Annotated in this window: 45 protein-coding genes and 1 pseudogene (1 of these 46 running past the window's edge); 37 read left to right on the top strand and 9 right to left on the bottom strand. The window is 55.7% G+C overall.

Going from position 1 to position 57671, the window contains the following annotated elements; all coding sequences use genetic code 11:
* Positions 1-827, top strand: the final stretch of a protein-coding gene (locus MWC30_RS09660; protein ID WP_244083964.1) for a diphosphate--fructose-6-phosphate 1-phosphotransferase. It extends 997 nt beyond the left edge of the window; the window shows 827 of its 1824 coding nt (coding positions 998-1824); the start codon falls outside the window, past its left edge; it ends in the stop codon at positions 825-827.
* 149 nt (positions 828-976) lie between these two features.
* Positions 977-2545, top strand: coding sequence for a radical SAM protein (locus tag MWC30_RS09655; RefSeq protein WP_244083963.1), 1569 nt, complete (start codon positions 977-979; stop codon positions 2543-2545).
* Here the strand turns inward: MWC30_RS09655 and MWC30_RS09650 are convergent.
* The 6 genes from MWC30_RS09650 to MWC30_RS09625 all read right to left on the bottom strand — a co-directional run bounded on the left by MWC30_RS09650 (position 2467) and on the right by MWC30_RS09625 (position 12205).
* On the bottom strand, positions 2467-3360 hold the full coding sequence (locus tag MWC30_RS09650) for an HDOD domain-containing protein (protein WP_244083962.1): 894 nt from the start codon (positions 3358-3360) through the stop codon (positions 2467-2469). The genes MWC30_RS09655 and MWC30_RS09650 overlap by 79 nt on opposite strands.
* Positions 3361-3634: 274 nt before the next feature.
* On the bottom strand, positions 3635-4297 hold the full coding sequence (locus MWC30_RS09645) for a 2Fe-2S iron-sulfur cluster-binding protein (RefSeq protein WP_244083961.1): 663 nt from the start codon (positions 4295-4297) through the stop codon (positions 3635-3637).
* Positions 4298-4571: 274 nt separating this feature from the next.
* Positions 4572-7070: a response regulator gene (locus MWC30_RS09640; protein WP_244083960.1), complete on the bottom strand. Its 2499-nt coding sequence runs from the start codon at positions 7068-7070 to the stop codon at positions 4572-4574.
* Complete coding sequence (locus MWC30_RS09635; protein WP_244083959.1) at positions 7067-9781, bottom strand: MASE3 domain-containing protein; 2715 nt, start codon at positions 9779-9781, stop codon at positions 7067-7069. Before MWC30_RS09635 ends, MWC30_RS09640 begins: the two co-directional genes overlap by 4 nt.
* Before the next feature lie 247 nt (positions 9782-10028).
* Positions 10029-10841 carry a glutaminyl-peptide cyclotransferase gene (locus MWC30_RS09630; RefSeq protein ID WP_244083958.1) on the bottom strand — a complete coding sequence of 271 codons (813 nt, stop codon included), beginning with the start codon at positions 10839-10841 and terminating at the stop codon, positions 10029-10031.
* 14 nt (positions 10842-10855) lie between these two features.
* Positions 10856-12205 carry a UDP-glucose/GDP-mannose dehydrogenase family protein gene (locus MWC30_RS09625; protein ID WP_244083957.1) on the bottom strand — a complete coding sequence of 450 codons (1350 nt, stop codon included), beginning with the start codon at positions 12203-12205 and terminating at the stop codon, positions 10856-10858.
* A 197-nt stretch (positions 12206-12402) separates the two neighbouring features.
* Between MWC30_RS09625 and acnA the strand changes: the two genes are divergently transcribed.
* The 7 genes from acnA (at position 12403) to MWC30_RS09590 (ending at position 23743) form a co-directional block, all read left to right on the top strand.
* Entirely contained in the window at positions 12403-15150 is a 2748-nt protein-coding gene (gene acnA / locus MWC30_RS09620; protein ID WP_244083956.1) for an aconitate hydratase AcnA, read from the top strand.
* A gap of 27 nt (positions 15151-15177) precedes the next feature.
* Positions 15178-16572 (top strand): ABC transporter substrate-binding protein, encoded by a 1395-nt coding sequence (locus MWC30_RS09615; RefSeq protein WP_244083955.1) that lies wholly within the window; start codon positions 15178-15180, stop codon positions 16570-16572.
* A gap of 49 nt (positions 16573-16621) precedes the next feature.
* On the top strand, positions 16622-18658 hold the full coding sequence (locus MWC30_RS09610; RefSeq protein ID WP_244083954.1) for a HAMP domain-containing protein: 2037 nt from the start codon (positions 16622-16624) through the stop codon (positions 18656-18658).
* A gap of 51 nt (positions 18659-18709) precedes the next feature.
* The gene (locus MWC30_RS09605) at positions 18710-19372 is read left to right on the top strand and encodes a response regulator transcription factor (RefSeq protein ID WP_244083953.1); all 663 of its coding nucleotides are present in this window, start codon (positions 18710-18712) and stop codon (positions 19370-19372) included.
* Between the two features lie 189 nt (positions 19373-19561).
* Positions 19562-22288, top strand: coding sequence for a DEAD/DEAH box helicase (locus MWC30_RS09600; RefSeq protein ID WP_244083952.1), 2727 nt, complete (start codon positions 19562-19564; stop codon positions 22286-22288).
* Positions 22289-22361: 73 nt separating this feature from the next.
* The gene (locus MWC30_RS09595; protein ID WP_244083951.1) at positions 22362-23123 is read left to right on the top strand and encodes a metallophosphoesterase; all 762 of its coding nucleotides are present in this window, start codon (positions 22362-22364) and stop codon (positions 23121-23123) included.
* A 41-nt stretch (positions 23124-23164) separates the two neighbouring features.
* Positions 23165-23743 carry a GNAT family N-acetyltransferase gene (locus MWC30_RS09590; RefSeq protein WP_244083950.1) on the top strand — a complete coding sequence of 193 codons (579 nt, stop codon included), beginning with the start codon at positions 23165-23167 and terminating at the stop codon, positions 23741-23743.
* Positions 23744-23941: 198 nt separating this feature from the next.
* On the opposite strand, the gene MWC30_RS09585 is transcribed toward MWC30_RS09590, so the two are convergent.
* The 3 genes from MWC30_RS09585 to MWC30_RS09575 form a co-directional block, all read right to left on the bottom strand.
* Positions 23942-25321: a serine/threonine-protein kinase gene (locus MWC30_RS09585; RefSeq protein WP_244083949.1), complete on the bottom strand. Its 1380-nt coding sequence runs from the start codon at positions 25319-25321 to the stop codon at positions 23942-23944.
* Between the two features lie 205 nt (positions 25322-25526).
* Complete coding sequence (locus MWC30_RS09580) at positions 25527-26858, bottom strand: MFS transporter (RefSeq protein WP_244083948.1); 1332 nt, start codon at positions 26856-26858, stop codon at positions 25527-25529.
* 704 nt (positions 26859-27562) lie between these two features.
* Complete coding sequence (locus MWC30_RS09575) at positions 27563-27979, bottom strand: hypothetical protein (protein WP_244083947.1); 417 nt, start codon at positions 27977-27979, stop codon at positions 27563-27565.
* A gap of 375 nt (positions 27980-28354) precedes the next feature.
* Between MWC30_RS09575 and MWC30_RS09570 the strand changes: the two genes are divergently transcribed.
* The 28 genes and pseudogenes from MWC30_RS09570 to MWC30_RS09440 all read left to right on the top strand — a co-directional run bounded on the left by MWC30_RS09570 (position 28355) and on the right by MWC30_RS09440 (position 57513).
* A complete protein-coding gene (locus tag MWC30_RS09570) occupies positions 28355-29794 on the top strand; it encodes a mannose-1-phosphate guanylyltransferase/mannose-6-phosphate isomerase (RefSeq protein WP_244083946.1) in 1440 nt (479 codons plus the stop codon).
* Between the two features lie 135 nt (positions 29795-29929).
* A complete protein-coding gene (locus tag MWC30_RS09565) occupies positions 29930-31618 on the top strand; it encodes a nucleotide sugar dehydrogenase (RefSeq protein WP_244083945.1) in 1689 nt (562 codons plus the stop codon).
* A 568-nt stretch (positions 31619-32186) separates the two neighbouring features.
* Positions 32187-33194 (top strand): hypothetical protein, encoded by a 1008-nt coding sequence (locus tag MWC30_RS09560; protein WP_244083944.1) that lies wholly within the window; start codon positions 32187-32189, stop codon positions 33192-33194.
* A gap of 73 nt (positions 33195-33267) precedes the next feature.
* Positions 33268-34356, top strand: a complete 1089-nt coding sequence (gene gmd, locus MWC30_RS09555; protein WP_244083943.1) for a GDP-mannose 4,6-dehydratase — start codon at positions 33268-33270, stop codon at positions 34354-34356.
* A gap of 33 nt (positions 34357-34389) precedes the next feature.
* The gene (locus MWC30_RS09550; protein ID WP_244083942.1) at positions 34390-35415 is read left to right on the top strand and encodes a GDP-L-fucose synthase; all 1026 of its coding nucleotides are present in this window, start codon (positions 34390-34392) and stop codon (positions 35413-35415) included.
* 402 nt (positions 35416-35817) lie between these two features.
* Positions 35818-36018 (top strand): DUF2281 domain-containing protein, encoded by a 201-nt coding sequence (locus tag MWC30_RS09545; protein ID WP_244083941.1) that lies wholly within the window; start codon positions 35818-35820, stop codon positions 36016-36018.
* Positions 36008-36340 (top strand): type II toxin-antitoxin system PemK/MazF family toxin, encoded by a 333-nt coding sequence (locus MWC30_RS22925; RefSeq protein WP_368860827.1) that lies wholly within the window; start codon positions 36008-36010, stop codon positions 36338-36340. The genes MWC30_RS09545 and MWC30_RS22925 overlap by 11 nt, the downstream gene beginning before the upstream one ends.
* Before the next feature lie 153 nt (positions 36341-36493).
* Positions 36494-37503: pseudogene (locus tag MWC30_RS22920) on the top strand (NAD-dependent epimerase/dehydratase family protein).
* A 2-nt stretch (positions 37504-37505) separates the two neighbouring features.
* The gene (locus MWC30_RS09535; protein ID WP_244083940.1) at positions 37506-39719 is read left to right on the top strand and encodes a right-handed parallel beta-helix repeat-containing protein; all 2214 of its coding nucleotides are present in this window, start codon (positions 37506-37508) and stop codon (positions 39717-39719) included.
* A gap of 49 nt (positions 39720-39768) precedes the next feature.
* Entirely contained in the window at positions 39769-41322 is a 1554-nt protein-coding gene (locus MWC30_RS09530) for a lipopolysaccharide biosynthesis protein (RefSeq protein WP_244083939.1), read from the top strand.
* Between the two features lie 351 nt (positions 41323-41673).
* On the top strand, positions 41674-42858 hold the full coding sequence (locus MWC30_RS09525) for a glycosyltransferase family 4 protein (RefSeq protein WP_244083938.1): 1185 nt from the start codon (positions 41674-41676) through the stop codon (positions 42856-42858).
* 250 nt (positions 42859-43108) lie between these two features.
* Positions 43109-44245: a Coenzyme F420 hydrogenase/dehydrogenase, beta subunit C-terminal domain gene (locus MWC30_RS09520; RefSeq protein WP_244083937.1), complete on the top strand. Its 1137-nt coding sequence runs from the start codon at positions 43109-43111 to the stop codon at positions 44243-44245.
* Between the two features lie 4 nt (positions 44246-44249).
* Positions 44250-45362 (top strand): polysaccharide pyruvyl transferase family protein, encoded by a 1113-nt coding sequence (locus MWC30_RS09515; RefSeq protein WP_244083936.1) that lies wholly within the window; start codon positions 44250-44252, stop codon positions 45360-45362.
* Between the two features lie 43 nt (positions 45363-45405).
* Entirely contained in the window at positions 45406-46725 is a 1320-nt protein-coding gene (locus tag MWC30_RS09510; RefSeq protein WP_244083935.1) for a glycosyltransferase family 4 protein, read from the top strand.
* A complete protein-coding gene (locus MWC30_RS09505) occupies positions 46706-48046 on the top strand; it encodes an O-antigen ligase (RefSeq protein ID WP_244083934.1) in 1341 nt (446 codons plus the stop codon). Before MWC30_RS09510 ends, MWC30_RS09505 begins: the two co-directional genes overlap by 20 nt.
* Positions 48047-48050: 4 nt before the next feature.
* Complete coding sequence (locus MWC30_RS09500; RefSeq protein ID WP_244083933.1) at positions 48051-48929, top strand: glycosyltransferase family 2 protein; 879 nt, start codon at positions 48051-48053, stop codon at positions 48927-48929.
* A gap of 47 nt (positions 48930-48976) precedes the next feature.
* Positions 48977-50083, top strand: coding sequence for a glycosyltransferase (locus MWC30_RS09495; protein WP_244083932.1), 1107 nt, complete (start codon positions 48977-48979; stop codon positions 50081-50083).
* A 372-nt stretch (positions 50084-50455) separates the two neighbouring features.
* Positions 50456-50920, top strand: coding sequence for a DapH/DapD/GlmU-related protein (locus tag MWC30_RS09490; RefSeq protein ID WP_244083931.1), 465 nt, complete (start codon positions 50456-50458; stop codon positions 50918-50920).
* 439 nt (positions 50921-51359) lie between these two features.
* Positions 51360-52952 (top strand): alginate lyase family protein, encoded by a 1593-nt coding sequence (locus MWC30_RS09485; RefSeq protein WP_244083930.1) that lies wholly within the window; start codon positions 51360-51362, stop codon positions 52950-52952.
* A 2-nt stretch (positions 52953-52954) separates the two neighbouring features.
* Positions 52955-53725, top strand: a complete 771-nt coding sequence (locus MWC30_RS09480; RefSeq protein ID WP_244083929.1) for a WecB/TagA/CpsF family glycosyltransferase — start codon at positions 52955-52957, stop codon at positions 53723-53725.
* Between the two features lie 367 nt (positions 53726-54092).
* Entirely contained in the window at positions 54093-54230 is a 138-nt protein-coding gene (locus tag MWC30_RS09475) for a hypothetical protein (protein ID WP_244083928.1), read from the top strand.
* 478 nt (positions 54231-54708) lie between these two features.
* On the top strand, positions 54709-54939 hold the full coding sequence (locus MWC30_RS09470; RefSeq protein WP_244083927.1) for a hypothetical protein: 231 nt from the start codon (positions 54709-54711) through the stop codon (positions 54937-54939).
* 244 nt (positions 54940-55183) lie between these two features.
* Positions 55184-55441, top strand: a complete 258-nt coding sequence (locus MWC30_RS09465; protein ID WP_244083926.1) for a UPF0175 family protein — start codon at positions 55184-55186, stop codon at positions 55439-55441.
* On the top strand, positions 55438-55644 hold the full coding sequence (locus MWC30_RS09460) for a hypothetical protein (RefSeq protein ID WP_244083925.1): 207 nt from the start codon (positions 55438-55440) through the stop codon (positions 55642-55644). Before MWC30_RS09465 ends, MWC30_RS09460 begins: the two co-directional genes overlap by 4 nt.
* Entirely contained in the window at positions 55619-55936 is a 318-nt protein-coding gene (locus MWC30_RS09455; protein ID WP_244083924.1) for a DUF4351 domain-containing protein, read from the top strand. Before MWC30_RS09460 ends, MWC30_RS09455 begins: the two co-directional genes overlap by 26 nt.
* Positions 55937-56311: 375 nt before the next feature.
* Positions 56312-56740 carry a nucleotidyltransferase domain-containing protein gene (locus tag MWC30_RS09450; protein WP_244083923.1) on the top strand — a complete coding sequence of 143 codons (429 nt, stop codon included), beginning with the start codon at positions 56312-56314 and terminating at the stop codon, positions 56738-56740.
* Positions 56730-57152, top strand: a complete 423-nt coding sequence (locus tag MWC30_RS09445) for a DUF86 domain-containing protein (protein ID WP_244083922.1) — start codon at positions 56730-56732, stop codon at positions 57150-57152. The genes MWC30_RS09450 and MWC30_RS09445 overlap by 11 nt, the downstream gene beginning before the upstream one ends.
* A gap of 19 nt (positions 57153-57171) precedes the next feature.
* A complete protein-coding gene (locus MWC30_RS09440; protein WP_244083921.1) occupies positions 57172-57513 on the top strand; it encodes a DUF4351 domain-containing protein in 342 nt (113 codons plus the stop codon).
* Positions 57514-57671: the final 158 nt, after the last annotated feature.

Raw genomic sequence — 57671 nt, 5'->3', positions numbered from 1 at the left:
CCGAAGGGTTGATCGAATTCGTCCCGGAGATGCGCACCCTCATCCTGGAGCTCAACCGGGCCCTGGCCGACTATGAACGGGACATCAAGGACCTGCCCACCCTCCGGAACAAGCTGGAATTCCTTTATCCTCACCTGTCTCCCCAGTCGGCGCAGCTCATGGCGTCCCTTCCCGATGAGATCGAAGAAATGCTGATTCTCGACCGGGACGATCACGGCAATGTGAAGGTGTCCCAGATCGAGACGGAAAAGCTCCTCATCGACAAGATCCGCTACAAAATGTCGGAGATCAAACGCCACACCGAAAAATACTTCGGTGACGGCGAAGGCCTGGTGCCGGCGAGTCCCCAGCAGATCGATAAATTCAAGGTGGCGACCTTCTCCAGCCAGTCCCACTTCCTGGGCTACGAGGGACGCAGCGGCAAACCGACCTCCTTCGATGCGGCCTTCACCTTTGCCCTGGGACTGACGGCGGGATCTCTCGTCCTGGCGGGCAAAACGGGCTACATGGCGGCGGTCACCGATTTCGACAAGGGCGGCACCGTTCTGGCTCTGCCCATTACGGGGCTCATTACCTGCGAGATGAGAAAAGGCAAAGAAGAGATGGTCATAGAGAAGTCTCTGGTAGAGCTGGATTCTCCCGCTTTCAAGCTCTTTGCCGCCCACCGGGAAAAATGGGCCCAGGAGGATCTTTTCAGCAGTCCCGGTCCCATCCAGCATTGGGGGCCGGCCAGCAGGCAAATCCCCATTTCCGTGGCCCTCAACCAGGGATACGCCGATTACAGGACCTTCAACCTGGGGGAAGAGCGCAAGATTCGCCTGGAATGATGGAATCTTTCAGTAGCGGGAGCTCGGCTGAAGCCTCACCACATTGAAACCTCCGGCAGTTGCCTCTTCCATGGCGGTGCTGCCGGAGATTTCGACCCCACACGAAAGACAGCGTCGCACAGGGCAAGCAAGAGGAAAACACGAACAAAATGCTGTTGATCCACCCCCCTGTTGTGAAACCCTGCGAACCCCCACCGGGAATTGCCAAACTGGCAGGCGCTCTGCGCGCACAGGGCGTCCCATGCTCCGTCCTCGATGCCAATCTCGAGGGATTGCTCCATCTCATGCAAGGCCCCCGGGCGCCGAGGGACCCGTGGACCCGGCGTGCCGCCCGCGGCTACCCCGAAAACCTCCATTCCATGCGCGTTCCTGCGCTTTATGAAAATTTCGACCGTTACAAACGGGCGGTTCTGGACCTGAACCGGCTCCTGGAGACTTCTCCCTCGGTCCCGGAGGGCGCACGGCTGGGCCTTGGAAATTATCAGCAGAGGGAGCTTTCCCCCGTTCGAAGCGCCGACTTGATCCGGGCGGCCGAGCACCCGGAGGAAAACCCCTTCTACCCTTATTTCAGCCGGCGCCTGCGCGGGCTCGTGGAGGCCGGGACTTTCAGGGTCGCAGGATTCTCGTTGAACTTTCTCAGCCAGGCCCTCTGCACCTTTGCCATGCTGGGTTTTTTGAGGAAGGAATATCCCGGGCTTGCCATCGTCCTGGGTGGCGGGCTGGTGACTTCGTGGATGAGCAGTCCCCAGTGGAAGGACCCCTTCAGCGGACTCGTGAACCAGATGGTCGCCGGTCCCGGCGAGGAGGCCATGCTCTCTCTGGCCGGAATCCAGACTCCACGCCCGGGGCCGTCAACGCCCGCCTACGATGTGCTTCCCCTGCAACAATACCTGGCCCCGGGCGTCATCCTTCCCTACAGCGCTTCCAGTGGATGCTACTGGAACCGGTGCTCCTTCTGCCCCGAAAAGGCCGAAGGCAATCCATACCGCCCACTGGGCACAGACCGCGTCCTGGAGGACCTGTCCCTACTGAAGGCCCGGACCCGTCCCGTGCTCCTCCATCTCCTGGACAATGCCGTCAGCCCCAGGCTGATGCGAGCCCTCATGGGGCATCCACCGGGCATTCCCTGGTACGGCTTTGTGCGCATCACGCCGCAGCTGGCGGACGAGGATTTTTGCCGGGATCTGAAGCGATCGGGTTGTGTCATGCTGAAGCTGGGGCTGGAATCGGGGGACCAGGAGGTCATCGACCGTGAGCACAAGGGAATGCGCCTGGAAACGGCATCCCGGGCTCTGATAAATCTCAAGAAGGCAGGCATTGCGACCTACGTGTACCTGCTTTTCGGTACACCGTCGGAAACGCCTGCAGCGGCACGCAAGACCCTGGAATTCACCGCGAAGCACGCTGACTGCATCGGATTCCTGAACCTGGCCATTTTCAACCTGCCCGTCCATGGACCCGAATCACAGGGGCTGGAAACGCAAACACTTTACGAAGGCGATCTTTCCCTCTACACGGGGTTCAAGCATCCCCTGGGGTGGGACAGGGGCCTCGTGCGGCAATTCCTGGACAAGGAATTCAAGAGGCATGAGGCGGTGGCGCAGATCCTGAGACGAGACCCCCCCATTTTCACTTCCAATCACGCATCGTTTTTCAGGAATGTGACGATGCCCTCCAACGCTTCGGCAAGCTCGGCCTGGAACCGTTCCACCTTCTGAGCATCTATCCCCATGGCTTTGAAGACGGGATCGGATGCCGGATCGAGGACATCCCGGGCTCCCTCCTCTCCTTCCATGGCGTTCACCATCCGGTCGGCCGCATGGACAATGGCCGCCATGTCCTGGTCTGTCTTGGCCTTCTGGGGAAAATGATGGTTGCCGATGGCCACCGTCACTTCCAGCGGGAATTGCCAGCGACGGGCAATGATCTGTCCCAGCTCCTGGTGGTCGATGCCCAATGCCCTGCGCTCCGCCTCGATGAATTGAACACCGCCTTTGCGGATCTGGCTCAGGTCGACATGCAGATAGATTTTGGCGTACAAATCCAGGACCGTTTTGCCGATGTCATGGAGCAGCCCGGCGGTGTAGGCGGTGAGGACCTTTTTCTTTCTGAACTCCTGGGCGAGCTTTTCAGCCATGATGGCGACGGCGACGGAATGGCGCCACAGGGCCTGCTCGTTGAGGCGGTAGCCCGAAATCTGCCCACGAAAATAATGTGCGGCGCAGGCCGCCAGGACGACCTCGACGAGCTTCTGGTTTCCCAGGACCATGATGGCTTCCTGGAGTGAGGTCACCTTCCGGAGGCGCTGGTAGTAGGCCGACTGGCTCAAGGAGAGCACACGGGCCGCGATGGTGGGATCAAACTTGATGACAGCTTCAATTTCTCTCACCGAAGCCATCTTCCGGATGAGCCCCAGGACCTTCCACGCCACATCGGGAAAAGGAGGGAGCTTTTCGGCAGCAGTGAGAATGTCCTTCAGCAGGAGCTCGTAATTCAGCGCTTTCAATTCATAGGCGTTCAGTTCCTGGACCATTTCTCACTCCTGTCTTGTCATATGCTCCTGAAAAATCAAAACGGGTGGTACCGATACTTAATCGGATACCACCCGTTTTGATTTAAAAAAAAATTTCGCAGAACTTTATACTCGCTGAGGCATAAGACCTTCTCTTTGACGGTTCCCTGTTTTTTGTAGGAGCGGCATCCTGCCGCGACAGTAAGCCAGTCGCGGCAGGATGCCGCTCCTACAAAAGAGAACCGTTCAATCCTCCATGCGTCTACGACAGGATCCCTGCAGGCCCGTCTCCGGATCAGGCGCCCGCAGCGGCGGCGACAGGCTCTTCCTTCCTGGGGACAATGGCGCTCACCGGGCAAATTTCCACGCACGCACCACAGGTGGGACAGGGAATCCTGGCAGGATCTTCGTCGCCGCAATAAGCGATGACGGTATTGATCCCGCTCTTTTCGACCTTCAGGATGGAATATCCCTTTTCGTCACAGACATACAGGCATTTATGGCAGAGGATGCATCGCGTCGGCAAAAGGTCGAAACAGGGGTGAGTCGGCTTCACCGTCAGGTCCCGCCCCAGCTCCTCCGGCTTCCTGGCCTTGAGCTTGATGCCCAGGAACTTGGCGATCTTCTGGAGCTGGCACCCTTTTCTGGACAGGCAGTTCTTGCAGTCCATATGGTGTGCGGAAAAAAGAAGCTGGAAGACGTTCTGCTGCAGCTGCCTCACCTGCTCCGTATCCGTCCGCACCGCCATCCCCTCCTCCACCTTGCGATTGCAGGAGGTGACGGGCTTGCTTTGCCCCTCGATCTGCACAAAGCACATCCTGCAGGATGTGGGGGGATGCTCCATTTCTTTCAGGTAGCACAGATTGGGGATAAAAATGTCGTTGTCCAGACATGCCTGAAGAAGGCTGGTTCCCTCCTGTGCTTCGATCTGTTTGCCATCGACAGTCAATTTAATCATGAGCCCTCTCTCACTCCTTGAGTCATGAGTTGGCAGATTTGGACCGGCTGTTCGCCCTGCCCGACACACCACCCCTCAGCACCGCGGTTGTTCTTCCCACCGTTGAAGCCGTCTGCAAAGGTTTTTAGCACCCTGACATTTACCACACGATTTCCTGCCGGTAAAGTTTAAAAGACGCCGGCACTTCCCGGGGCATCGGAAGCCTCCACCGCCTCCACGGGGAACGAGGAGGCGATATCCGCTTCTCCTTTGGGGCACAGCATCCCCGCGCGACTCATGGGGAGGAGCGCAGCAAATCACGTGAGGCCTCCTGCGGTTCGAGGACCCGCCGGATCAACTCAGCCAGGTGCTTCTGATCAAACGGCTTGATGACAAGCTCCGTAATGCCGGCCTCGTGCACCATTTCGGCACTCATCCTCTCGTTGAATCCCGTGCACAGAATGATGGGCATCCCCGGTTTGACCTTCAGAATCCCCTGCGCCAGTTCCACCCCGGTCATATACGGCATGGTGTAGTCCGTGATCACCAGGTGGAATGCATCGGGATTGGCAAGCAGCAGGCCAAGCGCTTCCCGGGGGTCCGTCTTCGCCGTCACACTGTATCCCAACTGTCCCAGCAGCCTGCCGCCCATTTCCGTGATCATCGGTTCATCATCCACCACGAGGATGCTCTCCGTTCCCCGGGGCACACCCTGGGAGGGGCCAACCTCCTGGGAGGCCTCGCCGGCAGCCAGAGGCAGGTAGACCTCGAAGACGCTTCCCACACCCGGCGTGCTCTGAACCCGAATCTCGCCGCCATGTTTCTTTGCGATTCCATGAACGACGGCCAGCCCCAGCCCGGTACCGTCGCCCACCTGCTTCGTCGTGAAGTAAGGCTCGAAGATATGCTCCATGATATCCCCGGTCATACCATGCCCGGTATCCCTGACACTCAGCCTGAGGTAGGACCCGGCTGTGAGGTCCGAAAGAGCCAGCGAAGCCAGGTCCTGGTCGCTGAGGACGACCTGCGTGAGGGATACTTCCAGGATCCCCCTCTCTTCCATGGCATGGGCTGCATTGGTGCACAGGTTGACAATCACCTGGTGGATTTGTGTGGCGTCGGCCACGACCATGCCTTTCTGAATGTTCTGCCGGATTTCGATGCTGGTCGGCAGGGAGGCCCTCAGGAGCTTCAAAGCTTCCTTCACCACCAGGCTGATGTCTACCGGGCGCATGAGCTGATCCTGGTTGAATCGGCTGAAGGTCAGGATCTGCTTCACCAGGTCCTTGGCCCGACAGGCTGCGGCAAGCACCTGGTTGAGATCGTACCTCATGGGGCTCGATTCGGACAGCTCATCCAGGGCCATTTCAGTGTAGCCCATGATGGGAGTCAGGATATTGTTGAAATCGTGGGCTATTCCTCCAGCGAGTGTGCCGATGGCCTCGAGCTTTTGAGCCTGGCGAAGCCGCGCTTCCAGTTTTGCCATCTCTTTCTCCGCCCGCTTGCGCTCGGTGATGTCCCGCGACGTCCCCCTGTACCCGATCAGCTCACCCGTCGCGTCAAGAACCGGCACCCTGTTGACGCTGAGCCAGACAGCACCACCAGACCTGGTAAGGATTCGGTGCTCCAGGTCTCGAAACCCGGCCTTCGCCTGAGTGCTCTCCAGAAAGGATGCCTCCAGTTTTGCCGCCTCCGTTTCTGCCATGAAATCAAAAAGAGAACGCCCAACAAGCTCCTCCGGGCTATAACCCAAAATAGACACGACGCGTTCGCTGACGTAGGACAGGCGCCCTTTGGGATCCGACTCCCAGATGAACTCTCCGGATGCTTCGAGGACGTCGCGGTACTGCTGCTCGCTGACGCGGAGGGCTCTCTCCGTGCGCGTGCGCTGGCTGTCGCCCTCCATCTTGTCCAGTGCAAAGGAGATGTCGAGAGCGACCTCTTCCAGCAGGGTGATCTCCCGGTCACGGAAGAAGTTTTTTTCCGCGGCGCAGAGCGTCAAAGCGCCGCAGACCTTCCCCTGGAGCCTCAGGGGGAAGGACCCACAGGATTGAAATCCCAGGACTGCAGGCGACTTGTCCGACGGGTGGAGGCAGGAGCCGCTTCCGCATTCGTTGCAGACGGAAGGCTTACCCGCGCGCATGGCACGCATGGGGTTGCTTTCATGCGACGCGAGCTTGCCTGCAGCGCTCTGCATGGCAATGAGGCTCTCCACATGATTTCCAAAATGGGCCTCGGGAGTCAGACGGAACGTCTCGGATTCCAGCCACCCGATCCAGGCCAGATCCAACGCTCCGTGCTCCACCACCAGTCGGCAAATGGTCGGCAGCAGCTCCTCCCGGGTCTGAATCCGCACGATGGACTGATTCACCTGGCTGAGAACATCATAGAGGCGGTTCAGCCGCCGGATTTCCTCCTCGGCTTCATGTTTATAGAGTGCGATTTCGATAGACGACCGCAGCTCCCGATCATCAAAGGGTTTGAGGATGTAGGCATAAGGCTCCGCAAGTTTGGCCCGCTCCAGCGTCGAGTCTTCGGAGTAGGCCGTGACGAAAATGACGGGAGTTCGAAATCGGGACAGGATCTCCCGGGCAGCCTCGATTCCATCCATCGCACCCTGGAGCCGGATGTCCATCAGGACGAGGTCTGGCCGCAGCTCGCCTGTGAGCTTCAAAGCCTCCTCACCCCTGGATGCGGAACCCACCGGACGATAGCCCATGGCCGCCAGCCGCTCCTCGAGCTCCATGGATACGATGGCTTCGTCTTCAACAATGAGAATGCGGACGCCGTTCACGATTTACCCTCCATGGAAGTTCCACTGGGTACTGGAAAAACCACCCCGATGGCCGTACCGCCTGCGTCGGGGCGGTCCACTTTCAACCGGCCCCCCAATTGAGCTGCCAGCCTGGAAACCAGCTGCAGCCCGAGGGTGGCGTTATTGGATGGATCCAGGTCGACGGGCAGACCCACCCCATCGTCACGGACGCTCAAGACCAGAGCGCCTTCGTCAGTCTGAAACAGCTCAACGGTGACCCTCCCGGAACGTCCATCGGGAAAGCCGTGCTTGAGAGCATTGGAGACGAGCTCGTTCACGATCAAGCCGCATGGCACGGACTGCTCCAACGGAAGTCCGATGGGTGACACACGGTTTTCCACCCGGACCATCGAAGCCGCGGATCCGTAGGAAAGCAGGAGCTGCCCACACAGGTCTCTGATATAGGGCTTAAAATCGATGCGCGCCAGGTTGGTCGACTTGTAAAGCATCTCGTGCAACAGGGACATGGATCGGACCCGGTTGCGGGTATCCCGCAGAACTTCAACGATCTCGGGGTTGCCGACACGGCTGCTCTGGAGCCCGAGAAGGCTGGCCACAATCTGCAGGTTGTTTTTCACCCGGTGGTGAAGCTCCCGGAGCAGGACGATTTTTTCCTCGAGGGATCCACGGAGGGCATCCATGGCCTGACGGTACCGGGTGATATCCTCACGCAGGAGGATCCCGCCCACCATTTCACCGTTCTCCGGGATGGGAACCGCCTTGACACGCTGGTACCCCGTGAAGCCGGGATGAGCTTCGGGAAAATAGACATCATCCAGGAATACCGGCTGCCCCTTCAGAACGGGCTCCAGCTCTCCCGCGCAGCCGGCCCTTATGAGGCCCGGCAGTTCGGTGATTTTGCGGGCCAGGAAGAAATCCTTTTCAAAATGATTCCGGGCGAAAAGCTTGAGATGATATTGGTTGACAAAATCCACCGTGCCGTCTGCATCGAAGGTCATGATGGAAATGGGCGCTTCCTCGATAAGGGTTCGAAGACGACGCTCCGAGTCCGCGAGCCGAGCTTCCATCCGCCTCCTGGCGGTGACATCCCGAAAGCTCCACACCACGCCGCTCCGGTCTTCGACAGGGTAAAGGGGGTGCGCATACCACTCGACGGTGCGGCCGTCCTCGAGCCGCAGGGTGGTGCAGTCCCCTTCCACTGAGCTTTGGGCGGCGCAAAGGACAGGCATGAATCCCGGGGGGCCTTCGATGGCTCCATCAGGACTTTGGGCCACCGGCATATTCTCATCGGAAGAGAGGGCATCGAGGGTCAGCCCCCACATTTGGAGGAACCTCCTGTTGGCCTGCAGGACTTTTCCTCGCCCATCGAGCGCCAGGATTCCGTCTTCGGTGGACTCCATGATCGTATCGAGCTCTCTCACCCTGAGCTCGAGCGCTCTCCTGGTGCCGACGAGCTCGGTGATGTCGCGCCCCGCGGCGATCAACTGGAAGACACTGCCGTTTTCATCCCGCAGGGGAGAAAAGAGGATATCCTCGTGGAGTGACACCCCGTCCGCCCCCAATGCTGTTGACTTAACGTCACCCCGGTGAAAACCGGGGTCCAGAAAGTCTTTAGTTCCTGGATTCCGGCTTTCGCCGGAATCACGAACGTTGGTTAAGTCATCAGCATTGCCGTCCGGCCCGCCATGTCCGTAAATCTCACTCCTGGGTTTGCCGTCGGCAAACACGGACTCGAGAGCGGCCTGAAACACATCGCCGGAGGTCTTGCTTTTTTCGGCATAAGGCAGGCCAACGACCTCCTCTCTCTTGAGCCCCCTCGATTCGAGAAAGGCCCGGTTGGCTTCCACGACGATACCGGCGGGGTCGATGATGCGGATGTTTTCATGGAGCTGGTCCAGGATGGCACGATGATAACGCTCTCTGCGGGCTGCATCCTCACGCGCCGCATTCAGCTCACGGAAAAGCGTTCCATAGGGTCGAGTCAGACTCGCTTGGATCAGTGCCAGGTAGAGGAGGAAATAGGAAACCAGGTGGAAATAGTGGCCAAAGAGATTCGCGGGCCCGAAAACGCTCACATAGGCCGTGAAAGCGAGGCCGGCCATGACCGCAAAGAAGATGGAGCTCATGAGGAGTCGGTAGACATGGAAATCAAGGTGCCGGCGCTTCGAGTGAAGAACCGTCATGGCCCCTGCGAGGAGGAAGCAGACGATGTATTCGCTGACGACTTTGAAGCGGGTCAGCCCCGAACCCTCAATGTAACAAGCCGGAAACGTATTCCAGAGAAAAATGGAGCAGAGAAGAAAAGCCGTAGCTCCCAGGCAGAAACCGAGAGAAAGAAACGGGTGGATCCTGCGGCCGATGAACCCGACGAAGGCGAGAAAGCTCAGGCTCTCGAGGATTCGCACGACGATCCAGAGCTGTGTGGCGAGATTGGCCCCCGGCCACTGGACAAAGACACCCATGCCCTTGTACGCAAGCATGTGGAGCAAAATGACAATGCCCGTACAAAGATTGGCGCAGCCCAGGAAAACAAGCGCGTCGTCCTTGGCGAACTGTCTCGAATTCCATGCCAGCAGAAACAGCGCACCGGTTACGGCGACGGTGAACAACTCGACGAGAGAATGAAACAGGAGGAAGCTGTAAAGACTGAGGGCGTAAAGACCGGCCAGCAGTCCCATTCCCGCCAGGAACCGGCCGATCATTCCATAGAGGTCCCATGAGGTGCTCATCGTCCCGAGGAATCCTCTTCGGCTGGAAGGCGAAGGCTCTGAATTTACCATGAATGCTATCCTTGAAGTGCATCGGTCATCCCCATCCCTCGGGAAGTTTGGGGATAAGGGGGTAAAGCCGGGTGCCGAGCACCTGGCCGTCTTTTCGTCCACCCTCACATTCGGTCTCCAAGAGCCTGACCTTGAACGGAATACGGGCGGCAGGGAATGTAACTTCCTTCTGGCTGTAATGAGATGAGGTGATGCGCTATGGAAGGATTTCGATCTGGAAGAGCTTCGGCCAGAGCTTGCCCGTCACAAACAGGCGGTTTTGCACGGCGTCGTAGGCGATGCCGTTGAGCACGTCGCATTGGCGGACCGGCCCCAGGGCCGCACGCAGAAGGGAAAGATCCACCCAGGCCACGACTTCGCCCGTGGCAGGGGAAATTTTGGCAATGCGCTCGGTGCCCCAGACATTGGCAAGGATTTCCCCGCGCACATATTCCAGCTCATTGAGATTGCGCACCGGCACGCCGCGGTCTGTCACCTCGACGCGGCGTATTTCCTGGAACGTCTCGGGCTGGAGGAAACGCAGCGTGGCGCTCCCGTCACTCATGATGAGGGAGGATCCGTCGTGAGCGAGACCCCAGCCTTCGGTGGGGTAGGCAAATGTCCCCTTGGGGACGAAGCTTTCCTTGTCGTAGACGAATGCGATGCCATTCTTCCAGGTCAACTGGATGAGCCGGTCCTGCCACAGGGTGAGGCCCTCGCCGAAATATTGAGGGGGCAGCGCGAGGCTCTTGACGACCTCGCCCGTTTCCAGGTTCACCTTCCGCAAAGAGGATTCACCGTGAAGTCCCGTACTTTCGTAGAGAAAACCGTCGGCAAAGAGGAGCCCCTGGGTGAATGCCGTCGGATCATGAGGATACACGTGGACGATACGGATGCTGCAAAGAGGGACGGGACGGGGTTCGGCCCAGGAAGGACTGGCGGCCAGAAGCAGGAGGAGCGCCAAAAGGGCTTCTCCTCGCAATTTTTTGAATCCCGACAAAAATTTCCTCAAACCGACCCCGTCCCCCATTTCATCCCTTCATATCACTTTGAACCGCCGCCCGCGTTTACCTGCCCGGCCATTACGGGCTCCCGCCCGACGCTGTAGTAGGTGAATCCGTGCTCCGCCATGAGCCTGGGCATGTAGACATTCCTGAGATCCACAAAGACAGGCTGCTTCATCAATTCCTTCAGGCGGTCCAGGGCAAGGGCACGGTATTCGTTCCATTCGGTCATGAGCACCACGGCGTCGGCACCTTCGCAGGCTTCGTAAGGATTGGAGCAGTAGGTAACGCCCGGCAGTGCCTTGGCGGCTTCCTCCATGGCCTGGGGGTCGTGGGCGCGCACGATGGCTCCGTGCTCCAGCAGGGTGGAAATGATGGTCAGGGCCGGTGCGTCCCGTATGTCGTCCGTTTCAGGCTTGAAGGCCAGCCCCAGGATGGCGATGGTCTTGCCGCCTTCATTCCCACCGACGGCCTTGCGGATCTTCCGGGCCATACGCGCCTTCTGAGCGGAATTCACTTCCACGACGGACTCCACCACACGGCAGGCCACGCCGTTCTCCTGGGCGATACGCAGGAGCGCATGGGTGTCCTTGGGAAAGCAGGAACCGCCATAGCCGGGGCCCGCATGGAGGAACTTCTTGCCGATGCGTCCGTCCAGCCCGATTCCCCGGGCAACGTCCTGAACGTCGGCCCCGATTTCTTCACAAATGTTGGCCACTTCATTGATGAAGCTGATCTTGGTGGCCAGGAACGCGTTGGCCGCATACTTGATGAGCTCCGACGTCTCGATGTTGGTGATGACAAAAGGCGTTTCCAGCAGGTAGAGGGGGCGGTAGATGGCCTTGAGGACTTCCGTCGCCCGCTCGGAATCCACGCCGAGCACCACCCGATCGGGGTGCATGAAGTCCCGGATGGCGGCTCCTTCCCTGAGGAACTCGGGATTGCTCGCCACATCGAAATCCGCCGAGGGATTGACTTCGGAAATGATGCGGGCCACCTGGCGCGCGGTTCCCACGGGCACGGTGCTCTTGTTGACAATGACGGTGTAATCGCTGAGATGTGAAGCCAGTTGCCGCGCCGCGTCATAAACGTAGCTCAGGTCGGCGTAGCCGTCCCCGCGGCGGGAGGCGGGAGTTCCCACGGCAATGAAAATCACCTGGGCCCCGGGAATCCCGGGGCTGAATTCCGTGGTAAAAATCAACCGGTTGGCAGCAACATTCTTGTGCACCAGCTGATCCAGGCCCGGCTCGTAGATGGGGATTTCCCCGCGCTGCAGGCGGGCGATCTTTTCCTCGATCTTATCGATGCACGTCACTTCATGACCGAACTCGGCAAAACATGCGCCGCTCACCAACCCAACGTATCCAGTTCCAATAATTGCTATTTTCATCTTGCTCTTTTCCCTTTTTGCTGCCAATAAACTGTATCGTCACATCGAGGACGCCCATGACGATCACATCGAAAAGTTCCAAGTAATAAAAAGCGCTTACGGCACGAAAGCACTTATTGTAAAACCTAAATACTAAAACCTCAATCCTAAAAAAGAGCTCGAATGAGCGGTCTTTCTTTCCCTGAGGAGTCGTCTCCATGATTTCCAAGAGTCAAAACAGCTTCAAATCACTGCATACCATGAAGGCAGGGGATAAAACCTTCTCCTATTTCCGCCTGGCTGAGCTGCCGTCCCGGGGATGGGCCTCGGTGGAAAGGTTTCCCGTTTCTCTCAAGATCCTCCTGGAGAACCTCCTCCGCCATGAGGACGGGCGGATCGTCACGCGCAGCCACATCGAGGCGCTGCTCGCTTCCGTCGAGGCCTCAGACGGCCCCCCCCGGGAAATTCCCTTCATGCCCTCCCGGGTCGTGCTGCAGGATTTCACGGGAGTCCCCGCCATCGTGGATCTGGCCACCATGCGCAATGCCATGCAGCGGATGGGAGGAGACCCTTCCCGCATCAATCCCCTGGTGCGTGCGGACCTGGTCATCGACCACTCCGTCCAGGTGGACATGCACGGCACCAGCGAGGCCCTGCGTCTCAACGAGGAAAAGGAATACGAGAGGAACCATGAACGCTACAGCCTGCTGCGATGGGCCCAGGGGGCCTTCCACAATTTCACGGTCGTCCCGCCGGGGCGGGGCATCGTGCACCAGGTCAACCTGGAATACCTGGCTTCCGTCGTTCAGACGGATTCCGGTGAAGAGCAGCCGGCAGGAGATGCCCCCCCGGCCATCTACCCCGATACCCTCGTGGGGACGGATTCCCACACCACCATGATCAACGGCCTGGGGGTCCTGGGCTGGGGAGTGGGGGGCATCGAGGCCGAAGCCGTCATGCTGGGGCAGCCTTACTATTTCCCCATTCCCCAGGTCGTGGGCGTGAAGCTCACCGGGGCGCTCCGCCCCGGGATCACGGCGACGGACCTCGTCCTGCACCTGACGGAGCTCCTTCGAAAAAAGAAAGTTGTGGGAAAATTCGTGGAATTTTTCGGCCCCGGCGTTCCGGCCCTCAGTCTGCCCGACCGGGCCACCCTGGCCAACATGGCTCCCGAATACGGCGCCACCATGGGCTTCTTTCCAGTGGACGCCAAGACCCTCGACTATCTGCGCCTCACGGGCCGGCCGGCAGCCCTCGTGGAGCGAGTGGAAGCCTACAGTCGGGAGCAGGGCCTCTTCCTGACCCCCGGCAGCCCCGACCCGCTCTTTTCGGACACGCTCCTCCTGGATCTCGAAAGCGTGGAAGCCAGCCTGGCGGGACCCAAACGCCCCCAGGACCGCGTCCCCCTCTCGGCCGTGCCGTCCGCTTTCCGGGAAGGCCTCGGCAAGGAACCCTCTCAGTGGGGCTTCGGCCTGAGTGAAGCAGCGCAGAAGAGCACCGTGCCTGTCCAGGTGGGGGACAAAACAGCCGAGCTCACCCACGGCTCGGTGGTCATCGCCGCCATCACCAGCTGCACCAACACATCGAATCCCGCCGTCATGCTCGCCGCCGGGCTGCTGGCGCAAAACGCTCTGGCCAGGGGAATCCGCTCCAAGCCCTGGGTCAAGACGAGCCTCGCCCCCGGCTCCCGCGTGGTGACGGACTACCTCCGGAAAGCAGGCCTCCTCTCCGCCCTGGAGGCGCAGGGATTTTACCTCGTGGGTTACGGATGCACCACGTGCATCGGCAACAGCGGCCCCCTGCCGGACCCCATCCAGCATGCGATCGACGAGGGAAACCTGGTGGCGGCCGCGGTCCTGAGCGGCAACCGCAACTTCGAAGGGCGCATCCACGCCGCGGTCCGGGCCAACTACCTGGCCTCCCCGCCTCTTGTCGTCGCTTACGCCCTGGCGGGACGCCTGACCATGGATTTCGAGCGGGAACCTCTGGGAACGGATGGAGAGGGAAACCCCGTCTTTTTGAAGGACATCTGGCCGAAGGACGAAGACATCGCCCGCGCCATGGCTGAGAGCGTCGACAGCACTTTCTTTTCGGGCCGCTACCAGGACATTTACGAAGGGGACGCTGCGTGGCGGAGGCTTCCCGTTCCCGAAGGCGGCATTTACGCGTGGGACCCCCAGTCCACCTACATCCGCCAGGCGCCTTTTTTCGAGAGATTGAGCTCCCAGGTCCCGCCCATCACCGATATCGTGGGGGCCAGGGTCCTCCTGCTCCTGGGAGACTCCGTCACGACGGACCACATTTCCCCCGCGGGATCCATTCCACCCGAAAGCCCTGCCGGGCGGCACCTCCAGTCGCTGGGCATCCCTCCCGAGGACTTCAACTCCTACGGGTCCCGACGGGGCAACCACGACGTGATGATCCGCGGCACCTTCGCCAACACCCGCATTCGCAACCGGCTCCTGGACAACGTGCCCGGGGGATTCACCCGGCATTTTCCCGACGGAGAGATCATGACCGTCTGGGAGGCTGCGCAGCGCTATGACAAGGAATCCATTCCCCGCCTGGTCCTTGCCGGAAAGGAATACGGCACGGGAAGCAGCCGGGACTGGGCTGCCAAGGGAACGGCGCTGCTGGGAGTGCGGGCCGTTCTGGCCGAAAGCTACGAGCGGATTCACCGAAGCAACCTCATCGGCATGGGAGTTCTTCCCCTGCAGTTTCCTGAAGGGGTCACGGCCGAATCCCTGGGGCTCACGGGACAGGAGGTCTACGCTCTCAGGAACCTGGCAGAGAAGCTCGCCTCAGGGCGAGACATCGAGGTGGAAGCCGTCAGTGCCGACGGAAGCACCCGGTCGTTCACCGTCCTGAGCCGCCTGGATACCCCCATCGAACTGGAGTATTACCGCCACGGGGGCATCCTCCCCAAGGTGCTGCGCGAGATGATGGCGGAAAGCTCTCTTTCCTGACGGTTGGCGAGGCGGGAGAAACAGGCTATGGGGGAGAAAAGGCAAGAGATGGACCGGTCATGGGGCAAAGGCGGCATGCCCGGTTCGTTTATCGCCACCCTGGCCGTCCTGGCCCTGACGGGCATCCTCCTGGCCCTGTGGTGGACCTTTGACGGCGATGCGCGGCAAAAAGCCCCTCTCCTTCCCGGAGGGGCCGGCGAGAAACCTCTGGCGGGACAAAAGGTCACCGCGCTCACGCACCCTAACCACGCCCGTGCTTTTCGCCTCCTGGGGCAATGGTTTTACGAGGAGACGGGCGCCGTTGTTCAGAGCATTACGACTCAGCCCAGCGATATCTTGGGTTATTTCGAGAGGGACCTGGCCTCCACTCAACCCCGGTTGGACGTCGTCACCATTCGCTACTACCATCTCGGGCGCTTGACCGAACAGCACATGCTGGCGGATGTCACGAGCCTCATCGAGAGGCACAAGGCCGCCCTGCAGCCGGAGGACTATCTCCCGGCCCTCTACGACGCGTACACGGAATATGGAGGGAAGCGATGGGCACTGCCGTTCGACGGGGACACACACCTCCTCTTTTTCCGCAAGTCCCTCCTCGACAAGTACGGCTTTTCCCCTCCCGACACATGGGACGACTATCTTGAAATCGCCCACACCATCACGGAAAATGAAAAGGCCAACGGGATCTACGGCACGGCCATCATGATGCATCCCTTTGTGTCGCTCAGTGTGGCCAGTTTCCTCAATCGGTTGTACTCCTATGGCGGAGCGCTTCTGGATGCGGATTTCCGTCCTGCCTTGAACAGCCCCCAGGCGGCGGCAGCCCTGGCGGCGCTGGTGGAGCAGGCGGCGTACGCCCTGCCGAGTCCCATGGAAACGGATTACGATGTGTCCCGTGAGGCATTTCTGGGGGGCAAGGTCGCCATGGTGGAACAGTGGACGAACATTGGCATCCAGGCTGAAGATCCCTCTCAGTCCCTTATCCAGGGGGATTGGGGGGTCGTGCCCATCCCCCGGGGAAACGGCCCCGGAGCACGGCATGCAGCGCCGCTCAATTCCGGATTCAGCCTGGCCCTTTCGAGCAAGGCTCCCAATCCCGATGCCGCCCGTGCCTTCCTGCTGTTCGCCTCACGACCGGACATCGCCCTGCGGCTCAACCTCGCCAATGTCACCATAGATCCCACACGGGTGTCCGTGCTGCAGGGCGAGCCATACAGGCGCTTTGCACCGGAAGTCAGCGCGGCGGCTCAGGCGGCCCTGGCCGTATCCATCCCGTGGCCCAGGTTGCCGCAGTCCCAGGAACTGCTCGAAGTATTGGCGGACCACCTTCTCCTGGCCGTGGGAGGACAGGAATCGCCTCAGCAGGCCCTCGGTGCCACTCAAGAACGCTGGCTTGAAATCCTCGGGAAACGCGGGAAATGAAAGGGTACTCCCGCACCGGAGAAATCATTCGCGCACAAGTGGTGCACTCATGAAGCTGACGTGGCTCAACAAGCGTAAGTTTTTGCTCTGGCACAAAATCATTCTCACCATCACCGGCTCCACGCTCATCCTGGCACTGGGCTTCGCCTTTTCCAGCAGCTACTTTTTTCAGCGCGTCAGCGACAAGACAGGAGATGCAGGAAGGAGTATCCTGGCAGCCCAGACGGAGGAGTTTCTCGAGAAATATACCCGCATGCAGGCCGAGGCCCTGGATTTTCAATTGCACCAGGCAAAGCTGGCCTCCTGCTATGGGTCGGCCTTCCTGGCCGAGCAATTGGCGCACCACGGATTCAACGACGCGATGATCCAGGGACTACTGGCAACGATCTTTCAGAGCACCGGCAATCTGGACAGAGTTTTTTTCATTCTGCCTTCCGGCAGGTTTTACTGCTATCCGGAAAACGCCATCTCCAATGCCCGGCATCTGAGAGAATTCAACCTGAGTCTGCAGCTGTTTCTCCCCAGCTTTCCCCCTGGGGCAACCAGCAGGGTGGAAGATGTCCGGTGGAGCAAAGTCCATCTGGATCCTCTGAGCCCTGTCCGGAATCTCCTGGTGGATGCCGTCACTCCCGTACCCCACGACGGCTTCATCAAAGGGTACCTCGGGGTTTCCATTTCCCTGTCACGGCTCATCGCTCAGTTCAACCTGGAGAAACCTTTCCCCGGAAGCTACAGCTTCATCATGAACGCGGAATCCAAATTGATTGCAGCTCCACCCCATGCCCGGGTGGACCTTGCCGCAGGGGCAAAAATCACGGAACGAGGCATCGTGGATCTCCAGGACACCGGCAATCCGGCCCTGGATGCAGTCCTGCGCAGCATGATCCTGGGAAGGGATTTCCTGGAAGAGATTCCCATTCATGGTCAGCCCAAATACCTTGCCTACCGAACGCTCATGAGCATCGACTGGAGGCTGGGCACGGTAGTGCCCGTTCCCCTCGCTACCGTCGCGGCGGAAAAACTGGTGAATGTCGTCAGGAGCGGAAATGAAAAGGCCGTCGTGGGGACCCTGCTCTGGGCGATACCCTTGCTTTTTTTCGCGCTCCTCGTGGGGGGACTGCTTGCCGAACGGCTGGTATCGCCTCTGAACGCTCTCACATCCGCTACAAAGGACATGGCGCGGGGAAACCTTGCCTGCAGAATCCTCCCCGGGAGGAAGGATGAGATCGGCATGCTCATCCGGGACTTCAACTACATGGCGGACCGGATTCAAACCGTTGTGGGAGATCTCGAAAGGTCCAACAGCCAGTTGTTCATAAAGAATAAAAATCTCGAGGATGAAATCGCCGAAAGGAGGCGGGTTGAGAGGGAGCTCCGCCAGGCCGAAAGCGCTCTGAAGCTCCTCAACAAAAAGCTCCTCCTGGAACAGGATCAGCGGAAGTTCATTTCCCAAAAGCTCATCGAGCTCCTGGAGTCCGATCGCAGGAAGATTTCCATGGAACTGCATGACAGTCTCGGCCAGGTGCTGACGACCTTGAAGATGGACCTGGAATGGCTCAGGATGCACCTGGATGATGCTGCGCCCTCCATCCGGGACAGAGTCCGCCAAGCCCGGGAGAGGACCGTAACACTCCTCAGAGAAGCCAAGGACATCGCACACAACCTGCGCCCCAGCCTCCTGGACAACCTGGGGCTCGTCCCTTCACTCCAGAACCTCGTCCAGGAGATGGAAAAGTCCACGGACATCACTTTCCATTTCTTTACGCACGACATCCCCAAAGAGATCGCTCCCGAAAAAAAGACCGCCCTTTATCGAGTGGCCCAGGAAGCCCTGTGCAACGTCATGAAACATTCCGACGCCAGGAACATTTTTCTCAACCTCGTGAAGAATGGTCCTTTTTTGGAGTTGAGCGTGGAAGACGACGGCATTGGTTTTGTGCCGGAGCAGGCCTCCCGGCCTCATGAGGGAAGAGCGCCCCTGGGGCTCCTCATCATGCGGGAGAGGGTCGTTCAGGTGGGGGGCGAGTTCACCGCGGAATCCCGGCCGGGAGAGGGAACGCACCTCCTTGCCGCGATTCCTTTGTGATGCCCGGCTGCAGGGCTTGAGCAGAGTTTGGCGAAACGCGGCAGGTAGCGTATGGAAAAAATTCGAGTCTTCATAGCCGACGATCACCAGGTGGTCCGCAGGGGAATCAAGAACACTCTCGGAGACTACCCCGAATTTGAAATCCTTGGAGAAGCACGCCAGGGCCGCGATGCGGTCAAAAAGGTGCGCGCATTGAAGCCGGATGTCGTCGTCATGGATATTTCCATGCCGGACCTCAACGGAATCGACGCCACCCGGCAGATCAAGCAGTTCAATGGCGGCATCCACGTCGTCATCTTCACGATGTATTCGGATACGGAGTACCTGGTGGATCTGCTCCAATCCGGTATATCGGGCTATGTCCTGAAGGAAGACCCCATGTCGGAACTGGTGCAGGCAATCCGAGAAGTCAGCAAAGGGAGAAAATACTTCACCAAATCGATGCCCCATGTCTTGTCGAGGTACTTTGAATCCCAGAGGCAGGATAAAGGCCGGAACCAGGGGAGTGAAATTTTCAACCGACTGAGTCTACGTGAACGGGAGGTCCTGCAGCTTCTGGCCGAAGGAAACCAGGTGAAGGAGATAGCGGGCAAGCTGGGAGTGAGCCCCAAAACGGTTGAATCTCACAAATACAACTGCATGAGCAAACTGGGAGTCTCCTCCGTGGTCGAGCTGACGCGCATCGCCATCAAGATGAAGCTGATCCAGGTTTGAGTGCCGGTGCTGCAGTGCCACGTTGGTTTTTTCTTCCAACCAGTGTAAAATTCTTTCACAAATGGTTCTCGTTCCACCCAAAAAAGACATGACGCCGGGGTGAGCCCTTCTTTTCAGAAAGAGGAACCGTGCGCTTTACCGGTTTCCGCAGACCGCGGAGCATCGGCAGGAATGTGAAGAGGAAGCGTTTTGGCATTTATCCCACGTGACAGGCACAGCAGGAAACATCGGTACTCGAGCCGGGAAGAGACACTTTCCCTTTCCAGGAAGGAGCAGCCTCCCTTTGAATTTCAAATCCACCGAAACCTGCGCCCGGTTTTAGACCGCATCAAAGTACCCGAGCCGCGTCCCTTCGTCCCGGACCCCTTTCAACTGGAGGCGCTGGAAGCTCTGGGAGCATCCGATGTCCTGGTGACCGCTCCCACGGGGGCAGGGAAAACCTACATTGCCGTAGAAGCCATCCAAACGATCTTTCAAAGGGGAGGAAAAAGCTGGTATGCATCCCCCCTGAAAGCCCTCTCCAACGCCAAGTACGAAGAGTTTACAGCGACCTTCGGCCCGGAAAACGTCGGAATTTTGACGGGAGACAGAAAGGAGAACGCCCAGGCGCCCATCATCGTGGGCACGACGGAAATCCTGCGCAATCAGCTCTATGATTCCATGCACATGGGGGAAGATATCCAGGTGGACCTGGTCGTCCTGGACGAAGCGCATTACCTGGGGGACAAGGACCGTGGCGTCGTGTGGGAGGAAGTCCTCATTTACCTGCCCCCCCGCGTTCGGCTCCTCCTCCTTTCAGCCACGATCCAGAATGCCGGACAGATCTGCGATTGGCTGGAATGGCTCCGGCGGGCACCCTGCCGGTGGGTTTCCGCCTTTGAAAGGCCGGTCCCCCTTTTCCCGATTTTTCTCTTCCCCTCGGGAGAGCTGACGGCCCTGGGGACCCGGCGGGGAATCCTTCCCAAAATCCACAGCGTGGACAGGCGGTCTTTTTCTCGAAGTGACTTTCCCAACATTCCCAAGGTGATGGAAGCCCTGCGGCGGGCCAACCTGCTGCCGGCCATCTTTTTTCTCAAATCCCGGGCGGACTGCGAAAAGTCCATTTCCCTCTGCCGCCCGGTCCCTGGAGCTGCGCGGGGCAAAGCCAGGGAGGACGATCCCTTCCACCAGCGCCTGGAGGAGCTGCTGCAAACCTATCCCTTCCTGCGGCAGCATCAGCACCTGTCCATCCTGAGGAATGCACGCGTGGGGGCCCACCACGGCGGGCAGCTCCCCCACTGGAAGCTGCTCCTGGAAAAGCTCATGCAGGAAGGACGGCTGGAGGCCATCTTTTCCACGTCCACCGTGGCGGCTGGCGTCAACTTTCCGGCACGCACCGTGGTGATTTTCCAGAGCGACCGGTTCAACGGCAAGGAATTCCTTCCCCTTTCGGCCACCGATCTGCTCCAGATGACGGGGCGCGCGGGTCGAAGAGGCATGGATGAAATCGGGTTCGCCCTGGTCGTGCCCGGCTACTTCCAGGACCCGCAGCTCGTGCACGACCTGCTCAAATCCCCGCCGGACCCCATTCTCAGCCAGATCCGCGTCAACCATTCCATGGTCCTCAACCTGCTGCTCTCCCATGAGCCCATGGAAATCCGAACGCTTTTCGCGTCCTCCCTGGCAACCTATCAGAACATCCGCCAGGAAAGCCAGGTCACCGGGGATTTTGAAAAGGCCAGGCAGCAGCTGGAGGAATGGATCCCGGACATGGCCTGCCAATCCCTGGAACGCCTGGAAGAAGTCCGTCCCCAGTTCGCGGTGCTCAACGAGAGCCTCAAAAAGTCCAGAAAGCTCTGGAGGCGCCAGGCTTCCCAGGATGCCCTTTCCGGCCTGTTGGCTCCCGGCAGGATTTTTCTGAGCCGACGGGGAACCCCCTACATCGCCGTCGGCGACCCCGACGCGGAACGAGAGACCGTGGAAGCCGTACGCATGGCCGCTCCTTTGCGCGTGAGGCGGGGACAGGTCAGGACCTACCGGGTGGGGTTTCACCGTATCCGGCACCTGGGGGAAAAGCTCGAGCACCTTCCGCACCTGAAGGCCCGCAAGGAATGGGAAGCCCTTGCCGAGGACCTGGCCCGGGAGCCCTTCCGCCTCATGGACCGTCAGTCTGCCGGGGAACAGTCTCCGTCCCTGGACGCCGTCAACCGGGAGATGACCCGAGCGATCCATTTGAAAGCGGCGCTGCCGTGCAACACCTGCACCCTTTTCGGCCCCTGTCAGAAAGGGACGTCGCACCCCTTTTCGTCCGCTCTTCAGAAATACCTGAGCTGCCAGGCCCAACTGAGCTCCATCCAGGAGCAGCTCTGGCAATCCTTCCTGCAGCACCTGCGCCTCCTGCAGGAAGAGAAATACGTGGACCCGGACGGACACCTCACCGACGACGGCCTGTGGGCTTCCAAGCTGAGGCTCGATCAACCCCTCCTCATTTCCGACTGCATTCGAAAAAATGTTTTTCCGCCCGATCAGCCCGAACTGCTGGCGGGCCTCCTCGCCCCCTTCGTCATGGACCGGGAACGGCCCGGAGACATCCAGCTCTCCACGCTGGTGTGGAAATACCCCGACCTGGCGGCCCCGTTTTTCAGAATGCTGAAAAGCCTCCAGCCCCTGCGGGAGCACCTGGAGGCCGAAGGGTTCCCCATTCCCCCTCTGCCCTTCTGGGCCCTCATCACCGTCTATCACTGGGCCATGGGACACACCTGGGACGAGGTGAGGGCCATCTCCGGCATGGACGAAGGGGACCTGGCCATGGTCATCCTGCGAACGGCGGAGCACCTGAGACAGATCGAGGCGCTTTCGGAAACGCACCCCCGCCTCGCCGCCTCGGCGCGCCGGGCTATCGACCTCATTTTGAAGGAACCGGTGCTGGTGGATTAGAAGGGTTTTGAAAGATCGAGCGGCATGAGGGATTACTTTAAACCTTAAAGTCATCATCGATGAGCGACAGACCATGAGCCAGGATCTACAAAATCCCGTTGCGATCCTTTCCGACATCCACGGGAACTTGGAAGCATTGGAGGCGGTTCTGGACGCCATGGAATCCGATGGCATCAAGGACATCATCCACCTCGGAGACCTCGTGGGTTACAACGCCAATCCCGTGGAATGCCTGCAGATCCTCAGGCAACGCCATGTCCTTTCCGTCATGGGCAACCACGATCTCGGGATTGTCGATCCCACCTCGTCCAGGGGCTTCAATGTCCTGGCCCATGAAGCGCTCCGGTACGTTCGAGAGCAGCTCAATCCCATTGACAAGGAATACCTGGGGAATTTTCCCCTTACAAAGATTCTCAACGATCGCTGCATGTTCTGCCATGGATCGCCCGAGAGCATCGACAGCTACATCCTGGACGTTTTCCAGGCCAAACGGGCCTTCAACCTCATGCTCAAAAAATTTGCCTCCGTCGATGTCTGCTTCTATGGGCACACACACATCCAGAAGCTGTGGATCAGAGACCAGCGGGGAAAGGTGACGGCTTCCTCCGTCTATTCTTCCATGATCCTGGAAAGCGATGCCATGTATCTCATCAATCCTGGAAGCGTCGGACAACCCAGGCAGCACGACAATCGGGCTCACTATCTCGTTTTTGACCCCGAGCGGCGCATCGTTCATTTCAAAGCTGTCCCCTACGACATTGAAAAGGCTCAAAAGAAGATTCTCAAGGCGCAGCTGCCCGAATACCTGGCGCTCCGCCTGAAGGAAGGGATTTAGATCATTTTTTTCAACGAAAGTTTCCCAGGGAGGGACCCACTATGATGTTTGGTGCCAAAGAAGGCGTGTTGAAGAACGGAACCCGGGTCACGCTTCGGCCCATGGTGAAGGATGACGAGGAGGCCCTTTATAATTTTTTCCAGATCATTCCGGACGATCTTTTGATCTTTATACGCCATAACGTCAAAGACCGGCGCGTCATCCATGACTGGGCCGAGCGCATCAATTATGCGCGGGCATTGCCGATGCTCGCCTTGGTGGGGGATGAAATCGTAGGAGACGTGACCCTGCACCGGGTACCCTATGGCTGGAAGCGCCACATCGGGAGAGTCCGGGTCGTCATCACCCCGGAATATCAGGGGCAGGGACTGGCCACCCTGATGCTCAACGAAATGGTGGGCCTGAGCCACGAACTGGCCCTGGAAAAACTCTGGGCGGAAGTCCCCCTCGATTCCGTCGCCGCCATACGAGCATGCAGGAATTCGGGATTCGGGTGCAAAGCCGTCATCGAAGGCATGGTGAAGGATGCCCGGGATCAAAACATTGACATTCTCATCATGACCTGTGACATCTCCGCCTACTTCGACCGACGCTGGGAGCTGCGGCGTCATCTTGCATGAGCCCAGACTTAGAAGCTGTCTGAGAACTGAGTCACTCGCTCTTAGCATGCACCTCATTGCGTCATTCCGGCAGTCTTCAAGCCGGAATCCAGGTTTTTCGCTGGGCGGGATTCCGGCTTGAAGACTGCCGGAATGACAAGCAAACGCATTTTCAGACAGTTACTTAGACCGAAACTCTCCCTTGTGGGGCCGACCGTCTCACTGGGGGAGCACCCTTCCCGTTCCAAAATGGGGAAAGCGCTCCAGCAGGGCTTCGCTCAGCTCTCCGGCGTTTTCATACCGGGAGGTCCAATCTCTCTCCAGGCACTTGAGAATGATCTCTTCCAGGCCCTCAGGGAGATCCGGCTCGAGGTTTCGCGGAGGCTCCGGCGCCTGTTCGAGGATGCTGTCCATGAGCTCCTTTTCATTGTCGGAATAGAAGGGGAGCAGGCCTGTCGCCAGGGCGTAGAGGAGGACACCGAGAGCCCACACATCGCTGGCCAGGCGGCTTTCCCCCATGATCTGCTCCGGGGCCATGTAGGGACGGGAGCCGATCACCGTCCTGCTGATGCTCTGGCGCGACAAATCCTTCGCCGCTCCGAAGTCCAGGAGCTTCAGCGTGCCGGATCCGGTGATGATGATGTTTTCGGGCTTGATGTCACGGTGCATGATGCTGTGCCCGTGAGCGTGGGAAACGACATTCAGGAGCTGCAGAAAAGCCTTTTCTTTCCGGGCGGCGCTCAACCCCTCTTCCAGGAGCTCCTGGAGCGTCCGCCCCTCAACGAACTCCTGAATGAGGACTGCCTTCCCTTCGGCCTGAATCACATCCAGTAAACGAATGACATTGGGATGCCCCAGGAAGTGCCGCAGGATAGCGGCCTCCCGCATGAATTTCAAATTGAGCTTGGGCGTGTGCGGGATCTTGGCGACCGCCGGCTTCTCCGTTCCCTTCTGTTTGACCAGCCACACGTCCCCAAAGCTCCCTCCGCCCAGCCGCCGGACTTCTGTCCATTTACCACCCAGGGGCCCCGTGGATTCCATGGGGACTGCGTCGCTGCAGGCGTGAAAAATCCGGGAGACCACAAGCTTCCCCACTTCTCCGATTTTCCGGCGCAGGCTGTGGAGCCCCCACTTTTCAGCCCGCTCCGTCCAGGATTTTCCTGCCTTCTCCTCCCGCGCCGATTGCGCCCACTGCAGCAGCACATAAAACCGGGCCGGAAAAGCCGTGGAATCCAGCGGCAGGATCCAGAATTCATCGCCTCCCGCCCGGAGATACTGTTTCACTTTGGAGGCCAGTCCGGGAGGAATCAAAAGGAGGAGGGGAATCGAACGCGGGAGTGAGCGCTTCAAAAGTCGCACATCGTGGTCGGGCCGCTTCCGCTGTCCATCCACGCGAAAAACGGTGAGAAGAACCTCTCCCATCTGAGCCACCCTGCCCAACTCTTCGATCCCGCTCAAGATGACGGACTCCATGGGCACATCCAGGTGAGAGAGCAGTTCGTCGATGCGTTCGATCTCAGGTGGCTCCAGATGCACGAGCAGCACCTTTTCGTGATGTACCGGCGGACTGTCCTTGGCGCCTTCGTCTTGGGAAAGCATAGTGACTGCGCTCATGCGAGAGGATGGGATGGGAAAGAGGGAAAGCCCTCCAGGGAAGAAGGGGCGGCAGGTGAATTTTCGTCAGAGGGCTCTGACTTCACCCCTTCGTCCCCCTTCCCCGGCAAGGAGAATAAGAAAAGTCCAAAAGGCTGAACGCGCTCACACCGGGAGGCACAATCCCAGCGTCCCGGTCGTGAGCAACAGGCTACCTGGTCGTCTGCAGCGCAGCCGTTTTTTCACTTTCGAGAACCGGGCGGGAAATGATGCGGCTCACAATGACCGCCGCGACCAGAATGGCCCCTGAGAGATAAAAGGCATAATCCAGGCTGCCCGTAGCATCCTTGATGTACCCGGCCACCTGGGGCACGAAGAAGGCGAGCCCCCACCCGATGAAGACCAGGCCGTAGTTGAATCCCAGGTTCTTGGCTCCGAAAAAGTCGGCCACATAGGCAGGAGTCAGGGACAATCCGCCGCCATACTGCCAGTAGGCAATCCCCACCGCCAGGAAGAGGAGCAGGACGCTTCCCGACTTCATGATGGCCGGCATGCAGAAGAGGCAGACAGCGGAAATGACGCCGTTGATCATATAGGCGTTGGCGCGACCGATCTTATCGGAATAGAGACCCGTTCCGATACGGCCGGACGCATTCACCAGACCGCCGTAAGCGGCAAGAATCCACGCATTGGCTGCGAAGAAAGCCACGGTGGCAGCGGTCTTACTCAACATGGGCGCCGCATTGGCGATGACCAGCAGCCCCGACTGGGAGCATCCCGTGAACATGAAGACCAGTGCGTAGAATTGCACCGTCTTCACCATGTCGGAGGCCACCCAGTCCACTTTGGTCATACTTGCGGCCTTGGCGGCGGAAACGGTGGTACCCGCGGGAGGTCCCGGGGGCACATAGCCTTCAGGCGGCCAATCCAGGAACTGGCCGGCGATGATCACCACGATGGCAAACATGATACCCAGAGTGATAAAACTTCCGGAAATGCCATACTGGGAAATGAGCCATTTGCCCAAGGGCGCGATATAAATGGCCGCACCGCCATACCCTCCCACCACCAGGCCGACGATGAGCCCCCGTTTGTGCGGCCCGAACCATTTCACGGCCGCAGGTGTGGGAGCGGCATAACCAATGCCCATGCCCATACCGCCGAGCAATCCAAAGCCAATGACCAAGCCCGTATAACTCTTCATGAGTCCGGCGATGATACAGCCGGCGGCCAGCAGGAGCCCTCCCAGCGTCGCTCCGACCTTGGCACCGTACTTATCCTGAATACGCCCCCCGGGAATCATGAAGAGGGCGAAAACGACACCGCAAATGGCATAAGCCCAGGTAGCCTGAGCATCCGTAAGGTACACCCACCCTTCGTTCAGGCCCGTCATGGGAGTTCCCGCCTCGACCCCCTTCGGAGCAAGCAAGCTCGCCTTCCACACGCTCCAGGCATACAGTATACCCAGACACAAGTTGATAGCTACACCGGCATAGGTTACCACCCATGCTTTTCCAGGCACTTTGTCCACTGCTGCTGCCATGTTTTCCTCCTTCAATGTAAATGCTTTCACCAGGCCACATCCCCCTTCCCCATGGAAAGACAGGAGACATTGAAGAACGCCGCTTGTCCCGGCGAAGGAAAGCTCAGGGGCACAATCCAGCATCCAATCGACGGACGCATTGCCCATGCGCAGACGATTCTATGATCCTGCACCCCGGCCCCACCTCTGCCGAAGGGGGGTTTTAAAGCATTTAGAGAAAAAAAAGTGTTGTTTATTGAGAGAGTAAAAATTGGGTCCAGCTAAAAACTCGTACACCAGAAAAAGAAGATCCACACGATCTTGGAGGCGCAGCCACCGGTCAAGGACACAAAATGTGCATCATGTGATCAAGAGTAGAAGGGATCGATTTTGGAATTTTCTTACGGAACCGCATCCGTAATATTGCTGAAAAGAAAGTCAAAAAGAGCATCGTACTGAAATAATAAAATGATAAACCCACCTGCTAACTTCTCCACCTCCTTTCATACCCGACATGCATTGTGCGTTTCCATTCCACCCGGCGACGTTCCGCCCAACACGCTTTCAGTGCCTTGAAGGACGCCCAAATTCACCACTGATTCAAGCTGTAGAATTTTATAACACAGCCCCGAGAAGTCTGTCAAAGCAAATTTGTTATTACAATTAGATTGTTACGAAATACACAAGATAAAAAGCGGCCCCGAGCGATCCTCTTGAAGCTCCATTCAAAACGGTTTTTCAAAGGGTTGCAGGTGAACGTGCTGGATATCCGGTTTCAGAAAAAATCTGCTTTCCTGAACTTTTTTTTCCAAGAGTCCCATGGTGAAAATGACTTTGTGGACGGATTCGAAGCTGCTGAGGCTCTTGACGGCCGCCAGGGTCACGACGGTATCCAGGCAAAGGGCCAGCAGGATGGCGCCGTCTTCCTGCAGCACGATGAGGTCCACGGCACGGTCCATGACCCTGGGAGGCATGTAGTCCGCCACGACCCGGTATCCCACCGCCTTCAGTTCGCCGAAGAGATGACACTGGAGCGTCCTGCGCACGGAATGCTCATTACGAAAGGGTTTGGGAATTTCCCGCCACGCACCCTCCAGGTCCCTTTTCCACTGCTCCAAATGCCTGGTTATCCCTTCCTGCATCCTTCGTCGCCTCCTCGTCCCCCCAAGGGACTGTCAAAAACACATCTTGTCTCTCTCCCTATAAAAATATCTCCCATCTGTCAAACAAAAGCTCCCTCCTTGTTAATAACATCACAATAAATAATGGCTTATGAAACCCCTTTCCCTCTTCACGGATCGTCAGAACATTGACTTCCAGGGGGATCCAGCTGACTCTTGACAACCCATGGGCAGGGGGCTATGAAATCATGGCAAAATCCAGGCAACGCATCGTTCTGTGCGGATTCTCACCAGGCACGGTATTTGCTGTCGCCATCATGCGATTCCGTCACGGCCGCCCTCTTTTCCTGCGAGACTACCGTGACGCATTAATGAAAAAGGAAGGCAAGGAAATCCATGATCATTCCCGTCATTCTGTCCGGTGGCTCCGGCACGAGGTTATGGCCCCTGTCCCGGGAGCTTTTCCCCAAGCAGCTGATGCCCATCGCGGGAGGGGAATTTTCTCTCCTGCAGTCGACGGTCCTCAGGCTGCGCGACATTCCCGGCGTAGCCTCTCCCATCGTGGTCTGCAATGAAAACCATCGATTCATGGTGGCCGCACAGCTCCAGGCCATCGACACGCCCGCGTCGGCCATCATCCTGGAGCCCGTCGGCCGCAACACGGCGCCTGCCGCAGCAGTGGCCGCCCTCGAGGCCATGACGGGCGGGGAAGACCCCACACTCCTCATCCTGCCGGCCGACCATATGATCCGCCAGAGCGACTCCTTCGCAACGGCGGTCGAGGCAGGGAGCCTGCTGGCAGAAGCCGGCTTCCTGATCACGTTCGGCATCACCCCGGAGCGTCCCGAGACGGGCTACGGCTATATCCAGAGAGGTCAAAAACCCGACGCGCCCAGCGCCCCCCAGAATGGAGGCCCTGACGCCTATTCCGTCAGCAGCTTCGTCGAAAAGCCCGACCTGGAGACGGCCCGTTCCTACATGGATTCGGGGGACTACTTCTGGAACAGCGGCATGTTCATGTTCCAGGCCTCCACTTACCTGGACGAGGTGGAGCAGTTCGCTCCGGCAGTGCTGGAAGCCTGCAGGGATGCCTTCAGCCTGGCCAAGCGGGACCTCGACTTTCTCCGCCTGGATCCGCCGTCTTTTCAAGCCTGCCCCGGCGATTCCATCGACTACGCCGTCATGGAGAGGACTTCCAGAGCCGTGGTGATCCCCCTCCAGGATATCGGGTGGAGCGATGTGGGATCCTGGCCCTCCCTCCATGAAGTGCTCAACAAGGACGACCAGGGCAACGTGCTCATCGGCGATGTCATGGTGGAAGATGTCCACAACTGCTACCTCCATTCCAGCAGCAGGCTCATCGCCGCCGTGGGGATGGAAAATCACGTGGTGGTGGAGACGAAGGACGCCATCCTGGTCGCTTCCCTCGAGAGGGGGCAGGATGTCAAAGCCATCGTGCAGCGGCTCAATTCCGCCAAACGGGAGGAAACGGTCGTGCATCCCCGCGTCTACCGCCCCTGGGGATCCTATGAATGCATCGACTGCAGCGCCAGGTTTCAGGTGAAACGGATCACGGTGAATCCGGGAGCGACCCTTTCCCTGCAGCTCCATCATCACCGGGCGGAGCACTGGGTGGTGGTGAAGGGAACGGCCCGCATCACGCGGGGCGACGAGGTCATCCTCCTGAGTGAAGACCAGAGCACCTATATTCCTCTCGGCACGAAGCACCGCTTGGAAAATCCGGGAAAAATCCCCCTGGAGCTCATCGAGGTGCAGACGGGAAGCTACTTGGGAGAAGACGACATCGTCCGATTGGAAGATGTCTACGGAAGATAGAGATAAAGATAAAGACAGGGAACGCTGAGGACGCTGACGGAGCGCTGAAAAACGCTGACTTTTTATCTGTAAAATTCTTTAATCAGCGTTCGTCCGCGCTCCGTCAGCGTCCTCAGCGTCCAAAGGAAAGAACCTATGTCAAAATCGGCTCTCAGCACCAGCACCAACAGTGATCCCCACAGCGAGGTACCAATTTCCACCTGCCCCGCCGGTGAGGCATTTCCCCTTCCCCAGCAGGAAGACTACGACCGGGAATTCAAACGCCTTCAAAAACTGGTGCAGGAACAGCGCCTGAAGGGGCGCGAAATCGTCGTCGTCATGGGCGTGGGCTTTGTGGGCGCCGTCATGGCCGGAGTCGTGGCCGACTCCGTAGACCGCCAAACCGGTGAACCCAGCAAGTTCGTCATCGGCATGCAGCGCCCGTCTCCCCGCTCCTACTGGAAGATACCCTACCTCAACCGCGGGATTGCCCCCGTCCAGGCGGAAGACCCCGAGGTGGAACCCCTCATCCGGCGCTGCGTGCTGGAAAAGAAGACCCTCACGGCGACTTTCACCCACGATGCCCTTTCCTTGGCCGATGTCGTCGTCGTGGACGTACAGTGCGACTACTTCAAGGAGACCCTCGGGAACGTCCGCCAGGGAAGGGCCGAAATCGCCGCCCTGGAAGACAGCCTCCACACCCTGGGAGAATGCGTCCGGCCCGAATGCCTCGTGCTCATCGAAACCACCGTCCCCCCCGGCACGACGGAATACATCGCCTACCCCATCCTCAAGAAGGCCTTCGAAGCGCGCGGACTGCCCGAGGTGGAGCCTGTTCTGGCTCACTCCTACGAACGGGTCATGCCCGGCCGCAACTACGTGGCCTCCATCCGGGACTTCTGGAGGGTCTGCAGCGGCATCAACGAAACCTCGCGCCGACGGGTCCGGGAATTCCTCTCGGACGTGCTCAACGTGGAAAAGTACCCCCTGACGGTGCTGGACCGCCCCATCGAGAGCGAAACCTGCAAGATCGTCGAGAATTCCTACCGGGCCACCATCCTCGCCTTTTTGCATGAATGGAGCCTGTTCGCCGAGCGCAACGGCGTAGACCTCATCAAGGTCATCGAAGCCATCAAGGTGCGTCCCACCCATTCCAACATGATCTTTCCGGGCCCCGGGATCGGCGGCTACTGCCTGCCGAAGGACGGCGGCCTGGGGGTCTGGGCCTACCAAACCCTCATGGGCTTTGAGGACGACATTTTCAAGCTCACTCCTCAGGCCATCGACATCAACGACACGCGCGCCCTTCACGTCGCTCAGCTCGTCCGGGACGCCCTGCGCAACATGGGAAAGATCGTGGCTGCAAGCAAGATCGCCCTCCTTGGCGCTTCCTACCGGGAAGACGTGGGCGACACACGCTACAGCGGTTCGGAGCTCATCGTGCGCAAGCTGACGGAAATGGGGGGAGACGTGGCGGTTCACGACCCCTACGTCCAGCACTGGTGGGAATTCGAAAAGCAGGACAGCTACCCCGCCCCCGGCCATTCCTGGGCACGCTTCTTTCGCAACCAGGAAAAGCTCGCCGACCTGCGTATTTCCCAGGACATGGCGACCACGCTGAAGGGAGCGGACGCCGTCGTCCTGGCCGTTCGTCACGAACCTTACCGTACCCTGTCTCCCCGATCCGTCGTGGAAATGACGGCGCGCCCCGTGGCCGTCGTGGACTGCTTCGGCATCCTGGACGATGAGAAAATCAGGGAATTCTTCGAGCTGGGCTGTGAAGTGAAGGGCCTCGGACGCGGCCACATCAAGCGCATCAAGGACGACGTGCGGCACCGGCAGTAGAATTAGTCTGTCAGTCGAGCACAGAACGCTGAAGACGCTGACGGGGCGCTGAAAAACGCTGACTTTTTATCTATAGAGCTTTTATCAGCGTCTGTCAGCGTCCCCAGCGTCCCCCCCTTCCCCGTCAATTATCCAACGCACTCACGCCACAACCCGATAATTCCCCCTCTCCAATCCCACAAAACGTCAGCAGCTTGACGCAATATCCTCCCCACCTTGCCGCCAGTCCAGTCCACAGCCCCAACTATCCCCCGCCGGCCACCCATCCCTCCTGCCCCTGTCAAGAAAAGCAACCCTTGCAGCGGCCGCCATTCCAGGCCGGACCCGGTTCTGTAGAGCAGGGCTGCCCCAAAACTGGCACATCCCTTGCTCTTCCACTGGAACCGAAACACCAACGGTCGGGCATGTAACCGAGTTGGCGGAGCTGTAAGTAAAGGGAAAAACCTCACACCGTCATTTTCCAGACATCAGCGTTCTTCAGCGCCCCGTCAGCGTCTTCAGCGTCCCCCAAAAAGGAAAACGCCCAGCCTGCCAACCGACACTCCCGATAGCCATCCGGAAACCCACAATGCAAGCCCCCTCCATGACGCAGCCCCAAACCGACTACGATAGTGCCTGGAAAGAGGTGCTGGAGCATTACTTTGAGGAATTCATCTCCTTTTTCTTCCCCGAGGCTTATGCCGGGATTGACTGGGCCATGGGTTATGAATTTCTCGATAAAGAGCTCCAGCAGGTGGTGCGGGATGCCGAACTGGGCCGCCGCCTGGCGGATAAATTGGTCAAGGTCTGGAGTAGGGACGGCGAAGAGGCTTGGGTACTGGTGCATGTGGAAGTGCAGGGGCAGGTGGACCGGGAATTCGCCAAACGCATGTACGTCTACAACTACCGCCTTTTCGACCGGTACGATCGTAAGGTGGTGACTCTTGCAGTGTTGGCGGACACCCATCCCACCTGGCGGCCCGGCGGATTTGGTTACGACCTTTGGGGCTGCAGGGTGCACCTCGAGTTTCCCGCCGTCAAACTCCTGGATTACAATGCTCAGTGGAATGATTTGGAACAAAGCCTCAACCCCTTTGCCGTCATCGTGATGACACACCTCAAAACCCAGGCTACATACCGCGATGCAGAAGGCCGTTTGCACTGGAAGCTCACCCTGGTTAAAATGCTCTATCATCGGGGTTACACCAGGGAAGATGTTTTGGAGCTTTTCCGTTTCATCGACTGGCTCATGGTACTTCCGGAGGATATTGAATCCAGTTTCACGGAAGCCCTCAAACAATATGAGGAGGACATGAAGATGCCTTATGTCACCAGTGTCGAACGCAGGGGAATACAAAAGGGAATTCAAAAGGGAATTCAAGAGGGAATCCAGCAGGGACTTCTCCAAAGCTCGCGCGAAAGTATTGTCGAAATCCTGGAAGCCCGATTTGAAATCGTTCCTGCTTCTATTTCAAGAAGCATAAATGCCATGGAGGATCATTCCCTCCTCAAGATGCTCCTCAAGAAAGCGGCAACCGTCGACTCCCTGCAAAAATTCAAGGAAATCCTTGAAGCAATGCAGCAAAACAAAGAGTAATGTCTTAAAGCTTGTTTAAAAATCAGCGTTCTTCAGCGCACCGTCAGCGTCCTCAGCGTTCCAAAGGAAAAATATGCACAAATCGGCTCTCATTACCGGCATCACCGGCCAGGACGGCGCCTATCTCGCCGAATTCCTGCTCGAAAAAGGATACACCGTCCACGGTGTCAAGCGCCGCGCCTCCTCCTTCAATACCCAGCGGATCGACCATCTCTACGAAGATCCTCACGTGGAAAACCGCCGGTTCATTCTTCACTACGGAGACCTCACCGATGCCACCAACCTGATCCGCATCATCCAGGAGGTCCAACCCGACGAGATCTACAACCTGGCGGCGCAGAGCCACGTTCATGTCTCTTTCGAATCTCCCGAGTACACCGCCAACGCCGATGCCCTGGGCACCCTGCGCCTCCTGGAAGCCATCCGCATCCTGGGACTGGAAAGGAAAACCCGTTTCTACCAAGCCTCCACTTCGGAGCTGTACGGCATGGTACAGGAAGTCCCTCAGACCGAAAAAACCCCTTTTTATCCACGCTCCCCCTATGCCTGCGCCAAGCTCTACGCTTACTGGATCACGGTCAACTACCGCGAGGCCTACGGAATCTACGGGTGCAACGGTATCCTCTTCAACCACGAATCCCCCCTGCGCGGCGAAACCTTCGTCACCCGCAAGATCACCCGCGCCCTGGCCCGCATTTACCTGGGCCTGCAGGACTGCCTCTACCTGGGCAACTTGAACGCCCGGCGGGACTGGGGCCATGCCCGGGATTATGTGGAGATGCAGTGGCTCATGCTGCAGCAAGAAGCGCCGGACGATTATGTCATCGCCACAGGGGACCAGCATTCGGTACGGGAATTCGTACAGACCGCGGCCAGGGAGCTGGGCCTGGCCCTCGCCTTCGAAGGCGAGGGCGTGGATGAGCGCGGCGTGAACCTGGCCAACGGCAAGACCGTGGTCTCCGTGGACCCCCGCTATTTCCGGCCAACAGAAGTGGAGACACTGCTCGGCGACCCGTCCAAGGGCAAAGTCAAGCTGGGATGGTCTCCCAAGGTCGGCTTCGAGGAACTGGTGCGTGAGATGGTCCGGGCCGATCTGGAAGAGGCTAAAAAAGAAGAGCTGTGCCTTCGGGCGGGATTTGCTGTCAACACCCCGCAGGAATAGGGATATGCCGCAGCAGATGGTCGAAAAAAAATCATGAATCCTAAGGAAAAAATCTTCGTTGCCGGAGCCGCCGGGATGGTTGGCAGCGCCCTCGTGCGCGCCCTGGTGGCTCAGGGCTTTGAAAATATTGTCGGTTCCATCCACCGCTCCAGGCCGCCCCTGGATGCCGGGGACGAAGAGCGCGTGCGCCTCGTGCCCCTGGACCTGCTGGATCAGCAGGCCGTAAGGGAGTTTTACACCCGCGAACGCCCCGCCCATGTTTTCCTGGCCGCAGCCAGGGTGGGTGGAATCCACGCCAACAACACGTATCCGGCGTCCTTTATCCACGAAAACCTGGTCATACAGTCCAACATCATTCACGGGGCCTACGAATGCGGGGTCAGTCGGCTCCTCTTTCTGGGTTCGTCGTGCATCTACCCCAAACTGGCCCCGCAGCCCATGCGCGAGGAGCACTTGCTCACGGGTCCCCTGGAGCCGACCAACGAGCCTTACGCCCTGGCCAAGATCGCCGGGATCAAGACCTGCGAGTCCTATAACCGCCAGTACGGCACGCGCTTTGTGGCGGTCATGCCGACCAACCTCTACGGGCCCGGCGATAATTTTCATCCACAAAATTCCCATGTGTTGCCCGCCCTTTTGCGCCGCTTTCATGAGGCGCGCCAAAACCGCGCCCAACAGGTCACCGTGTGGGGAACAGGCAAGGCCATGCGCGAATTTTTGCACGTGGACGACATGGCCGAAGCCTGCCTTTTCGTCATGAACCTGCCCGATGACGTGCTGCAGCGCGAACTGCTCTCCTACCCCAGACCCTGCTTTGTCAACGTGGGGACCGGGCAGGATGTGTCCATCCGCGAACTGGCCGAAACCGTGGCCAATGCCGTGGGCTACACGGGAGCGCTGATCTTTGACGCGTCCAAACCCGATGGGACGCTACGCAAGCTCCTGGATGTCTCCCGGCTCGCGGCTCTGGGGTGGACCGCACAGATCGGGCTGGAGGAAGGCATCCGCAGCACCTATGCGTGGTTTCTAAAAAATGAGGCGCAGGCGCGGCTGAGCTGAATTGCTCGATATACTTGATGTGTCGGTTCGGTCCGATCCCATCTACCCGCCAGGCAGGATGCCGGGACGCAGACGGATCGCTGGAAACCACCGGCGATACAGAAGGCCATTTACACTGGAAGCTCACTTTGGTTACAATACAAAGTGTGCGAAAATATCATCGAAATCATCGCAGCCCGGTTTGAAATCGTTCCTTCTTCTATTTCGAGAAATATAAACGGCATGGAGTATCCTTCCTTACTCAAAATACTCTTCAAGAAAGCAACAACGGTCGACCTCCTGCGAAAATTCAATGAAATTCTTGAAACAATGTGACAAAATATATGGTAATCCTTATAAATCATAAAAATCAACGTCTTTCAGCACCCAGTCAGCATTATTAGCCTCTCTAAGGAGAATCCCATGAACATTGCAGAAGTCATCTGCCGTGAAGCCAACCGTCTTCCGGAGAATCTGGCTTATGAGGTGCTTGACTTCATCCAGTACCTTCAATTCAAACACGCGCTGAGGGATTCCACCGGTGATTCTTTAAAAACCGCACAACAACCGGTGATGAACCGAATTTGGGATAACCCGGAGGACGAGGTTTGGAATGAACTGTAACCCCGGTGATCTCGTCGGCATACCTTTTCCCTATTCGGATCTGAGGACAAAGAAGCGGAGACCGGTCTTAGTGATCACCTCCCCGGATCACCACGGCGACTTCATTGGACTTGCGGTCACTTCAGTCCCTGCACAAGGCTGGATTGTTCCGATTGACGAGCAGTCCATGGCCTCGGGCCGCCTTCCCAAACCGAGTTGGATTCGTTGCGATAAGGTGTTCACTCTGCAACAAGAAGACATCGCGGGAGGCTATGGGACACTGAAGGCTGAAGTATTTCATGAAGCGATGCGGGTAATGTGCAGAGGCATTGGATGCCGATAACATCCTCCAGTGGCTGGAGAATTTTCCCTCTTATACAATGAACTACACATCGATACATGCTGACGGCCGTTGACAAAACCTCTTCGGAAGATTCAGCATCTTCGGCATTGCATTTGTTTCGAAATTTCCTCTCAATTCCAAGGCTCTTAGAGTATGTACGACCAAATCATCCAATCTCTTACGCATACTCCCAAAACCTGGCTCATCACCGGGGTGGCCGGGTTCATCGGCTCCAACCTCCTGGAAGCCCTGCTCAAGCTCGATCAAACCGTGATCGGCCTGGATAATTTCGCCACAGGACATCCACACAACTTGGACGAAGTGCGGCAGAGCGTTTCAGCCGCCCACTGGCAACGCTTCACTTTTCTTGAAGGCGACATCCGCGATTTCCAAACCTGCCGCAGCGCATGCGCCGGCGTCGACTACGTCCTCCACCAGGCCGCCCTCGGTTCCGTGCCGCGGTCCATTGAAGATCCGATTTCGACAAATGCCTCCAATATCACCGGGGTTCTCAACATGCTCACAGCGGCCCGCGACGCTAGTGTCAAGCGTTTCGTCTACGCAGCCTCGAGTTCCACTTATGGAGATCATCCGGATCTTCCCGAGCGGGAAAACAAGAGCGGCAACCCCTTGTCTCCCTTGGCGGGGGCCGAGTACGTGAATGAACTCTATGCCGATGCCTTGGCCGTGCCTACGGCTTCAAGAACATCGGCCTGCGGTATTTCAACGTGTTCGGCCCCCGCCAGGACCCCAACGGAGCATACGCCGCGGTGATTCCTAAGTGGTTCGCCGGGATCCTGGCCGGCGGTCCGGTTTATATTCACGGAGACGGTGAAACCAGCCGGGACTTCTGTTACATCGACAACTGCGTACAGGCGAACATCCTGACCGCCACCACCGAAAACCCGGATGCTCCCGTCCAGGTTTACAACGTGGCCTTTGGCCGTCGCACCACGCTGAACCAACTTTTTCAGTCGATCCAGGCGCTCGTAGTGAAGACCAAACCTGAAGCTGCAGCGGTGAAACCGATAGACCGTGATTTTCGCCCCGGTGATGTACGGCATTCGCTGGCAGATATCGGTAAGGCTGAAAAACTGCTTGGTTATCAACCACACTTTTCCGTACGCGATGGTCTTGAACTGGCAGCTAAATGGTACTTGTAAGGATGTTTTTATTACTAGAAAGGCTTGGCATGTCAGAGCATCGAAACGTAATCGTACCCTTTTTGTTCGCTATGGTTCTTGTTTCCGGAGTGTTGGCTACGGGGGCTCCTGCCGCGGATCTTTACGTCTCTCCTGGTGGAAACGACGCATGGAACGGTCAAAGGGCATCCATCCCCCCATCGGGCGACGCCGGCCCCTTCGCAACGCTGGAGCGCGCCCGGGACGCCATTCGCGCGATAAAAAAAACCGGTGAACTGCCCGAAGGCGGTGTTACAGTCCACGTCGCCGAAGGCACGTACTTTCTCAGAGAGCCTTTTACGCTAACAGATGAGGATTCGGGCACGACAGATGCTCCCATCACGTATCTCGCTGAAAAGACCGGCAGCGCACGGCTAATGGCTGGGCACATCATCACGGGCTTCAAACCGGTCACCGACGAGGCCACGCTCAAGCGACTGGACGAAGCGGCTCGCAGCAAAGTATATGAGATCGCTCTCAAGTCCCAGGGCATTACGGATTATGGCCCTGTCGAAGGAGGCGGTTTGGAACTGTTCTTCAACGGCAAACCGATGCAGATTGCCCGCTGGCCCAATGAAGGCTTCACGCGCATTGTCGATTTACGGGGCGGCGAAGAGTTCGATATTCGTGGAACTAACCGTGCTCTCATTGGCCGGTGGGTTTATAAAGGCGACCGGCCCAGCCGCTGGATTCATGAAAAGGATGCCTGGCTCAACGGCTATTGGTCTTGTGACTGGTCCTCCGAGTATCAGCGGGTCAAAAGCATCGATCCAGGTGAACACATCATCGAAGTTGAGAAGCCTTACCATGTCTACGGCTACCGGAAAGGCCAATGGTATTACGCCCTGAACCTTTTATGTGAAATCGATACGCCAGGAGAATGGTATCTTGATCGGGAAAACGGCATACTCTATTTCTGGCCGCCTTCCCCGCCGGAAAACGCCGAGGCATTCGTCTCTCTCCTTCCCGAGGCTGTGAAGATGAACAACGTATCCAATTGCACGCTCCGAGGTTTTGTTGTGGAAGGCGTGCGCAATACGGACATCATCATCGAGGGCGGCGAACATGACCGCATCGAGGCTTGCATCATCCGCAATTCCGGCGGAACTGCGGTAAGAGTGGATGATGGCACAGACATCGGTGTGATCGGCTGCGACATCTACGACGTTGGTGGCGGCGGCATGGTGCTCAAGGGGGGTGATCGCAAAACCCTCACTCCGGCCAAACTATTTGCGGACAACAACCACATCCATGACTACGCGCGATGGTACCGCATGCTCAATCCCGGCATTTCATTGAAAGGCGTCGGGAATCGCGCTTCTCACAACCTGATCGACAACGCGCCCCACATCGCCATTATCTTCGGTGGCAACGATCACATTATAGAATACAACGAAATCCACAGCGTGTGCTACGAATCCAGCGACGCCGGCGCCATCTACGCTGGACGGGACTGGACGCAACGAGGGACGGTCATTCGCTACAACTTCATGCACGATGTAACGGGTTTTGAAGGCCGGGGGTCCGTTGGCGTTTATCTTGACGACATGTTTTGCGGCACACACATCTACGGCAATCTTTTTTACCGGGTCTATCGTGCGGCCTTTATCGGCGGCGGCCGCGACAACGTATACGAGAACAATCTCTTCGTCGACTGTCCCAAAGCCCTCCACATCGACAACCGTGCACAGAACTGGGCAGGGCCATCCGTCGATAAGACTATGACTGAGCGGCTCATAGCAATGCCCTATACCAATGCCTTATGGAAGAAAAAATATCCCAATCTTTCGGATATCCTCCAGGATGACCCCGCCGCGCCCAAAGGCAACCTCATTGCCCGCAATATTTTCTATGGCCCGGATTGGAAAGATTATCCGAAAGAAATCATCAAATACATTACGTTCAAGAACAACATGGACAACCAGAACCCAAATCTGACCACACCGGACAAAGCCAGGGACAACCCATCCCCTAAGGCAACCGATTTTGCGCTAAAAAAGGACTCGCCCGCCTTCGCCCTCGGATTCAAACCTCTGCCGCTCGATATGATGGGGCTCTATGAGGATGCCGACCGCGCAAGCTGGCCCACTGTTGATTCCGTGCGGCCGGAAGGCAAACCGGACCCGAACTGGAATCATATGAGCGATCTCGACACCCTTATTCAGTTGTTCTCCGTTAAATCACTGCACTCTGTTTAGAATGCGGTAAAGACAATACGCCTTCCCACCCTGTCCAGGAAAGAGATCCATGAAGTGGACCACTCTGACTCGTGAAACACTCTTTCAATCCGGCCACCTGACGCGTGATCTCTCGCGGAAATCCGTCCGCGGCGGCATGGTCACTCTGGGTTCCCAAGCTGTACAGTTCCTCCTGCGTATCGCAAGCACAGTGGTCTTGGCCCGACTGCTCACGCCAGTCGACTATGGTCTGGTCGGCATGGTCACAGTCGTCGTTAACTTCGCCGCGATGTTCAAGACCGCCGGACTTTCCATGGCTACTGTGCAGAGGGAAGAGATCACACACGAGCAAATCAGCACCCTCTTCTGGCTCAACGTCCTGATCAGCGTCGGCCTCGGCCTGTGTATTCTAGCTGCTTCACCGTTGATCGGCTGGTTTTACAGCAAGCCGGAATTGACCACCGTCACCGCAGCACTCTCCCTTTCGTTCATCCTCAGTGGGCTAACGATCCAGCATCAGGCTCTACAGAGACGCCACATGCGCTTCGGCACCCTGGCCAGCATCCAGATCGTCTCGCAAATCATCACCCTGATTGTGACGATCGGTCTAGCATTGCTTGGCTGGCGTTACTGGGCGTTGGTCGGTGGCACACTGGCGAATGCATTGGCCGGCTCGCTGCTTACTTTTCTTTTCTGCCCATGGATTCCGGGGCGGATGCATCGGGGAACCGGCGTGCGCAACATGCTCAAGTTCGGTGGCCATGTGACCGCATTTAACTTTATTAATTATTTCTCCCGCAATGCCGACAATATCCTGATCGGCCGTTTCATCGGCGCCGATGCCTTAGGCCTTTATTCCAGGGCTTACAATCTCTTCCTCATGCCGATCAGCCAAATCCGTAGTCCAATCAACGACGTGTCGGTGCCAGCTTTATGTGCAATCCGAAACGATCATGAAAGTTATCGCAACTACTATCGAAAGATCATATTCATTATTGCAGCTCTAAGCATGCCTCTCGTTGGGTTTATGCTTGTATTCGCTAATAATATCATTCTGCTGATGCTCGGAAAGCAATGGCTTGGGGCAGTGGATGTTTTCCAGGTGTTGGCGGCGGTTGGATTTATTCAAGCCGCTGTTCAGGCCGGAACAGCCCTTCCATTGCTGTCCATGGGCTTTTCTCGCCGCTACTTCCATTTTGGTATTGTTCAGTCGGTCGTAACCGTTTTAGGAATTGTAGTCGGGCTTCACTGGGGGATTGTTGGCGTGGCGGCCGGTTATGGAATATCATTTTGCCTGCTTATACCTTTTACGGTCGCCTGGTGCCTTAAAGGAACCCCGGTAACCATCCGGGATGGGATGCTTGCCATTTATAGTCCCGCACTTGCGACACTTATCATGGTAGCATTCATGATTTGGCTTAAGGGCCTTGTCCTGCATGACGTTAATGTGTTTGATCTTTCGCTTTATGCGAATTTGAGGGTAATTATTCTCAGCGGAATTGCGGGCATGACGATCTACGGTCTGGCAGTCTTATCGATACCGATGGGTAGAGAAAGTGTCTTTGGCGTGGCTAAACAATTCAGGCGCAATGTGCGCGGCCACAAAGTATCGATGGCTTCATAGCGAGACATATTGAAATAGGAGCGATGCATGATTCTCTTGAACAAAATATCCATAGCAGATTTGAGACAGTTGATGGACTTATGAGGCCTTCCGTGGTTGTTCGTATTTCATTTGCATCAAGAGCTCATCGCCATAGTGAAAAGGTTATTTTGCTCGGGGGAACATCCTAATAACCTAGACGAATCCTACACTGGATCTACAAAATCAGGCAATTCGCTCACGCTATAGACAAGGGATTGCATTGAGGCGTTTAGAATGCCACAGGATCTTGCGTTATTGTGTCGATAAAGGCGATCTACCCTGTATCGAAACTCCATTTTCTGTTTCATTTTTACAAGATGCGCTAAAAATATGAAAATTGCACTATGCATCGGCCACTTTCCCCTCGGCGGAGTCGGAACTTCTACGTATATTCTCGCCAGCGGCATGATAAAGGCAGGGTTTGAAGCGGATATTTTGTCTACGGATGGACAGATTGGTTCCGACTATGAGCGGGCGCGCCGTGATGGCTGGCCAGTGGAAGCAATCTGCCTGGGTGAACGTTGGCTGAGGCGGCGGCTTGAGATCACGCTGGATCGCCTATCTAAATATGATGTCGTAATCAACAATCACAGCACCGAAACAACGCTCATCCTGCCTGCATTATCCGCCAGTACTATTCGATTATCGGTAATTCGGTCAACAAATGATCCTGTTATTTCTGAAGGAAAATCGGAGAGCCACTACGTGGATGCATTAGTGGGAACTTCTCCCGAGGTACAACGATTGCTGAACATAGCTAACGCGCACAGTCGAATCGAAGTTATACCAAATTCAGTAATAGTTACATCGGGTGAGATGCCAAGATTACATGCACCTTTGGAACTGGCGTATCTGGGACGATTGACTGATGTTGATAAAAACATTTTGATGTTACCTGAGATTGCACAGTCCTGCAAAAAACTGAAAATTGAGTTCACCCTTGATGTAGCTGGCGATGGGGCGGATCGCCATAAGCTGGAAGACAAGATCCGGAATTTCGGATTGGGCAATTGCATTCGGTTGGTTGGCGCAATATCGCGCGAAACCGTCGGGACTTTCCTAAGCAAGCGACAATTTGGCTTTTTCCCTTCTAATTATGAAGGGTTCGGGCTGTCTTTGGTCGAGTCCATGGCGGCAGGGTGTGTTCCCATCGCCAGCGATATCCCATCTTATCGCTGGATCTTGGGCGAGGATGCAGACACACTTCTTGTTCCTGGCAAGGATGCCAAAGCCTACGCCGAACGCATCCGGATTTTAGCGGGCAATCCTGAACGCTACCGGCAAATCCAGGAGCGTTTGCAACAACAGCAGAAAGAGAATTTCACACCTGAAGCCACCGTGAACAGCTATCTTAGCTTAATTGAAGAACTGAGAAAAACTCACGATCCGAACCGCTTCTCCCCCGTACCGCTGGCAAAAATCCCTCTCTCCTCTTATCACCGGCAACGCTGCTCGCGGGCATGGTGGCTTCTTCAAAAACTAAAGCATGGATTGCGGCAACCGGAGCTTGCCTGATATGCGGGAAAACGTCCCGTTTCTGACCGATTTGTATTGCTTGGCAGTAACGCTTGTTTCGGGGGGGAATGAGTCGTTTCCCATTGTATCGTGGCATACTCCTTCTGCACCAAAGGTTTTTCTCCGGAAGGCGACGAAGCGGGCGCAGACGCAGAGGACCATCACTATGAGAAATTTTCTACCCTATAAACACGGGGTAGCGAGTAGCTGGATTGAATACCTTTACCAGGGTCTGTAAGGACTGACACTTGTGAATATAGCTCATAAAATAGATGACTGCTATGGTTGTGGTGTCTGCGTAATCGCTTGTCCCAAAGACATTATCGGGATGAAGCGATCAACTGAAGGCTTTTATGTCCCTACGATCACAGAACCGACGCGATGTATAGATTGCTCGCTGTGCGAGAAGGTTTGTTCCTACTTAGACGATATAAAACGATTGGAGCCTGAAAATATAAAAGGTTATGCGGCCTATAGCAAAGATGCCAGAGTTCGCAGGAAGTGTACGTCAGGAGGGGTCGGATTTGAAATTGCAAAGCTGTTGATCAATAAGGGGTACAAGGCTTGTGGTGTGGAATATAATTATCACGAAAATCGCGCCGAACATTTTGTAGCTCGTACGATTTCCGAGTTCAAAAAATCCATGGGATCCAAATATATTCAAAGCTTCACCACTCCTGGATTTTGCAGGCTCACCGCAAACGACAAATGGGTGGTCTTCGGCACTCCCTGCCAGGTCGATTCCCTGCGAAAGTGGTTAAGAATAAAAGGCGTAGAAAACAATTATGTGCTTGTAGATTTTTTTTGCCATGGCGTCCCCTCTTACCTCCTGTGGGACAGCTATCTGAATGCAAAGAAGGAAGAATTTCATTTTGATAATATTGATAACGTTAATTTCCGTGACAAACGTAATGGCTGGCATTCCTATACGATAACTATCAAATCCGGTAATAGGGAGAAGGCGTCCTCGCTCAAGGAAAACGATTTGTTTCATCGCTTTTTTTTGAGTAATCTCTGCTTAAACAAGGCCTGCTATCAAAGCTGCAAATTCAAAGAACACCAAAGCTCAGCTGACATTCGGATAGGGGATTTTTGGGGGGAAACTTACGCAGAAAATGAAGAGGGAATATCGGGAGTTCTTGCCAACACAGAAAAAGGCCTTCAAATCATCGATGAACTGAAAACAGCTTGTGTCGTAAAAGAAGAGCCAGCTCACATTGTTGGTGAAGGCCAAATGAAAGGACCGTTGCTCCTTCCACAAAGAAGGCGATATGTAATGAAGAATCTTCAGCGCTATACGCCGCTTAAATATCTCTTTTTTAAAATAAGGCTTCTGAACAAAGTCGATAGCATTTTTCATAAACTAATTGCACTCGCCAAATGGTAGAGAAATGATAATTAAAACGATTACATGTCATGATGTATATAACCATGGCGCAACTTTGCAAGCCTACGCCCTGATGAAGTATTTGCAGAAACAAGGGCATGATGTTGAAATTATAGATTACAAACCGGATTACCTATCGACACGATATGCCCTGTGGCTACTAGGTGGAAGATGGCGAGATAGAAACGCTTTCATCAAAATACTATACCTGGCGTTGAAGTTTCCAGGACGACTGATTGCAAGTAAAGCAAAGATTCCGTTTGATTCTTTCAAGAAAAAAAACATGAGTATCACTAGCAAGCGTTATGCAACGTATAAGGAATTAAAGGAGGATCCTCCCCTGGCGGATGCGTATATTGCGGGCAGTGATCAAATATGGAACACTCTTTATAACAATGGACGAGATCCCGCCTTTTATCTGGATTTCGCCCCGGAGGGGAGCAGAAAGATTGCATACGCGGCCAGTTTTGCCGTGAAAGAAATACTGCCTGAATATCATAAGTTTGTTAAATCGATGATCGAAAACATTGATTTCATATCCGTAAGAGAGACCTCGGGCATTGAAGTGTTGAAATCGCTTGGTATCGATAGAGGGAATCACGTGCTGGACCCTGTTTTCCTTTTGGATAAGCTTGAATGGGAGCATATGGCACAGAAGGATTTCAAGGGGAAATATATACTTCTCTATGATTTTGAACGTAATCCATTGATCGAAAATTTTGTAAAGGGAGTGGCGAAAGAGAAGCGATTGAAAATATATGCCGTGAATAATTACGGCAAGACTCCTTGCGCCGACAGGGACTTTTATGATTGTGGGCCAGAAACATTTCTTTCTTTAGTCAAAGGTGCAGAATCAGTGGTTTCGAATTCATTCCACGCAACTGCTTTTTCCATTATTTTAGAAAAACAATTTTATGTATTTGATCGTATCAAGCAGGATGTGAATACAAGAATGCGAGATTTGTTGGCAATATGCGGTTTGGAAAGCCGTTTGATTCAGGCAGATACTGAATTTCATCGCGACCAACCTTTTTTGGACTTTAAAGAAGTCAACGAGAAAATCAGAGAATATATATCTCAGTCAAAATGCTTCTTAGATCATGCATTGAATGGATAGCTCTGTAATTCCATACATTCTGCTATCCTTTAGAGACAGTTATATGAAAGTTCTTTGGTTAACCAATAACCTGACTCCCGATCATGCAATGGCCCTGGGACAAGTACCTTCACCCCGCGAGGGATGGATTCCTGCCTTGGCACAAGCTCTTGTGGCCGACCGGCGCATTGAGTTAGCTGTAGCAACCAGCGTGCGCGACCAAAACTGGAGCAGCATTTCAGTTAACGGGGTACGCTACTATTCCGTCCCCCAGCCCAAAGGCAAAATTGATGCGCACCGATTACCGATGAGTCTCATTGCAGGCTATCAGCGCGTCCTGGATGAATTCCAGCCTCAGGTGATGCATATTCACGGAACCGAACAGTTTCACGGTCTCCTTACCGGCAAAGGGCACATCCGTGTGCCGTCGGTACTGTCGATCCAGGGTATCATCGACGTTTGCGCCCGGCATTATCTAGGAGGAGTGCCTTTGACCGCTCTTCTTTTCAAGCGAACATTGCGGGATTGGGTTCGTATGGATGGGTTGCTGGAGCAGCAAGTTGCTTGGTGGCGCCGTGCTGAAGGAGAGCGCGAAGTTTTCGCCACGAACTCGGCCTTCATTGGCCGCACACTATGGGACCAGGCCCACTTGCGGCGCATGAATCCTTCTGCGCGCTATTTCCATTGCGATGAGATTATCCGAAAGCCATTTTATCGCACGAAATGGGATATCCAGCGGGCCTGGCGGCATCAAATCTTCTGCTCGTCAGCATCCTATCCGCTTAAGGGTTTTCATGTATTGCTCAAAGCCGTAGCCCTGCTCAAAGATGAATTCCCGGATATTTCAGTGCATACGCCGCTGGCTCGATTCTACCCCGAGGCCAGAGGCTGGCGGAGGCTTTGGATGAATTGCCGTAAGATGGGGTATGCTCGATATCTGACGGATTTGATTCATGCAGAGAAACTGGAACGACATGTGGTTCCTTTCCCTTACCTCGATGCTGGAGGGATGGTCGAAGAATTGTTACAGGCGAGGGTGTTTGTTCTGCCGTCTTTCATTGAGAATAGTCCGAATTCTCTGGCCGAGGCGATGCTGGTGGGCACTCCGGCGGTATGTGCCGGCGTGGGAGGCGTACCTTCCATGGTCCGGGACGGCGAATCGGCTTTGCTCTTTCCTCCGGGCGACGAAGCCGTACTGGCTGAGCAGATCCGCCGGGTGTTCGTGGATAACGATACGGCCGTGAAGCTATCCATGCAGGCACACCGTATGGCAGAAGAAAGGCACAATGTGTCGAGAATTGTGAACACGATGGTGGAAATTTACCAAGCCATGGCCACTGTCAACTCAAACGAGGAACCGGCTTTTGTACGCCAAGCACGATAATCGTATTCAATTTGAAGTTACCACCCCTCAATCTTCCTGGAAGGATACAGCCCTCGTGCTTTTGGCACTTGTTTATTCTGGCAATCCAGCACCAGGGCGGGTTATTCCAGAGGAGCCACAACTGGCCTTGCTGGCGCTGTTCTTTTTTTTACTTCTTATCCAGCGATCTCGACGGCCCTTCTCTTTGGTTTTTGTGGTCGTTGGAACTATCTTTGCGGGGATTTTGCTCGCACAATGCATCGATTTCTCCTTCTACCCTTTCGTCACCATGGCCGGTTTTTTTGTCCGGCTCTTTATTGGTTATGCCCTGATTCGCTTGGTGAACAACTTTCCACTTACTTTCGTACGCGCGATGGTTGTGCTGGCGTTGCTAAGCTTTGCGTTCTATATTCCCTATATCCTCTTGTCGATGGTGGGCATCAGTGTCGAGGGCATTATCTGGCGTGTGGCAGAATTATTGGGCACAGCCAGTATCTCCAGGCGTCCCCTGTTTCTGCATACTTTCCTGAGAGACTTTACGCCTCGCAACTCTGGCATGTTCTGGGAGCCGGGAGCGTTTCAGGGTTACCTGATCCTCGCACTCATCTTTTTGGCCTTTGTCAAGCACGACACGCCGCGCAAACAATATGTCCGTTCTCTGCAGATTCTCTGCGCCGGCGTACTCACCACGCTTTCGACCACAGGTTACATTGCGTTGGCCTTGATCCCCCTTCTGCATTACGACTGGCGCACCCAAAACCGGAATCAAACACTCTTCCGTATTCTTGTCGGAGTTTATCTAGTTCTCCCACTTTTGATTGGCAGCACATTCTACGCTTACAAGACGCTGCCGTTCCTCGGAGAGAAGATCGATTCGCAATTGGAGACGCTCGACCGGCGCGAGGGCCGCTGGTATCGAGGGCGCATGGGTTCTCTTGTTTTCGACTGGGAATACATTCAACAACGTCCATTGACGGGATGGGGGCTTCACTCAAGCACGCGCTATGCCCTCCATCCATTTATGGAGAGTTCCGAGGGCATGGGCAACGGTATGTCGGACTTCACCGCGAAACTCGGCGTCCTTGGTTTTTTGACATGGATTGTTGCCGTCTATCAAGCCTTCAGACGACTTTCTGGTGGTAACAGACGCGCTTCTGCTTTGGTCTGCGGCATTCTTTTGTTGGTACTCCAGGGCGAGTGTTTCTTGGGTTATCCCATTTTTATTGGTCTTGCATTTGTGGGGCCAGTCCCTGCACTTCGATCCAGGCGCGGAACCTCAATTATCCGGTCCCGTTCAAAGCTGATACCCAGCGCTGCTAAACCTCATGTTTACGAGTCCTGAAAATATGATTTCGCAAAAGATATCATCCATCAATCGCATTGCCGTTCTTATCACATGCCATAACCGGCGTGAAAAGACCCTTTCTTGCCTGCATGCGCTCTATGCTCAGAATATACGCGAGGACGTGGGCTTTGTCGTGTATCTGGTGGACGATGGCTGCACCGATGGAACGGGCGATGCCGTCCGTAAGCAGTTCCCCGCTGTGCATATTTTGCAAGGAGACGGAAGTCTTTATTGGTGCGGAGGGATGAGGCTTGCCTGGGCCGAAGCGATGAAAGAGGATTATGACGCCTATTTGTGGCTGAATGATGACACTGTTCTTCTGCCCGGTGCACTGGATACGATGCTTGCCACAGCGCGCGAAGTCCACGCGAAAGAAGGCCACGATGGAATTATAATAGGGGCTTGCCGTGATCCAAGGAGCGGACGGCATAGTTATGGGGGGCGAATTAGATGCAGCCCAAGAACTCATCTTCCTGACAAAACCATACCGCCTGGAAAAGAAAAGATCCAGTGTGACACGATGGAAGGTAATGTTGTTCTTGTAACACAACACATTTTCAGGGTTTTGGGTAACTTGAGCTCTGAATATACTCATGCTTTCGGGGACACAGATTACGGCATGCGGGCACGCCAACATGGTATCCCTCTTTATATGGCACCAGGATATGTTGCACTATGTGAATATAATAATCGAGTGCGTCCATGGACGGATCCATCTGTTCCCATAAAAAAGAGGTGGGCAAATATGATCAGTCCGTTAGGATTGCCACCAAAACAATGGTATGTTTATGTTAAGAGACATACCGGTGTAATTTGGCCGGTTTATTTTTTCAAGCCCATCTTCCGCGTGATTCTGCCACATTTATGGAATCAAAGATGACGCCACTCTGACGTCGCACTCCCATATAGCTTATTTGGAATAAAGATATGCGACTTTTCTTTTACCAAACTTATCAGAATATGCATTTTCTCCCCATCTTGGAAGCATTGGCGTTGAAGCATGAGGTGATTTGGTGTGTGGATCGGCAGATAGATGCAGAGCGCGCTTGTATGGGATTTGTGTTCCACACAACGGAACGTGTGAAACTGCAATCGGCGTTGAGCCAGGAAGAAATTGAAAAGAATGTCTTGGACGGTCACTGTGATGATGTTCATTTTGCTAATTTCACACGGCATAATCGATCAGCAGCAATCATACGTCGTCTCAGACGGAGGGTATCGTTCAAACTTGGCATAGTTTCAGAAGCGATACCATTTGGCAAAAAAAGCTGGCTTTCATGGCCATGGTTTTTCTACACCAAGGGACAGGTTCGCCTATATCGACAAAAGATCGATTTTGTTCTGGCCATGGGCGAGTTAGGCCGGCAACAGTTTTGCAAGCTGGGGTTTCCCCTACAGAAAGTATTTCCCTTTTGTTATACAGTACAGCCTGCCCCGGCTAGTGCATATCCATCACCGAGGATTTCTGATGTTCACGAGGTTGTATTCTGCGGCTCTCTCCGCACATGGAAAAATATAGATATCCTGTTGATGGCCTTGAGCAAGGTAAGAAATCCACACTGGCAGTTGCGCGTTCTTGGTGATGGTCCTGAGCGAGTGAGATTGGAGGCACTGGCCCATAATCTCAAAATTGAACAAAAGATTAGGTGGCAAGGGTTTGTTAGCAATGAAGTGGCTCGTTCTCTCATAGGGAATGCGGATCTACTGGTTTTGCCAAGCCAAATTGAGGGGTGGGGGGCAGTCGTATCGGAAGCGCTAATGGCGGGTACCCCTGTGGTGGCTTCGGACCGCTGTGGTTCTTCTGTATTATTGGACGGAGACTCTCGAGGAATGACTTTTCGCTCAGGAGATGCAAACGACCTTGCATCTATTTTAGAAAAGCGTTTCAACAATAAGCCGCCTACTGTGTGCGAACGGGCAACCATTCAAGCCTGGTCCAGACGTATTCAAGGTCCTGCCATCGGACAATACTTGGAGCAAGTCATCAAGTGTGTGTATCATGGCAAGCCCAGGCCTGCACCACCGTGGCAGTGAAAAAAAACACGTTTCATCTATAAAATTGGGATAAATTATGCGTGGGCTTATGATAGTCATGCTCAATACCGTAATTGCGCGGCCACTTCCATGGGTGACACTGCAAACTTGTCGACCTTTTCTGCAGGACATAAGGACCGGAAAACCGACAATCGGTAAAGGACATCCTTGTATACTCCGCACGGCTGAGAGCCGAACTTTTCGATCGCTCTGTAGGAGTGGCTTCCAGCCACGACTTTCTTGGGAGCCGGCTATTGTTGTCGTGGCTGGAAGCCACTCCTACAAGAGTCAAGGTCTCAACCGTTCACAGTATAGTTGCAATTCGGTCGTATACTTACGATCATCGGCGCGAAGGTATGAAAAAGGGCAAAAATGGGAAAAGTACTCAGGCGAATTAAGCATATTGTCGGAAATTTTTGCAGGTTTTTTTACGTCGCTTATTTGCGTGGGGGGGGGGTAATAATTGGTTCCGACTGCATGATCAGTCTGGGTGCCAAAATCGATCTTCGCAGAGGCAAGGTTATGATTGGGAACCATTGTGTGCTGACCCATGGCTGTGTGATCCTTTCCCATGATCATGCTTCCGCTCGGCTGGGGAAACAAAGCGAGGGTCAAACTACCATTGGGAATCATGTGTTTATCGGTGTAAACGCGGTTGTCCTTCCGGGCATTACGATTGGGGATCATGCAATTGTAGGGGCAGGCGCTGTTATAACGAAAAATATTCCGCCGAATGCAATTGCAGTGGGGAACCCCGCAAAAATCACCAATAACCATACAGACTACGATGGTGACGGTGCCAGTATGCTTAAACGGAATACTGAGGAAGTGCCATGATGACCACATTTGTTCATCCCGCCAGATAGAATGCTCTGTTTCTCCCAACGTACCAAATCACGATAGGTTGTGCGGGACAAATTTGTGTTCTGGATGCGCAATCCACAGTAGTGGGCTATGAACATTTCTCTTTTTTCCTGTACCAGAATCTGAGAAAGGACGGGATAAGGTATGGCAACTATTTGTGCAAAGCTGCAATTCAGGACGCCAAAAAGTAAATGCGTTTTTTTCCATGTCTATAAAAGTTACCCTTAAAATCCTTTCATCTCGATTTAAAACTAGCTGCTTTTCTGAAGTCGTCCACCGGATACACTCCCTGATTACCTGGAATTCAGTCAAGATGCAATACCGGTTGGGTGTCGGAAATTTGCCCCCTCCTAAAGTAAGCTCGGCGCATTTGCAGGTCATCAAACTGCCAGATCTAATCTGCGAGGACATAGTGAATTGGATATCTTTAGGCCCAAAATCCCCCGCCACCACTCCCCTTCTTTCCATCGCCACTCCGCACTCGGATACCGCCCCGGATATCCGCAGCCTCTGGGAGCCCGCCCGATTGCAGCACATCACAGCCCTCCTGGCGGCACGGCATCAGCCCGAGTTTTCAGAACACGTATCCCCCATCCAGAATGCCGCAAAAACAAAGCTTTTCGATTGGCTGCGGGAAAACCCCTTTCCCTTCGGCATCCACTATTCCTGCGCCATGGAGTGTGGCCTTCGGATACCGGTTCTACTGCGGGCGCTGCTTGAACTGCCGAACCTGGATGCGTCGGAGCGAAGCGCGCTCCTTCAGGCGCTCTTTGAACACGGGTGGCTGATTCGAAACAGGCTCTCGTTGTTCAGTTCGCTTGGCAATCACACGGTGGCGGAAAGTTTGGGTCTGATCATGGCCGGCCAGGTCTTTTCAGAAAGTCATGTGGAAAGGGACTGGCTTGAAACCGGGATCGGGCTCCTGGAACAAGAATGTGAACACCAAGTCCTCACAGACGGCGGGCCGGCTGAGCAGTCCTTTAATTATCATCGCATGGTTCTGGACTTGTACTGGCTGGCCGTTCAGTTTCTGGAAATCAATGGAATTCACGACTGCAGTGGAATGAAGCCCCGCCTTTTGGCAGGTGAATCGTTTTTACAGGCACTGGGCGACCCGTTGCCGCCCATCGGTGACAGTGACGACGGGTATGCCGTGGCTCCCAGGCTGTATCCATCGAAGCCGGCTCCATCCGCCGATTTGCCGACGGCCCATAAGGGTTGTACCGTTTTTCCCGATACGGGCATGACGGTGGTCCACCTGCCGCCCAATATCCGTCTGACTTTCGACCAAGGGCCCCTGGGAATGCCCCCTCTTTACAATCATGGGCATGCGGATGCCTTATCCATTACACTGTATCGATCCAAGCGAGCCTTTCTGATCGATCCCGGCACCTACAGGTACAACGGCAACCCCGTCCTCAGGGCCTACTTCAAAGGCACCCGAGTTCACAACACGGTAACGATCGACGGTCAAGATCAGGCGCGCCAGGTGACCAGTTTCATCTGGGACAGACCGTATTCAGTCCAAACGTCGAATGAAAATCACTCTTGCGGGAGCATTCGACTGGCGGCTTCTCACGACGGCTATACTCGCCTCAATCAACCGGTGCATCATATCCGGTTGCTTTTCATCCCGGAGAACGGCGGGGGTATGGTGGTGCAGGACAAATTCCCCGGCAAGGGAATGCATATGTTCGAGCTCCACTATCATCTTCACCCGGATGTTGAGGTAGTCGGCCCCAATGAATGCGGCTGGTACACACTGACAAATCATGAGGAACGGATTTTTATCAAGGTATGTCAAACGAAACTGAAGGTGACTTGCGGCCGAACGGAACCGCTCCTTGGATGGTATTCCCCTGCCTATGGGGTGCTGGAGAAGACACATGTCCTGCATGGCCGTTTTACCGGACCGGCAGAGAAGGCACAATTCACGACACTGATCTCATTCACAAACCCCGATCATTTCGAAGAGCTGTTCAAGCATGCCGAATACGTAGGGTAAAGATGACAACACGCCATTCCATCTCAAACATTTGGGTCGATGCCGTCACGATGACGGACGCCCTGGCAAGGGTTGAAGAATTCCTTGAAAACGGAAATCGCCTTCACACGATTTTTGCTTCCAACCCGGAAAAGAATTTTTCCGTGCCCCGGGACCCCCTGCTGTATGAGTCGTTCCGAACCGCAGATATGCTCATCCCGGACGGTATCGGAATGGTTCTGGCCGCGCGGTTCCTTTACGGGGCCAAGTTGGAGCGCGTGCCCGGCTGCGAGCTCATGCAAAGCATCTGTGCTTTGAGTGCCAAAAGAGATTATCCCATTTACATCTACGGCGCAAAAGAGCATGTGAACAAAGAGGCGGTGCAGAACCTTGAAAGAGCATATCCGGGCATTCGCATCGCGGGGCGGGCCAATGGCTATATTACCGAAGAAGGCATGCCGGCACTGGTAAAACATATCAACGACTCGGGGGCGCGGATTTTGTTCCTTGCTCTCGGATCACCCAAGCAAGAGCAATGGATAGCCAGATACGGAAGCCAACTGGAGAACGTTCGAGTCTGCCAGTGCATTGGGGGAACACTGGATGTATTGACGGGAAATGTGAGCAGAGCACCAAAGATCTTTTGCAACTGCGGATTGGAATGGCTTTACCGATTGGCCAGTGAGCCAAAACGATTGAAAAGGCAGGCAATTCTACCTTTTTTTGTATTGCGGGTCATGGCAAAAAAGATCGAACATCGAACACGAAGCACGAACAGGATTGGGCCAGGGTAAGTATTGTCAGGGTAGGTATTGGGCATCACCAGCTCCGAAGCAGAACAAAGAGAAGGACGATAAGAATCTACCATTCTTTCCTGGCAGCCCTGCCCGCCGCCTCAGGAACTTTACGCGCCCATTAAACCAGTAGCATGCAACGGCATACACTCTTCCTGATTTTCCCCTTACCCTTCCCCCATTCCAATGGAAGGGTATTTTGTTTTATGGATGCTGGAGAAATCTGTTTTCGGCCAAGCGCGAAGATGCAAAAACAGGAATCGGAGTTCGAATACCCACGTGGCCGGATCTTGTCTTCCTACAGTCTCCAAGGTATTTTGAATAGCAATATTGACAATACGCTTGAACCCGCAAGAAGAGCACGGTGATGAAGACGATCACTGCAACAGAACCCAAGACCAAAGGCGCAAACTACATCGATGCGCCGCCGGCGGAGGAGGAAGCGGTCATTTCCGTGCGGGGGAAGGATCGCTATGTGGTCATGGGTATGGAGGGAGACCTATAAGTGGCTGCGGGTTTGCTAGCTGAAGGCTGCCCTGTACCAAGCCAGGCGCAAAATCGCCGAAGGAAAGGGGATCGAAGAGAGCGTGGAGGAGCACCTGGCGCGGATCCAGAAGCTTGAGCCATGAGTTTCCGGCTCACCTACCCCCCAAGCTACAACCGGCGGGCTGCCCACTTTCTCAAAAAACATCTCGATCTTCTTCCCCGGTGAGAAAAGACCCTCAAGCTCCTAGAAATCACCCCCTTTCATCCCTCACTTCGATCGCACCGCCTTGTAACGTTCACAGCAGAGGGCGCGGAGAGAGCTCCCGCCGCGAAACGGTTTTCGTACCTTTCTTCTTTGCAATCAGGGCCGTCAGTTCCTATTTTTATCGCTCACGAAGCGTAATTTTCACCGCAGAGGACGCGGAGAGCGCAGAGACCAGGGAACATTCAAAAACCGGTGTTTTTCATCAGGAAAGCCGGCAGACAGGGAATATCGAATGCCAAAGAGCACAATTTCCAATGATTTGATACAGTACATCGACGATATATTCAGAAAAGAATTCGGGAATGATATTGTCGATGTGATCTATTGTTCGCTGATCCCCCATGAGGCATTGGTTCAAGTCAGGGTAAAGCATGCATCAGCGGATATCCAAAATTTTGCCCAAACGGTTTCCCGGGAATTTGCCGAACTGGGGCGGCAGGTGACCATCCAGGTTAAAAGCTGAACATCAAATGGCGGAAACGATGCTCGCTGTGGAGGATGAGAAGAATTCCGGATGCTCACGGATGTCGAGATCGAAAAGATAAGGGCTTTTGTCCTTGGAATATTCCATGATCCTTTCCATCCGCGGATTAGCCTGAAAGAATATCGGCGCGCATGCCCTCCGCAGTCCACAAAAAGATCGTCGACGCCGCATGATAGCCGATATAATATATTTTGTAAGGGAGATTTTCGATATGGAGGCTTAAATGGAGACGGAAGTGCTTATTGCGATCCCGCGAGACGTACTGCATGCCACGCGCATGTCTCCCGCAGACATAAAGCGTGAACTGGCGTTGACTCTTTTCCAACAGTGCAGGCTTTCGTTTGGTAAAGCACGTGAACTGGCCGGTATGACGGTTTGGTCCTTTCAGCAGTTACTGGGTAGCCGCGAGATTCCCGTCCACTACGATATCGAGGATTACCTCGAAGATCGAGCGGCCGTTGAGGGGTTCCTTCGACAGTGAAAGTAGTCAGCAATGCTTCACCCTTGATCAACCTCGCCCGCATCGGTCGGTTGTCTTTATTGCCGCGAATCTTCGACCGTTTATTGATCCCTGAAGCTGTGTGGCAAGAAGTGGTCGAAGAGGGACAAGGTCAACCGGGCGCCGACGAAATCCGCCAGGGAGAGAGAGGAGACCGCCATGTTGGCTCAATACATAAAGGATAAGGGATTTCAGGAAGGACGACTGGAAGGACAGCGCGAAGGAAAACTGGAAGGACACCACGAAGGCAGACTGGAGGGACGACGCGAGGGGAAAGTGGAAGGACGGCGCGAAGGAAAACTGGAGGGAAAGCTTGAGGGAAAATGTGGCCTCCTGGAGAAGATACTGACCCGTCGTTTTGGTCCACTGCCGGACTGGGCAAAACATCGCCTGGCATCTGCGTCGTCCGAACAGTTGGACCAGTGGGCCGAGCGGGTGCTCGAAGCGAAGTCACTTCAGGATGTGTGGGTAGAATAAAGGAGTTCCGGCCTATGCCGCGTAGTGCCTGGGGACTGGGTGGCCAAAAGAATATTCCATAGTCCTTTCCATCCGCAGATTATGCAGATTTCCGCAGATTAAGAACCTTGGCGTATTGGGATAGTGTTAAAATGACGCCAGGGATGCTATCCTCTAAAAAGCATAGGAACGGCGTCCAGCCATGATGGGAAGTGGTAGCCGCATACGTTGTCACGGCAGGACGCCGCCTCTACAAAAGCGCAGAGGTAACCGGATGAAACGGGAGCGTAATTGCGATCATACGGCCCTGGCGCCAAATCAACCGGCCAGCAGGGATTATCTGTGCTGCGCTTTTCCTTGCAGGAAACCGGGAAGGAGTAAAAGCCGGGAGACTTCATGACATCCACCTCGGAACTGCTGCAGAAAATCGGATCCTATTTTTCCCGGGACACGACCGTTGCCGCGGTGTACCTGTTCGGCTCTTTTGCCCACGGACGACAACGCCCCATGAGCGATGTCGACATTGCGGTCCTCCTGGCTGAGCCGGCAGGCGCAGTAGACCGCAAGCTGTTCCTGGATCGCCTGCATCGGGATCTCGGCCGTATCCTGCGTAAGGATGTACACATTCTCATTCTCAACGACGCCTCGTATTCGGCCAGGATGGAAGCCCTCTTCAGAGGGAAATGCGCTCATGTAAAAGACGAAGAGGCCCTGGCCCGGTTCCGGATGGTGACCGTCGCACTTTTCGCAGACTTTGCACCTTTCATGGATCAGGCACATCGCAGCTTGGCACGGCATCTTGGATGTAAAGATCATGGTCAATAAGCGAGTGCTTTCCTCAAAGAGTGACGCCGCACGGCGTCATGTGGCCCGCATTGTCGAAAAGCGCCAGGTGGGTCTTCCGGTATTCCTTGAAGATCTGGACCGGCAGGAAAGCATCCTGTTCAATTTCCAGATGGCCATACAGAGCTGCATCGACATCGCCTCTCACGTGGTCGCCGAAGAAGAGTTCGGTATTGCCGGAAGCACTAATGAGCTCTTCTACCTTCTGGAGGAAAACGGAATCATCCCGACGGCTCTTGCGGAACGGATGGTACAGGCTGTGGGCTTTCGAAATCTCATTGTCCATGAATACGGCAGGGTGAACCTCGAAATTGTCTACCGGGCGGCGCGAGAAAATCTCGATGATCTGCTGGAGTTTATGCAGGTTATCCTGGGACGGTTCGGCCAGCAGTGAAGGGGCATAAGCACTCCGGATGCTCACGGTAGATGAGATCGAAAAGATAAGCCTGGTGACGGAGAGAGAGGAGACCGGCATGTTGGCTCAATACATAAAGGATAAGGGGTTTCAGGAAGGGCGGCACGAAGGACACCACGAAGGAAGACTGGAGGGACAGCGCGAAGGGAAAGTGGAAGGACGGCGCGAAGGAAAGCTTGAGGGAAAATGTGGCCTCCTGGAGAAGATACTGACCCGTCGTTTTGGTCCACTGCCGGACTGGGCGGAACAGCGCCTGGCGTCTGCATCGTCGGAACAGTTGGACCAGTGGGCCGAACGGGTGCTCGAAGCCAAGTCACTTCAGGATGTGTGGGTAGAATAAGGGAGTTCCGGCCATATACCGCGTAGTGCCCGGGGATTGGGTGGGCAAAAGAATATTCCATGATCCTCATCCATCCGCAGATTACACAGATTGACGGAGATTAACCCTACAACACCACTTCGGCTCATAATGTCATTTCGAATGCCAGTGAGAAATCT

This window comes from Desulforhabdus sp. TSK (assembly GCF_022836495.1).
Lineage (GTDB): Bacteria > Desulfobacterota > Syntrophobacteria > Syntrophobacterales > Syntrophobacteraceae > Desulforhabdus.
The sequence above is the reverse complement of the archived record's forward strand: the minus strand, read 5'-3'. Positions and strand labels throughout refer to the sequence as shown.

Excerpts from the sequence above, each read along its gene's own strand:
- MWC30_RS09655 (WP_244083963.1), top strand. The coding sequence starts at position 977 with ATGCTGTTGATCCACCCCCCTGTTGTGAAACCCTGCGAACCCCCACCG.
- MWC30_RS09650 (WP_244083962.1), bottom strand. The coding sequence starts at position 3,360 with ATGGTCCAGGAACTGAACGCCTATGAATTGAAAGCGCTGAATTACGAG.
- MWC30_RS09645 (WP_244083961.1), bottom strand. The coding sequence starts at position 4,297 with ATGATTAAATTGACTGTCGATGGCAAACAGATCGAAGCACAGGAGGGA.
- MWC30_RS09635 (WP_244083959.1), bottom strand. The coding sequence starts at position 9,781 with ATGAGCACCTCATGGGACCTCTATGGAATGATCGGCCGGTTCCTGGCG.
- MWC30_RS09630 (WP_244083958.1), bottom strand. The coding sequence starts at position 10,841 with ATGGGGGACGGGGTCGGTTTGAGGAAATTTTTGTCGGGATTCAAAAAA.
- MWC30_RS09625 (WP_244083957.1), bottom strand. The coding sequence starts at position 12,205 with ATGAAAATAGCAATTATTGGAACTGGATACGTTGGGTTGGTGAGCGGC.
- acnA (WP_244083956.1), top strand. The coding sequence starts at position 12,403 with ATGATTTCCAAGAGTCAAAACAGCTTCAAATCACTGCATACCATGAAG.
- MWC30_RS09615 (WP_244083955.1), top strand. The coding sequence starts at position 15,178 with ATGGGGGAGAAAAGGCAAGAGATGGACCGGTCATGGGGCAAAGGCGGC.
- MWC30_RS09610 (WP_244083954.1), top strand. The coding sequence starts at position 16,622 with ATGAAGCTGACGTGGCTCAACAAGCGTAAGTTTTTGCTCTGGCACAAA.
- MWC30_RS09605 (WP_244083953.1), top strand. The coding sequence starts at position 18,710 with ATGGAAAAAATTCGAGTCTTCATAGCCGACGATCACCAGGTGGTCCGC.
- MWC30_RS09595 (WP_244083951.1), top strand. The coding sequence starts at position 22,362 with ATGAGCCAGGATCTACAAAATCCCGTTGCGATCCTTTCCGACATCCAC.
- MWC30_RS09590 (WP_244083950.1), top strand. The coding sequence starts at position 23,165 with ATGATGTTTGGTGCCAAAGAAGGCGTGTTGAAGAACGGAACCCGGGTC.
- MWC30_RS09585 (WP_244083949.1), bottom strand. The coding sequence starts at position 25,321 with ATGCTTTCCCAAGACGAAGGCGCCAAGGACAGTCCGCCGGTACATCAC.
- MWC30_RS09580 (WP_244083948.1), bottom strand. The coding sequence starts at position 26,858 with ATGGCAGCAGCAGTGGACAAAGTGCCTGGAAAAGCATGGGTGGTAACC.
- MWC30_RS09575 (WP_244083947.1), bottom strand. The coding sequence starts at position 27,979 with ATGCAGGAAGGGATAACCAGGCATTTGGAGCAGTGGAAAAGGGACCTG.
- MWC30_RS09570 (WP_244083946.1), top strand. The coding sequence starts at position 28,355 with ATGATCATTCCCGTCATTCTGTCCGGTGGCTCCGGCACGAGGTTATGG.
- MWC30_RS09565 (WP_244083945.1), top strand. The coding sequence starts at position 29,930 with ATGTCAAAATCGGCTCTCAGCACCAGCACCAACAGTGATCCCCACAGC.
- MWC30_RS09560 (WP_244083944.1), top strand. The coding sequence starts at position 32,187 with ATGCAAGCCCCCTCCATGACGCAGCCCCAAACCGACTACGATAGTGCC.
- gmd (WP_244083943.1), top strand. The coding sequence starts at position 33,268 with ATGCACAAATCGGCTCTCATTACCGGCATCACCGGCCAGGACGGCGCC.
- MWC30_RS09550 (WP_244083942.1), top strand. The coding sequence starts at position 34,390 with ATGAATCCTAAGGAAAAAATCTTCGTTGCCGGAGCCGCCGGGATGGTT.
- MWC30_RS09545 (WP_244083941.1), top strand. The coding sequence starts at position 35,818 with ATGAACATTGCAGAAGTCATCTGCCGTGAAGCCAACCGTCTTCCGGAG.
- MWC30_RS22925 (WP_368860827.1), top strand. The coding sequence starts at position 36,008 with ATGAACTGTAACCCCGGTGATCTCGTCGGCATACCTTTTCCCTATTCG.
- MWC30_RS09535 (WP_244083940.1), top strand. The coding sequence starts at position 37,506 with ATGTTTTTATTACTAGAAAGGCTTGGCATGTCAGAGCATCGAAACGTA.
- MWC30_RS09530 (WP_244083939.1), top strand. The coding sequence starts at position 39,769 with ATGAAGTGGACCACTCTGACTCGTGAAACACTCTTTCAATCCGGCCAC.
- MWC30_RS09525 (WP_244083938.1), top strand. The coding sequence starts at position 41,674 with ATGAAAATTGCACTATGCATCGGCCACTTTCCCCTCGGCGGAGTCGGA.
- MWC30_RS09515 (WP_244083936.1), top strand. The coding sequence starts at position 44,250 with ATGATAATTAAAACGATTACATGTCATGATGTATATAACCATGGCGCA.
- MWC30_RS09510 (WP_244083935.1), top strand. The coding sequence starts at position 45,406 with ATGAAAGTTCTTTGGTTAACCAATAACCTGACTCCCGATCATGCAATG.
- MWC30_RS09500 (WP_244083933.1), top strand. The coding sequence starts at position 48,051 with ATGATTTCGCAAAAGATATCATCCATCAATCGCATTGCCGTTCTTATC.
- MWC30_RS09495 (WP_244083932.1), top strand. The coding sequence starts at position 48,977 with ATGCGACTTTTCTTTTACCAAACTTATCAGAATATGCATTTTCTCCCC.
- MWC30_RS09490 (WP_244083931.1), top strand. The coding sequence starts at position 50,456 with ATGGGAAAAGTACTCAGGCGAATTAAGCATATTGTCGGAAATTTTTGC.
- MWC30_RS09480 (WP_244083929.1), top strand. The coding sequence starts at position 52,955 with ATGACAACACGCCATTCCATCTCAAACATTTGGGTCGATGCCGTCACG.
- MWC30_RS09475 (WP_244083928.1), top strand. The coding sequence starts at position 54,093 with ATGAAGACGATCACTGCAACAGAACCCAAGACCAAAGGCGCAAACTAC.
- MWC30_RS09470 (WP_244083927.1), top strand. The coding sequence starts at position 54,709 with ATGCCAAAGAGCACAATTTCCAATGATTTGATACAGTACATCGACGAT.
- MWC30_RS09465 (WP_244083926.1), top strand. The coding sequence starts at position 55,184 with ATGGAGACGGAAGTGCTTATTGCGATCCCGCGAGACGTACTGCATGCC.
- MWC30_RS09455 (WP_244083924.1), top strand. The coding sequence starts at position 55,619 with ATGTTGGCTCAATACATAAAGGATAAGGGATTTCAGGAAGGACGACTG.
- MWC30_RS09450 (WP_244083923.1), top strand. The coding sequence starts at position 56,312 with ATGACATCCACCTCGGAACTGCTGCAGAAAATCGGATCCTATTTTTCC.
- MWC30_RS09445 (WP_244083922.1), top strand. The coding sequence starts at position 56,730 with ATGGTCAATAAGCGAGTGCTTTCCTCAAAGAGTGACGCCGCACGGCGT.
- MWC30_RS09440 (WP_244083921.1), top strand. The coding sequence starts at position 57,172 with ATGCTCACGGTAGATGAGATCGAAAAGATAAGCCTGGTGACGGAGAGA.